Here is a 55639-nt window from a genome sequence, read left to right on the forward strand (position 1 = left end):
CCGTACCCCTCCCCCAGCGCCAACACTGCGCCTGCCGCGTCCAGGTGCTCGACCAGCGGTGCCGCCCCACAGTCCGGGCGCGGCCCCTCCTCCAGCGCTGTCACCACCACCGAACCGTCCGCCGCCCCCGCCACCAGCCCCGTGCCGCCCGCCAGGTGGCTCGCCACCAGAGGGCCGGGCAGCAGCACCCGTCCCGCCTCCTCGAACAGCAGCACCGCCTCGGGCAGGCCCAGGCCGACACCGCCCGCGCTCTGCGGCGCCCGGAGCGCGAACAGCCCCGCCTCCCCCAGCTCGCGCCACAGGCGGCCGTCGACGACCTGCTGTTGCTCGTCGCCGTCCACCGCGGCCCGCAGCGCCTCGCGCCCGAAGCGCGCCGCCAGCAGTTCACGCATACCGCGCCGCAGCGCCTCCTGGTCCGCTGTCAGCCTGAAGTCCATCCGGCCCTCACCGCCCCCTCGGCAGGCCGAGGATGCGCTCGGCGACGATGTTGCGCTGGATCTGCGAGGTGCCGGCGGCGATGGTGTACGAGAGGGAGGACAGCCGCTCCAGTGCCCACTCCTGCGACAGCTCCAGCGACGCGGGGCCCAGTACCGCCGCAGCGGTCTCGTACAGCTCCTGCCGCGCGTGCGAGTAGCGCAGTTTGAACACCGAACCGCCCACTCCTGGGGCGCCCGTGCCGCCCTGGCGCAGTCCGTGCGCGGCCTCGCTGACGTTCCACTGGATGAGTCGCCACAGTGCGCTGAACTCCGCGTTCAACCGTCCCAGCCGACGACGCACTGTCGCGTCGTCCCAACAGCCGTTCCGCTGCGCCCGCCGTGCGAGCAGCCGCAGGGTGCGACGGCAGGCGACGACCTCCGCGACGAAAGCGGTGCCGCGCTCGAACGAGAGGGTCACCATGGTGACGCGCCAGCCGTCGTTCTCGGCACCGACCCGGTTGCCGACCGGCACCCGCACCTCGTCCAGGAAGAGCTCGGCGAACTCCCGCGAGCCGGCCAGCGTACGCAGCGGCCGTACGGTGACGCCGGGCGCGTCCATGGGCAGGGCGAGCCAGCTGATGCCCCGGTGCCGGGGCGCTTCCGGGTCCGTACGGACGAGCAGTTCGCACCAGTCGGCAACCTCTGCGTGCGAGGTCCAGATCTTGCTGCCGGTCACCACATAGGTGTCGCCGTCGCGCACCGCACGGGTGCGCAGTGCGGCCAGGTCGGAGCCGGCGTCCGGTTCGGAGAACCCCTGGCACCACACCTCCTCGCCGCGCAGGATCGGCGGCAGCCAGCGGGCGCGCTGCCGCGGGGTGCCTTCGGCGGCGATCGTCGGCCCGGCGTGCAGCAGTCCGACGAATCCGGCGCCGACGTAGGGGGCTCCGGCCGCCTCCGTCTCCTCCAGGAAGATCAGGTGCTGGGTGGGTGTCGCGCCCCGGCCGCCGGCGTCCTTCGGCCAGTGCAGGCCCGCGTATCCGGCGTCGTGGAGCCTGCGCTGCCAGTCCATGTCGTAGGCGCGCCGGGCCGGCCAGTCCAGCGGGTCGGGACGGGGCGGCAGGGTGGGCAACACCTCGGCGAGCCAGGTGCGCAGCCGCGCCCGGAACTCCTCTTCCTCCTGCGTGTACGCCAGTTCCATGGCCGCTCCCTCACGCCGGGCCGGTGCCCCTCACCGCAGGGGGTCTCACTGCACGGGGCCTCGCTGCGGGGCCTCGCACCAAGGGGTTCCTCACACCAGGTCGAGTTCCAGCATGCGGATGGCGTTGCCGCGCATCAGCTTGTGGACGGTCTGTTCGTCCAGTCCCCGCACATGGTCCAGTGCGACCTGTTTGGTGTGCGGGAAGGTGGAGTCGACGTGCGGGTAGTCGGTCTCGAAGGTGGCGTTGTCGCGGCCGACCGCATCCAGTGCCGCCACCCCGTGTTTGTCGCGGAAGAAGCAGCAGAAGATCTGCCGGTAGTAGTAGGTGGAGGGCGGCTCGGGGATCAGATCGCGCACGCCGCCCCAGGCGCGGTGCTCCGCCCATACGTCGTCGGCGCGCTCCAGGGCGTAGGGGATCCAGCCCATCTGTCCCTCGCTGTAGGCGAGCTTGAGGCGCGGGTGCTTGACCAGGACGCCGCTGAAGAGGAAGTCCATCATCGAGGCCATGGCGTTGTTGAAGGACAGCGACGCCTGCACGGCCGGGGGCGCGTCGGGGGAGGCGGCGGGCATCTGGGAAGAGGAGCCGATGTGCATGTTGACGACGGTGCCGGTCTCCTCGCAGACGGCGAAGAACGGGTCCCAGCGGCCGCTGTGGATGCTGGGCAGCCCCAGATACGTCGGGATCTCGCTGAAGGTGACGGCCCGCACGCCGCGTCCCGCGTTGCGGCGTACCTCGGCGACGGCCAGGTCGATGTCCCACAGCGGGATGAGGCACAGCGGGACGAGCCGCCCGCCCGAGTCGCCGCACCACTCCTCGACCATCCAGTCGTTGTAGGCGCGTACGCAGGCCAGCGCGACCTCCTTGTCGTGCGCCTCGGCGAACGTCTGCCCGCAGAAGCGGGGGAAGGTGGGGAAGCACAGCGACGCCTCCACATGGTTGAGGTCCATGTCCTTGAGGCGTTCGGCCGGATCCCAGCAGCCGGGGCGCATCTGGTCGCGGGTGATGCCCTCCAGTGTCATCTCGTCCCGGTCGAAGCCGACGGCGGCGATGTTGCGCTTGTACGGGAACTTCAGGTCCTCGTAGATCCACCAGTCGGTCGGTGGCCCGTCCGGGTCCATGGTGATCCGGTACTTGCCGCCGACGTACTCCAACTCGCCGATACCGGCGGTGAGCGGCTTGGGCCCGCGGTCCCGGTATTTGGCCGGCAGCCAGGTCTCGAAGAGGTGTGCGGGCTCGATGACATGGTCGTCGACGCTGATGATGCGCGGTAGTTCGGTCACGGGCGTGGCCCCCTCGCCATACCGTTTTTCTGATGCCCCGTCAGAAAGAGGCTAGCCCCGCGCCTCTGGACCGACAAGGCGTCGCCTTCTACGCTTCCCGCACCATCTGACGCTCCGTCAGCTCGTCGCGGGCGTCCCGCAGGCGGGAGCCGAGCAGAACCGAGGGGGCCGGCATGTCCACCGAAGACCGAGGGGCCGGGCGCGACGAATCCGAGGGTGGCGCGACCGCGGTCGCACACCAGCTCGGCACCTCGCGCACCCTGTGGGAGCTGGTCGTACGACGGGCCGAGCTCAGCCCGGCAGCGCCCGCGCTCATCCAGGCCGCCGACAACCCGGACGACGACTCCTGTCTCACCTTCGGCGAACTGCGCACCCGTGCCGAACGCACCGCCGCCGGACTGCACCGACAGGGCGTGCGCCCCGGGGACACCGTCGCCTGGCAACTGCCCACCCGTATCGAAACCGTCGTCCTGTCCCTGGCCCTGGCCCGGCTCGGCGTACGGCAGACGCCGCTGATCCCCGGCCACCGGGAGCGCGAAGTCGCCCTCGCCCTGCGTGCGACCGACGCCGCCTGGTACGTACACCCCGGGCAGTGGCACGGCACCGACTACGCCGCGCTGGCCGACCGCGCCCGGAAGCCGCACGAGCCCGCCTTGCGCACACTCCTCGTCCACGACTCCCTCCCCGACGCCGACCCCGGCTCCCCCGTCCCGCTTCCACCGCCGCCCGACGACGGGACGACAGTGCGGTGGATCTACTGGACCTCCGGCACCACCTCGGAGCCGAGCGGAGTGCGCCACACCGACCGCGGCCTCATCGCCGGCGGCTCCTGTCTGGCGCACGCACTGCGGCTGCGCCCGGACGACGTCGGCTCGATCGCCTTTCCCTACGCACACATAGGCGGTCCCGACTACCTGGTGATGCTGCTGCTGTACGGGTTCCCCGCCGTGCTGTTCGAGAAGTTCGCACTGCCGGACGCGCTGGCGGGCTACCGGCGCCACGGAGTGACCTCGGCGGGTGGCTCGACCGCCTTCTACTCGATGTTCCTGGCCGAACAGCGCAAGCACCCCGGGGAGAAGCTGCTCCCCACCCTGCGGCTGCTCGCCGGCGGCGGCGCACCCAAACCCGCCGAGCTCTACCACGAGGTCGTCACCGAACTCGGCTGCCAACTCACCCACGGCTACGGCATGACCGAAGCCCCGATGATCACGATGGGCGACCCCGACGACGCACCGGAACAGCTCGCCACCACCGAGGGACGCCCGCCCGCGGGGATGGAGATCCGCATCACCGCGCCGAACGGCGCACCGCTGCCGCCCGGGAGCGAGGGCGAGGTCCGGCTGCGCGGCGAGGCGGTCTGCCAGGGCTATCTGGATCCGGACCGGACCGCCGCGGCCTTCGACACAGAGGGCTTTCTGATCACCGGAGACGTGGGGCACTTACGGGAGAGCGGGCACCTGGTGCTCACCGGCCGCACCAAGGACATCATCATCCGTAAGGGCGAGAACATCTCGGCCAAGGAGATCGAGCAACTCCTCTACGAACATCCCGGGGTCGCCGACGCGGCCGTGATCGGGCTGCCCGACCCGGAGCGGGGGGAGCGGGTCTGCGCCGTCGTCGAACAGCCGGAAGGTGCGCCACGGGTCACGCTCGCCGAGCTGACCGCACATCTGCGCGGGGAGGGGCTGGCCACCTACAAGCTGCCCGAGCAGTTGGAAGTGCTGGAGGCGCTGCCGCGCAACGAGACGCTGCGCAAGGTGCTCAAGTACAAGCTGCGGGAGAGATTCGGCTGACCGGCGGGTTGCGGCCTTCGCGGCCGGTCCGGGGCCCCTCGGCGGCCGGCCCGGTCGCCCCTCACGCCGGGAGAGGCCCGGCCCGGGGCGGCTCAGGCGGTGAGAGGACCCGTGGCGGTGTGCGCCTCGGTGGCCGTGGCCAGATCCGGGTAGCAGTCGAAGAGCCGCCGCACGCCCAGCGCCGCGAGCACCCGGTTCACATGCGAGCCGTCCTCGGCGCCGCGTGCGGGCAGGATCAGCCGCAGCCGCCCCGCACAGGACCGCATCAGCCGCCGCGAGGCGATCAGGACACCCACTCCGCTGGAATCGCAGAAGAGGACATCGGACAGATCGAGCACCAGGCTTCTGCGTCCCTCGGCCACGGCATCGTGCACATGCTGCCGCACGGCGGGTGACGTGACCAGGTCGAGCTCACCGGAGACGCGGAGCACGGCCCACCCGCCCCGCTCCTCCTCCAGCACCTTCAACGACACTCCCCGCAACCCCTTCGTCGATCGCCCACAACAGTCGGCTGCCCCGGCCCACCCCTCCAAAACTGCTCCCAGGGAAACGACCCTATGCGGTCGGGCGGTATTACCCAGGGGAACCTGCGAGAACTTGTGGTCACGCCCCCATAACGCTCGGCAGCTCACACCTCTTGCGCCCCTTCCACCTCGTCCGAACCGAGCTCTCCGTGACGAAATCTGCACCCTGGGCAACCATTCCGGGGCGCGCGTTGCCTCAAAAGGGGCGTGCGTTGTCAGCGGCTCGCACTACATTCGAGGAGTTGACGGGCATCACAAGAGGCGGAAGGGACCGCCGACAGCGGCACCGCCGACCGCGGACCGGAAGCGGACGGCGGAACCGAGGGGCTGGGGGCCACCATGGCGAACGACACACCACCGCGCTGGGACCGGAAGATGCAGCAGCGGCTCGCGCGCGGCGAGGCCGCGGCGCTCGGCGAGCTCTACGACCGCTTCGCCTCCCTCGTGCACGGCCTCGCCTACCGGGTGCTCGACGACGAGGAGGCCGCAGACAGGGCCACCCGGGACGTCTTCGCACAGATCTGGGAGAACCCGCACACCTTCGACCCGCGGGAGGGCCCGATGCGGTCGTGGATAGCGGAGCTGACCCAGCGGACGGCGACCGGCAGGCTGCGGCAGCAGCAGCGCAGCGCCGGCCCCTGCTCGCCGGAGCAGGCCGAACGGTTCGAGGAGCAGGTCCGTACGGCCGCCACCGCGGCACGCGCCGACTACATCGTCACCTCCATGCCCTCCTCACTGCGCGCCGCGCTCGAACTGGCGTATTTCGAGCGCCACGACTACCGGCAGACGGCACGCAGCCTCGGCGTCACCGAGGACGAGGCCCGCCGCCGGCTGCGGCTCGGGCTCCAACTCCTCTCCTCCGCCATGACGCGGCCCGCCATGACACCGCCCGGCGCGGGACACCGTCCATGAGTACGCCACCGACACCACCGACACCGCCCGGCCCGGGGCGATCCACCGGGCCGGGACCGGGCAAGCCCTCCCCGACGACCGGCACCGCCGAAGCCGCACCGGAAGGCGAACTACACGACCACCGGATCCTCACCTCGCTCCTCGGCGCCTGGGCGCTGGCGGCCTGCTCCGCCGAGGAGACCGCCGCCGTCGAAGCGCATCTGACCGACTGCGCACCCTGCGCCGAGGAAGCACTGCGGCTGCGTGACGCGGTCGGACTACTGCACGCCGAGGACAGCCTCGATCTCGACCCCATGCTGCGCTCCCGCGTCCTCCAAGGCTGCCTGGACCGCCGCCCGGCGCGTATACCGATGCCCACCTGGGCGGCCCCCTACGACGCGGAGACGGCCCGGCTGGACGCACTGCTGCGCGACATGGCCGACGCGGAGTGGCGCGCGCCCGTACAGCTGCGCTGGTTCGACGGCGACCGGCAGACCACCCGGGAGACGACCGTGGCCGGCGTCATCGGCCATCTGCTCGCGGTCGACGGGCTGGTGGCCGCCGGTATCGGGCTGCCCGATCCGCTGCCCGCCGACGCCCTTCCCACCGGGTCCCGTTCTCCCCGGCCCACTTCCTCCGGAGCCCCCTTCTCCGGAGCCCCTTTCTCCCAGGCCCGCCGCGGCGAGCCCGGCGCGGACCCGCAGACCCGTACGGAGATCTACTGGGCGCTGGAGGACGGCGGGCACCACACCCCGGCAGTCCGCGAACCCTGGCGGGAGCAGAGCCACGCCATGATCCGCGACGTGTCGTTCCTCGCCGCGGACGACGACAGCGGCTCCGGTCCGAGCGCCGCACGCAACCGACTCGTCTCCTACGGGAACTTCTCGCTGCCGCTGCGCGACGCGTTCCTGGACCGGGCGTTCGAGTGCTGGATGCACGCCGAGGACATCGCGGAAGCCGTCGACTACCCGTACGGGCCACCCGGCCCCGCCCATCTCAATCTGCTGGTCGACCTCGCCGCCCGGCAGTTGCCCGGCGCGCTCGCGGCCCGTCGCCGCACCGGGCTCGCACCGCCGCCCCACGGCCTGGCCGCGGCGGGAGCGCCCGGCCGGACCCTGCACCTGGAGGTCGAGGGCAACGGAGGGGGCGACTGGTACATCCCGCTCGACTCCCCCGGCGCCCGCGCCTCCCCGGAGGGCAAGGTGGCGCACATCGCCCTGGACGGTCTGGAGTTCTGCCAACTCGCCGCAGGCCACGTCCCGCCTCTGGAAGCCGCCGCGGGGCAGGACGGAGACCTCCAGGCCGTCCGGGACGTCCTCTACGCCACCGCGTCCCTGTCCCGGCTCTGACCCGGCCCCGAGGAGTCGGCGGCACCAGCGGGCAGGAAGCGACACCAGCGGGCGGGAAGGGAAGGGCCGGTGCTCGCGCGGACATGCGAGCACCGGCCCTTCCGCCCGGTCGGGCCGGGACCGCTGCCGGTCAGGTGAAGACCACCGTGCGGTGGCCGTTCAGCAGGACGCGGTGCTCGCTGTGCCACTTCACCGCACGCGCCAGGGCCTGGCACTCCACGTCGCGCCCGACGGCGACCAACTGCTCGGGGGTGACGTCGTGGCCGACCCGTTCGACCTCCTGCTCGATGATCGGCCCCTCGTCGAGGTCGGCGGTCACATAGTGCGCCGTCGCGCCGATCAGTTTGACGCCGCGCGCATGCGCCTGGTGATAGGGCTTGGCGCCCTTGAAGCTCGGCAGGAAGGAGTGGTGGATGTTGATGATCCGCCCGGACAGCCGCTTGCAGAGGTTGTCGGAGAGGACCTGCATATAGCGGGCCAGAACGACCAGTTCGACCTGCTCCGCCTCGACCAGTTCCAGCAGCCGTTCCTCGGCCGCCGCCTTGGTGTCCTTCGTCACAGGGATGTGGTGGAAGGGGATGCCGTAGGAGGCGACCAGCTCCGCGAAGTCGGTGTGGTTGGAGACCACGGCGACGATCTCGATGGGCAGGGCCCCGATCCTGGAGCGGAAGAGCAGGTCGTTCAGGCAGTGCCCGAACTTGCTCACCATGAGGACGACCCGCATCTTCTCCTCGGCCCGGTGGATCTGCCAGTCCATCCGGAAGGAGTCCCCGACGGCGGAGAAGCTGGCCCGCAGCTTCTCCAGGGTGGTGTTGCCGGTGAAGTGGACGCGCATGAAGAAGAGCCCGGTGTCACGGTCCCCGAACTGCTGGCTGTCCTCGATGTTGCAGCCCGTCATGAACAGATAGCTGGAGACGGCGTGCACGATGCCCTGGTTGTCCGGGCAGGAGAGAGTGAGGACGAACTGACCCGCCTGTTCGCTTTCGGCGACTTCAGCGGGATTGTCGGGGGCGGGGTGCGACTGGCTCATGACCTCAAGATTGGCACATCGCGGCAGGTGCCCCGCACCAGCGCTCCCGGCCCCGGCCCCCCGGCCGGTCGGTGGCCACGGGTGGCCCCCTCACACCGTCCTGAGCATGATCGCCAGGACCTCCAGCGAGCGCGGGGGCTCGTCCGGGTCCTCACCGTCGTTGCCGGCGAGCAGCACATGCGCCTCCCGGGCGGCTCGTACGGCGTCCGGCCACGCCGGGTGCTCCAGGTAGGAGGCGACCGGGGCGTCGGCGCCGACCTGATGCATGATGCGCAGTACCCGCAGCACGGCAGCGTCCACGAGCTGGGCTTCCTGCGCGTCCCGGAAGATCGTTCCGACGTACTTCTCCGCCGACCAGTTGTCCAGCCAGGTGTCCTCGACCAGGCGGTAGACGGCATCCGTGACATCGCCGTATCCGGGGAGTCCGGCCAGCCAGCACTCGTGCTGGAAGGTCTGGTCGGAGAGCATGTGCAGCGCGGAACGCACGTTGCTGCGCCAGCGCCACCAGGGCACGTCGTTGACAGGCATGCCGCCTATGGTGGTGGAACGACGGCCACGTCGGGAAGACTTCACGGAACCTGCTTGCTGCATGGTGACCGACCCTACGTTCCGGGCGCCGGCCCCCGGGCGCGGGCCCCGGCTCCCCCGCCGGACCCGCTCACAGCGAGCCGTACGGCCGCTCTTCGAGGCCGTACTTCTTCGCCGTCGGATTCCACAGCCGTGCCGCCTTCTTCTTGGCGATGGTCGCCGAGCCGCTGGCGCGGTTGCCCGCCGCGAGCTGCTTGGTCGGCTTCGCCTTGCCCTTGTGGCAGCCCTTCTTGCGCGCCGCCTGATCCGCCCAGGCCGCGTAGTGGGTGTCCGCAGAGGCCGAGGACCGCCAGGCGCTCTTGAGCGCGGAGTTCAGCTCCGCGCTGTCGGGGATCCGGTCCGTCTTCAGCTCGCCGAGCCGCCGCACCAGGCCGGTGCGCTGCTTGGCCGCGGCCCGCAGGTCGGCCGCCGCCTTGCCCAGCGACTTGCAGGCCCGGATGTTCTGCACGGAACGCACGACGGCGGAGCGGCTGTTGTTGCTGTCCGCCAGCAGCGCGTCCAGCTTCTTGGCCTGCGCCTCGGCGGGATCCGGCGCCGGGGACTCCTCCCCCGCCGGCGCGCTCGACGGCTTCGGGTTCTCCTCGGACGAACCGTCACCGCCGTTCGCGAGGAGAAGGCCGACGACCAGGCCGATGGCCGCAGAGGCCGACCCCCGCCAGACCGCCGCCTATCAGCAGCCAGGGAGGCGTTCTGCGCCGGCCCCGGTCGGCATCGCGCCGCGCCGCCCGGCCACCGACCTGCGGCTCGTACTGCGAGGAGCCCGGCTGCGGGTAGCCGTAGCCGCCACCGCCGCCCTGGGGACCCGGCGGCTGCTGCGGATAGCCGTAGCCGCCCCGCTGGGAGCCCGGCTGCGGATAGCCGTAGCCGCCGCGCTGGGAGCCCGGCTGCGGGTAGCCGTAGCCGCCACGCGGTGGCGCCGGCTGCTGCTGCGCCGCCTGGTCGAAGACGGGGAGGCTCTGGGTGGAACCCGGTTCGTCGCTGCCCGCCTGCCCCGGGGCCCCCGACCGCGGGGCGTCGGACCTGAAGAGATTGTCGAACTCCGGCAGCGGCCGACGCTCACCCGGCTCCTCGGCCCCCTGCCCGCCCCCGGTGGGGGCGCCGCCCGCGGCGGACATCGGCGGGAGCATCTGGGTCGCCTCGGAGTCGTTTCCCACGCCGCTGCCCACGCCGCTGCCCACGCCGCCCGCCATGGGAGGCAGATACTGCGTGGCCTCGCTGTCGGCGCCCCCGCCCACCGGTCCGGCCGGCTGCTGCGGCGGCAGCAACTGGGTTCCGTCGTCGGGGCCGACGGAGCCTCCGGGCAGCGGCTGACCCGTCGGGAACGGCGGCAGCATCTGGGTGGCGTCGCTGTCACCGACACCACCCTGCGGGGCGGCGGAGGAGGAAGGGGGTGAAGGGGGCGAGGCCGGCGGGGCGGTCGGCGGGGCCGGCATCGCATGCCGCCCCGGCCCGGCGGGCCGTGCCGCCCCGTACGGCTCCGGCGCTCCGACACCCGGACCCGGCTGCCCGTACGGGTCGGTGGACGGCATGGCGCCGGGCAGCTGCTGCCCGTACGCGTCCGGCTCGGGCCGGGCGTACCCCGCCGTGCTGCCGGACGGCATCGCACCCGGGCCGTCCGGCAGCGGCATCGGACCAGGACCACCGGGACCACCCGTGCCCTGGGGACCGCCAGGACCGGTTGCCGGGGGCAGCGGTCCAGCACCCTCGGGCGTCGGCGGCGACGGTGGGTGCGACGGGCGGGCCGGAGTGCCCTCCGGAGGGAGAGGCAGCGAACCGGAGGGGGCGTTCTGCTGGGGGGCGCCCCAGTAACCCGGACCGCCCTGCGGGGCGCCGCCGGGCGCGGTGCCGTCGCCGTGCGCGGCACCCTCGGCCTGGGCCGCCTCGGAACCCGGCCCCCAAGGCCGGCCCCACGGCTGCCCGACAGGGGGCTGTACGCGGTCGCGTTCGGACTGGACCTGGCGCTGCTGCTGAGGAGTCCAAGGGTCGCCGTTGGCAGGCAGCACGACCCCTTCGTACGGGGTCGTGGAGGCGGGCAGGGCGTCACCGGCGGAGCCGGAAGTCCCGTCCTGTCCGCGTCCGTTGTGCGTTGTCACCGAGACTCCTCGTTCGCATGGCTAGCGGAAGCGTCGGCTCACGCTACCGGGTCACGCCAACGGGGGACCACGCACCCAGATGTGCGGACACCCTTCCTTCACCTCATGTCGAGATGAAGCCCCCGGAAGAGGAGGTTTCCGGCATATCTCAAGGGCCGTGGCACTCGGCCACTCGGATTCCTCACGCCACCGCAGCCAGCCCCAGACTCTCGTGGAACTCCCGCACCACCGGCTCGTCGCGGTACGGCTCCAGCCGCTGCCGGAAGTCGTCCAGATACTCCGCGCCCCGGTCCGAGCGCAGACCGGCGAGCAGCTGTGCCGCCTGCCCGCCCGTGTGGCAGGCACGCTCCACCTCGCGCTGCTGCACCTGCGCGTCCGCCAGCAGGAAGAGCCCGATCGCGCGCCGCCGCGCGCGGCCCTCCGGGTGCCCGGTGACGGCCTCCTCCGCGCGCGCCGCCGCGCTCTCGGCCTGGCCCAGGTCGCGGTGGCAGTGGGCGAGCTCGTCCGCGAGGTAGGCGCGGTCGAAGTGCGCGATCCACGGCGGATCGTCGCCGGAGTCGGCCGCCGCGTCGGCGCCGTCCATCGCCGTCAACGCCCGGGTGACGGAACTCTGGCAGGCACGCGCGTCCCCCATCAACGCATGCCCGCGCGCCTCCGCGGCGTGGAACATCGCCTCGGCGCGGGGCGTCACCTGCCCGCGCGCCCCCTCCTGCGCCGCACGCGCCAACTGCGCGATCTCGCGCGGGTTGCCGAGCGAGGCGGCCAGATGGCTCATCCCGGCGGCCAGCACATAGCCGCCGTAGGCGCGGTCCCCGGCCGCCTGCGCCAGTCGCAGCGACTGGATGTAGTAGCGCTGCGCCAGCCCGTGCTGACCGGTGTCCACAGCCATGTAGCCCGCCAGTTCGGTCAGCCGGGCGACGGTGGCGAACAGCGACCTGCCGACCGCCTCCCTGTACGAGCCCGCGAGCAGCCCGGAGACGACACTGTTGAGGTAGTGCACCACCACCGGGCGGATATGGCCGCTGCCGTAGCGGTGGTCGAGGTCGGAGAGCGCCTCGGTCATCGCCTGCACGGCCGCCACGTCCGCGACACCCACCTGGGCACCGGAGGAACGGGCGACCTGGTGGTCGGGCTGCGTGATCAGCCAGTCCCTGCTCGGCTCGACCAGCGCCGAAGCGGCCACCGTCGAGCCCGTCAGGAAGTCTCTGCGGCCCACGTCGCTGCGCCACAGCTCGCAGACCTGCTCGACCGCGCCGACGACCGTCGGCGCGAACTGGAGGCCCACACCTGAGGCGAGGTTCTTGCCGTTGGCCATGCCGATCTCGTCGATCGTCACCGTACGGCCCAACTTGCGGCCGAGGGCCTCGGCGATGATTCCAGGAGCCCGGCCACGGGGTTGCTGGCCGCGCAGCCAACGCGCGACGGAGGTCTTGTCGTAGCGCAGGTCCAGCCCGTGCTCCGCACCACACATGTTGACGCGGCGGGCCAGGCCCGCGTTCGAGCACCCGGCTTCCTGGATGAGCGCCTGCAGACGTTCGTTGGGCTGCCTCGCAACGAGGGGCCTGGCGGCCATGCGATCCCCCTCCGTGGTTTCCGTGCTGAAGACCCGGCATGATCACTGCACTTCGCGCTTTTGCGGTGCGCGCCTTTGCGGTGCGCGCCTTTGCGGTGCGCGCCTTTGCGGCTTGCGGTGCGCGCTTGGCGCCTTCGCGCTTGGTGCGTTGCTCGGCGCATATGCCTGTGATTCCTTGCAAACCCCGCCCTTCGCAGCACAATGCACCGGAGAGGGACTACCCACCCAAGACCGCTCTTCTGTGCACGCGCCCCCACACATGCCACGATGCGCCGTTCCGAGCGCGGGCTGCCCCCTGCGCAGCGAAAACAGCGAGTGCACGGGGGGTGCATGCGCCGTCGCGCCTCGGACCGCCCCGTTCCGCCCCCGTAACCCCCGCGAGGGGTAAAAGTTGTGATGGTCGTGGAAGAGACCATCACCTTTACCTCTGGAGTGACAACGAATACCTCTGGAGCAGCCACGGATGCGCGTCTGCCCAAGCAGCGCGGTGCGGCGCAGGCGCCGCCTGCGCCGCCTCTCGAACACGCGGTGCGCTACACCCAGGAGCGGGCCTGGGACGTCTTCCCCGGCACCTGGCTGGAGACGGTGGACGGCGTCCCGCGCTGCTCCTGCGGCGACCTCGCCTGCCCCGCGCCCGGCGCACATCCCACGCGCGCACGCTGGGCGGACGAGACGACGGGGAGCGCGACAACCGTGCGCCGGTTGTGGGCGACCGAGCCGCGCGCCGCCGTCCTGCTGCCGACCGGCCGCGCCTTCGACGCCCTTGAGGTCTCAGAGGCCGTCGGCTGCCTGGCACTCGCCCGACTGGAACGGATGGCCCAGCCGCTGGGGCCGGTCACCTGCACGCCGGACGGCCGGATGCTCTTCTTCGTCCTGCCCGGCGTCGCCGCGAAGGTTCCCGCCACCTTGCGCCGGCTCGGCTGGGCGCCCACCGCGTTGGACTTGCGGGGCAGGGGCGTCGGGGACTGGGTGGCTGCGCCGCCTACCCGCGTCGGGGCGCGGGGGGCTGTGCAGTGGGCGCGGGAGCCCAATGCGGCCAATCGGTGGCTGCCCGATGTTGATGAGCTTCTTCCTACTCTCGCCTACGCCTGCGGGAGGGAGCCGAAATTGCGTTGCCGGTGACGCCGGTGCGGGCGGAGTGGCACCACTCGACCCGCAGGGTCGCCACCGGCCGAATTGGGGGCAGTAGGCGGATCCCACGTACATCAATAGGGGGCCGAAGTCGCGGCAGGGGGTCCTAGGGGGGCGAAGCCCACCCAGTGCTGTGACCGGGATGGTTCACCGTGATCGGAAGGCGGCTCGCGGGACGAGCGCACGCGAGACGGCTGGTATTACTGGGGCATGCAGGAAGAGATTGCACGCTCCGCGATCGACACGTTCATCTCCGCGTTCAACGCCTCGGACGACATTTATGTGACTGCCCTGCTCTCCCAGGCTCTGACCTCGGACGTGGTCTTCTGGGGGCCGTTGGGTCGCAGCGAAGGAATCGCGGCGGTCGAGCGGTTCGTGCTGGACATTCGGCGCCACCCGGCAGGGACCGGCACGATGGTGCGCTGCTCGGCGGTGGACATGCCTGACGAGTGGGCCCGGTACCAGTGGGTCTTCACCACGCCGGATGGAGGTCCCCGCCTGGCGGGAACGGACGTCGTCCATTTGCGGCGGAGCCTCATCGACCAGGTCATCGTCTTTGCGGGGGAGATCGAGCCGTCCGCCTCCTGAGTCGTTCCTCTGTCGCTGTCCTTCTCGTGAACTTGTCCCTTTCGGTACTCCGGGGCTGCGGTTCGCGGTCGGTCAGGCTGCGGCGTTGAGGGGGCGTCCGCCGCAGCGGATGCCCTTCTCGCTGCGGGTGCGGGCATGTTCCTTGCGTTGGGCGGCAAGTACGTCGGGATGGGCGTTGGCGTTGCGCCAGCGCAGGTAGCGGCGCGGTGAACTGCCGCAGCGGGCAGAAGTGGGCCTCGATCGGGTTGGCCCGAGATGTGCAGGTCCGGGTGAAGCACAGCTCGGCCTTGTTCTTCTTCGCCCAGCGGCGGATGTCGGCGCCGGTGATGTAGATCGGGGCGCTGTCGGTCGGGCGGCGTGGATCGACTTCAGCGCGGCCAGGGTGTTGGCGGTGCCCTTGCGGCGGCGGTTGACGCCCCACAGGCGGTCGTCGCCCACGGAGTAGCAGCCGTGGAAGTAGGTGACGCCGTGGGTGCGGTCACAGCACTAGCGGGGGGCGTTGGGTGGGGCCCTCCCGGCCGAAGGTCGGGGGCGCAGCCCCCGACACGACCCCTCGAACACGCAAGAGGGCGTGCCCCCACGACAGGCGGGGGCACCAGCCCTCACGGGGTTGCCCCGGGGGGCGGCGTGCCCCCCGGGAGGGTGAGGGTGGCTTGGAGGAAGGGTTCTACGACGCGACGCCAGTCGTCGGGCTGGTCGTAGTGGATGAGGTGACCGGCCTCGGTCACCTCCGCGTAGATCCCCCGCGGCAGCACCCGCACCATCTCCTGGGCCTCGGCGCGGCCCAGTTCACCGTCGAGTCCGCGGACGACGAGGGTGGGGCAGCGGACCTGGGCCAACTCGTCCCAGTGCGCGTCGTGCACCCACGCCTCGCGGACCCGCATCATCACTTCGGGTGAGAACGTGGGTCGCCAGCCGTCCTCGCGTTCGGACATCACCTCGGCGAAGAACTCGCCGCGCGAGGGGCGGGAGCGCTCCAGCGCGGGGTCGTCCTCGCCGAACCATCTGCGTACGTCGGCGAGGGTCGCGAAGGGGACGGGCCAGGACTTGAACCACTCCTCCCATTCGCGCTGGGACTGCTCGCCGAGTGCCGAGGCGCGCATGTCGCTGATCACCAGGGCTTGGACGAGGTCGGGGCGTTTGGCGGCGAGTTGCCAGGCGGTGAGTGCGCCCATTGCATGGCCGACGAGCGCCACCGGGGCCAGTTCGAGCTGTTCGAGTGCGGCCTCCGCGTCGGCGACGAACGCCTCGCGGTCGTAGCGTCCTTCTTGCGGCTTGTCGCTGCGGCCGTGGCCGCGTTGGTCGAGGGCGACGGCGCGGTAGCGGTCGGCGAGCCAGCGGGCCGTGCCTGCCCAGTGCGAGGCGCGGCCCATGAGTCCGTGCAGTAAAAGCACTCCGGAGGGCTTGCGGCGCTGTGTGTCGGTCCGCCGTCCGGAGCCGGGGGCCTGCTCCGTCGCGCCTGGCGCGGCGACGCCGGCCAGGGCTTCGGGACCGGCCTTGGGCGGGTCGGCGAACTCCCAGGCGGCGAGCCCGAGTCCGTCCGCCCCCGTCACATCGATCCGTCGCACCATGCGTCGTGACACCCCCACTCCTGTGACCGCCGCGTCAGACTATCGAACCTTTATTCGAACAGCCGGTTCTCACGGCGAATACCCCACCTTCGAGTGACAACGCTGTGGGGTTGCCCGCCGTCCCCCGGGGGAGACAGGAACCGGGAGGGCGGCAGACCTTGAGAGCTGGGGGCTCGGGGTCGCGGGGGGGGGACTTGGGGTGTGGGGGCTCCGGCGGCCGAACGCGCGGGAGCCCCGGCTGCTCACCCACCCGACGTGGGGCGGTGCGGGGCCCGCGGAACACAGCATCGATGGCTCCCCTTCCGCCGGCAGCAGCGTCGCACGGCACGCACATGGCCGCTCGTGTTCCGGCAACTCTGGTACGGCCTGAAGAATTTGGGAAGACGCCCACGCGCGTGGGCGCTCACCGAAGGCCGCGGCGCGCCTACGGACGCCGGGGCGGCCGTCGGCACGCCGGGGCGCACTCGGCCGTCCCCGGATACGGAACGTGCTGGCAGGTGACGCGGTTCCCCGATCTGCTGGGGGCAGGCCGGTCGCCGCGGGCGTCAGCGCTTGGCCACGAAGACGTGCGCGGCGATCTCCGTGCCGAGCTCCGCCGCCTCGCCGCTGCTGCCCACCTGGACGCCGCCCGCGGCGCCCGCGTTGACGCTGACGACCGCGCCCGGCTGCACACCGGCGCGCCGCAGGGTGTACATCAGTTGGGCGTCCATCTGGATCGGCTCGCCGATCCTGCGGACCACGACGGTCTTGCCGTCACCGTCCGTCTCCACGTCGTTGAGGCTGACCAGGCCTTCGCCCAGGAACGGGTCGGCCTCCGCCTTCTCGCCCAGCTCTTCGAGGCCGGGGATGGGGTTGCCGTAGGGCGACTCCGTGGGATGGCGCAGCAGGTCCAGCACGCGGCGCTCGACCGCCTCGCTCATCACGTGCTCCCAGCGGCACGCCTCGGCGTGCACCTGCTCCCACTCCAGTCCGATGACGTCGACCAGCAGGCACTCGGCCAGCCGGTGCTTGCGCATCACGCGGGTGGCGAGCTGCCTGCCGTCCTCGGTCAGCTCCAGATGCCGGTCCCCGGCGACCGTCACCAGCCCGTCCCGCTCCATCCGGGCCACGGTCTGGCTGACCGTCGGACCGCTCTGGTCCAGGCGCTCGGCGATGCGGGCTCGCATCGGGACCACACCTTCCTCCTCAAGCTCCAGGATGGTGCGGAGATACATCTCCGTGGTGTCGATGAGTCCTGACATTGCGTAGCCCCTAGTCAGTTGTGCGGTGGCCCTGGAAGCAATTCTGACGCATCGCACCGACAACCGCCCCGACCCGACCGCGAGCCGGTGGCCGCGGCTGCGGCCCGCCGGTTGACAGGAGAGGGTCCGGACCCCACCGTGAGCGCGGTACTACGGAACGGAATCGGGTGCGGCGCATGTCCGCGGGCGTCACCCGGTCCGCGGTGACGGATGCGAAGGGCACGCGATGGGTGAGCAGGCCGAGAGGGCTGAGCAGGACGGGAGGGCTCAGCAGGACGGGAGGGCTGAGCAGATCGAGGGAGCTGAGCAGGACGGGAGTGCGGACAGGACGCCGGCCGGGGAATTCTTCGACGCCGCTGTCGCACTGCTGAAGGAGGTCCGGGACGGCGAGGCGGCCGGCATCGAGGCGGCGGGCAAACTGCTCGCCGAGACCATCGCCGACGGGGGCCGGATCTTCGCCTTCGGCGCGGGCCACTCCTCCCTCCCGGCGCAGGACACCGTCTACCGGGCGGGCGGGCTCGCGGTGATGAACCTGCTGAACGTCCCCGGCGCCGTCGGGGTCGACGTCACCCCCGTCACGCTCGGCAGTGCGCTGGAGCGGGTCTCCGGGCTGGCGGCGGCAGCGCTCGACTCCAGCCCGGCGCGCGCCGGCGACGTACTGATCGTCATCTCCCTCTCCGGCCGCAACGCGCTCCCTGTGGAGCTGGCCCTCAACGCCCGGGCGCTCGGCCTGAAGGTCATCGGCGTCACCTCGGTCGCGTACGCGGCGCAGACCCGGTCACGGCACACCACCGGCACCTTCCTCAAGGACCACTGCGACATCGTCGTCGACAGCCGGATCGCCGTCGGTGACGCCGAACTGACCGCCGAGGGCGTCGGAGCGCCGTTCGCGCCCGCCTCCACGGTGGTGGCGAGCGCGGTGATGCAGGCGATCGTCGCCACCGCCACGCACGAGCTGGTACGCCGGGGAGTCGAGCCGCCCATGCTGCGCTCGGGCAACGTGGACGGCGGACACGACTGGAACGCGCAGGTCATGGACGAGTACGCGGACCGGATCTTCTACCGCTGATCTCCCTGCAGCGCGACCGCCAGGTCGGCCGCCGCCGCGACGTGTGCGGCGATCTGCTCCGCGTAGTCCGCGTCCTCCCTGTCGAAGGGGCGGCGGCCCGCGTCGCGCAGGAAGGTGACGACGCCGAGCGAGCGGCCCCGGCAGCGCAGCACCGTGCACAGCCCGTGCACGGTGCCCTGCGGCCACTTGCGGGTCCGTGCCCACTCCACGGCGTCCGGCCCGCGCTGCTCGCCGCTGCTGGCCCGTACGGATGTGCAGCGCTGGTACGCCTGGAGCGCCGGATGGCCCTCCGGGTAGGCGACGGGAATGCCGCTGGCGGTGCCCGGTTCGATGAACGGCGGCCGACCGCGCTCGACGGCGGGCGCCAGCGCGGCCCGCACCAGCCGCGGGTCGCGGGGCGGCAGCGCGTCCAGCGAGGCGTCCCGGGTGCGTGAGGGCTCGGGGCCCGGCTCGGCCACCAGGTCGAGCAGCGCGTGGTCGGCGAAACCGGCCAGCGCGAACTCCAGGTGGAGGCAGGCGGCCTCCATCGGGTCCGCGCACTCCGCCGCGGCGCGCGCCGCGCGGTGCAACTGGCCGTCGCGGAAGCGCAGCCGGGCCGCTTCCCGCTCGGTCCGCTTCTGCGCGGTGACGTCCTGGAAGAGCCAGGCGACTCCCAGCGGCACGGGCTCCTCCGCCAGCGGTGACGCCAGCCGCAGGAAGCCGCTGCGCCAGCAGCGGCGGCGCGCCGACTCCGTGCCGACGGTGGCCGCCTCGGCCTCGTCGGCGCCCGCTCCCGCACCGGCTGCGGGGCGGCTCCGGCCGTTGGGGTCGGCGGTCCCGGGGTCGGTGTCCGCCCGGTCGCTGTCCGCGCGGTCGGCGGGCGCGGTGTCGGCGGGCGCGCGGCCCGCAGCCATGCGGTCGCTGTGCGGGCGCAGCGTCACCCATATCTCGGCGGGCGCGGGGGGTGCTCCCTCGCCGAGCACGTGCTGGAGCGCGCCCTCCAGTTCCTCCATGCCCTGCTCCAGCAGTTCGCCCAGCGGGCGGCCGAGCATGGTGGCACGGGCCGGCACCCGGAAGGCCCGGGCCGCGTAGGCGTTCACGACGGTGGGCCGCAGATCGGCGTCGACCAGGACCACGCCCCAGGAGGCGTCCTCCAGCAGTGCCTCGCTCAGCGCGATGCAGCGCTCCAGGTCGATCTGGGCGTGCACTTCGCTGAACGCGCAGTAGACGCCCTTGGGGCGACCGTCGGCGCCGCTGACTCCCGAGGACTGGTGCGCATCCAGCACCCGCCCGCCGTCCTTGGTCAGCAGCGCGAACTCGTGGACCTGCCGGCCGGGCGAACGCATCGCGTCGAGCAGCCGGCCCTCCACCTCCTCGGCGTCGGCCGGGCGCACCGCCCAGCCGGCCAGACCCTTGCGGCCGACTGCCTCCTCCTGCGTCCAGCCCAGCATCCGCTCGGCCTCGCGGTTCCAGTGGGTGACCACGCCGTCGGCGTCGAAGGCGCACAACGCGGCGTCCATGCCGTCGAGCAGCGCGGCGAGCAGGAGTTCGTCGTCGGGCCCGCCGTCACCGTCCGAGGACGACGCGGAATGGGTTTCGGATCGAGCCGCCACCTCGGCGCCCCCCTTGTTGCCTCGTAGCCCCTGTTGCCCTGTAGGCCTTGTTGCCTCGTAGGCCTTGTTGCTCTTGTTGCTCTTGTTGCTCTTGTTGCTGTGCGTAGTTCTTGTTGCTTTGCCCGTCTGTCGCGTGCTGTCCGCATCACGATCGTCGCTGAGCGCCACGGAGTGTGTACGGATCATTCAACTCGAACGTGACCCAGCACACAGCGAGTTCCCCGAAATCGTTGTCGCCCCGAAATTCGCCGAAATTCCTTTGCCGCCCACCGGGGCGGTGCCTACGGTGTGGAGCACACAGGAAAGGAGGTGATCCGGCTGATGATCAATCACCGGACGTGTGAGGTGGCTGCGGCCTGAGGCCGACGCCACTAGCGTGACGCCGGTTCGCCGGCCAATCCACAGCAGTCACCCGGCCCGTGGGCTCGTCGGACTCGTCCGACCGACGCCGTCCGCCTCCGGCGGAGGGAGTCGCCCACGGGCCGTTTCCTGTTCGCGCCCGTGACGGGCGCGGTCAGCTCAGGGGCAGAGCCGTTCGATCTCCCAGTCGCCGCTCGCCGCGAGGCGGTAGCGCAGCCGGTCGTGCAGCCGGTTCTCCCGGCCCTGCCAGAACTCCACCGTCTCCGGCCGCACCCGGTAGCCGCCCCACTGGGCGGGCGCCGGAACGTCCTCCCCCTCCGGGTAGCGCTCCGCCAGCTGTGCGTACAGCCTGTCCAGCTCTTCCCGGGAGGCCACCTTGGAGGACTGCTCGCTCGCCCAGGCGCCGAGCTGGGAGCCGTGCGGGCGGGTCCGGAAGTAGGCGGCCGTCTCGTCGCGCCCGGTGCGCTCCGCCGTACCGGCGACGATCACCTGGCGGGCGATGCCGTGCCAGGGGAAGAGCAGCGAGACGTACGGGTTCGCCTCGATCTCCCGGCCCTTGCGGGAGCCGTAATTGGTGAAGAAGACGAAACCGCGCTCGTCGTAGCGCTTCAGCAGGACGGTACGGGAGCTGGGGCGGCCCCGCTCGTCGGCGGTGGAACAGACCATGGCGTTGGGCTCGTGCAGTCCGCTGGCGGTCGCCTGGGCGAACCAGAGCGCGAACTGGGCGAAGGGGTCGGGCGCCAGCCCGCTCTCGCTGAGCCCTTCGTCCCGGTAGTGGGCACGCATCGCGGCGGGGTCGAGAGTGGTCGGGTCCGTGGGGGTGGCGGCAGCGGCGGTTTCAGCGGTCCCGGCAGCAGCGTCGTCAACGTCATCGGCGTGAGGCACGCAGCCATCTTGCAGCATCCACCCCGGTCCCGGTCGGACAGTCTGCCCGGTGGACCCCCTGCGCACACCTGCGGGCCCGCAATCGGCCGCTGTGCCTCATCTCACCCTCCCGTGCAGGTGCCGGAACCGACAGAATCTGACCCCGAGAGCTGTGGCAGCCGTACACCAGCGGCTATCGTTGCCGCTCCGCCCGACAGCGTGCTCCAGGCCACAGGCAGCGGAGCGTGACCACCGACCGGGGCGGGCATGACCGAGGTGACGGCCCGGTCCGTGAGCCGCGAGAAGCCGGCAGCGGAACCGTTCGCCGCGCCCACACAGCATGCGCAGCATGCACAGCAGACCACGCTGCCCCGCGCAGCCCACCACCAGCAGGTCGTTCCGCCCGTCAGGCACCGCTCTGACGGCACATCACGAGGGAGCCGCCAGATGTCCGACTTCGTACCCGGGCTCGAGGGAGTCGTCGCGTTCGAGACGGAGATCGCCGAACCCGACAAGGAAGGCGGCTCGCTCCGCTACCGAGGGGTGGACATCGAGGACCTGGTCGGCCAGGTGTCGTTCGGCAACGTGTGGGGACTGCTCGTCGACGGGGGCTTCAACCCCGGCCTGCCGCCCGCCGAACCGTTCCCCATCCCGGTGCACTCCGGAGACATCCGGGTGGACGTCCAGTCGGCACTCGCCATGCTCGCTCCCGTCTGGGGCCTGCGGCCGCTGCTCGACATCGACGAGCAGACCGCCCGCGACGACCTGGCGCGGGCCGCCGTCATGGCGCTCTCCTACGTCGCGCAGTCCGCGCGCGGGCAGGGCCTGCCGATGGTGCCGCAGAAGGAGATCGACAAGGCCGACACCGTCGTCGAGCGCTTCATGCGCCGTTGGCGCGGCGAACCCGACCCCAAGCACGTGGCCGCCGTCGACGCCTACTGGACCTCCGCCGCCGAGCACGGGATGAACGCCTCCACGTTCACCGCCCGTGTCATCGCCTCCACCGGCGCGGATGTCGCGGCGGCGCTCTCCGGCGCGGTCGGTGCCATGTCGGGGCCCCTGCACGGCGGCGCCCCGTCCCGGGTCCTGGGCATGATCGAGGAGATCGAACGCACCGGCGACGCGGACGCCTATGTGAAGCGCCAGCTCGACCGCGGTGAGCGGCTGATGGGCTTCGGCCACCGCGTCTACCGCGCCGAGGACCCGCGCGCCCGCGTGCTACGGCGTACGGCCAAGGAACTGGGCGCCCCCCGCTACGAGGTGGCCCTCGCCCTGGAGAAGGCCGCCCTCGCCGAGCTGCGCGCCCGCCGCCCCGACCGGGTGCTGGAGACCAACGTCGAGTTCTGGGCCGCCATCGTCCTCGACTTCGCCGAGGTCCCGGCGCACATGTTCACCTCGATGTTCACCTGCGCCCGCACCGCGGGCTGGTCGGCGCACATCCTGGAGCAGAAGCGCACCGGCCGCCTGGTGCGCCCCTCGGCCCGCTATGTGGGGCCGGGGCCTCGCAACCCCCGCGAGGTGGACGGCTACGCCGGCTGACACCGGTGCGGAGCGTCGGTCCTTGTAGTAGGGGGTCGGGTCGCTGAGAAGCCCCGTACCGGATGGCGGCAGCGCCGGTACGGGGCTCGCAGGAAGTTCGATGCCGGGCTGGACGAAAAAGTTCACGGCGGATCCGCCCGGTTCTCAAGCCGGCGGCGGTCGCGGTCCCGCTGCAACGCCCTGAAGTCCTCGAACCACGCCGTGGTGCGCCCGGATCCCCCGTCCTGACGCGCCCGCACAGTTCGGGTGGCGTACAGGCTGTTGAGGAGCCACGGCTGCTTGGCGGGGCCGATGTCGCGGACCATCGCGTCGGCCTGGGCCACGCCGTAGGTGGCCACGGCGAGCTTCCCCGTGTCGCGGAAGCGCTGTACCTGCTCCCGGAGGTAGTGCCGGTTCTTGTGGAACCAGGGGCTCATGGCCAAGAAGGCGTCCCACTTCTCCTGGGGGAACGGGTTGTCCACCGCGCTCCTCAGAAGCTGCCACACCCGCGTCTCCGGCTCGATGCCGTAGCGCCGGGCGAAGCCGGGCGGAATCCTGTCCCGCATGTGCGCCCGCCAGTTGTGCACGAGGGAGAACTCGGTCGCGAGGAACTTCTGGTCGGAGCGCAGGTGCGGGACGACGTAGTCCAGGAATTGCTGGGCGGCGTCGAGGGAGTCCACGTGCGGATGGATGTCGACGCCTTCGATCTCCCGTGTGCTGTGGACGAAATCCAGCCATCGGCGGGTGGCGGCAGTCCGCTCGGCGGGGTCGTCGAGACGATTGAGCGCGCCCATGTACAGGCGGGTCGGGCAACCGTCCGGGAAATGCTTCTCGCGGTACGCGACGACGTGCTCGGCCAGCTGCTCGTAGAAGCGGTTGAGGGCCGGGCCGTCGCGGTCGGCGCGTCGGCTCTCCAGGAACGGCTCGTTGCCGATCACCAGAATGTCGACCTTGCCCAGCACGGCACGCGCCACCTTGTCCACACGCGCGAGTTCAGCCTCCATGAGCGCGCTGCCCGCTGCGGGCAACGCACGCTTGTGGTAGGGGAACTTCAACGACAGGACGGTGCCGTACCCCCGGTTGTGCGCGTCCAACAGCGTGGCCACGGCCCGTTGGCCACCCGGTGCGCCTTTGCCGACCTCCGGCATCGGAAGGAAGCCGCGCAGCCAGCCCGTGGACAGTTCACGCAACTGCGCGAAGCGCAGGTCGCGGGGGTCCTCGTTGAAGTTGGCGCCCAGCGCGCCGCTCGGGGCCGCCCCACGGCCCGAGGGCCCGGCTCCCGACCCATCCGGCGCCTGGTCCTCCCCCGCGTCCTTCCCCCCGTCCTTCCCCCCGCTGCACCCTGCCGCCGAGAGCGCGGCAGCGGACGCGCCGAGCAGCAGACACCGCCGCGACACCCCCGGCTCGTCCGCACGGGGCGTAACGGGCCGGGGCTGCGACAGGTGAGCCATCCCGTCCTCCTTCTCGGTGATCCGAGAAATACACGAAAGCGGGGCCGGAAGCGTTCATCTCCGTCTGGGCCGGCCGGCCCCACCCATGGTGCACGCGGTGCACGCGGTGGGGTCAGCCCAGGACGATCGGGTTCACGAAGGTGCCGGGGCGGGTGGCGCCGGACTGGTCCAGAATGGCGCCGCCGTAGGGCCAGTCGAGGGTGACGTGGGTCGTCTCGTCGGGCGGGGTGATCAGGACCTTGCTGGGCACGAAGCGCTCGGGGCCCTTCATGTCACTGGGCACGGGCAGGATGTTCATGCTGACAGCGGCAGTGCTCTCACCGGGCTTCAGGGTGAGGGTGCTGGGCGTGTCCCCGGAGCGGCGCAGGTCCCAGGTCTCCCCGGACTCGCTGATCAGTTGGACGCCCGGGAAGCCGCGCAGGGTGCAGGTGCGCCCACCGTCGTTCTTCAGCTGGACGGTCGCGACCTGCTGGTGGTCGGCTTCCATGTCCGGGGCGCCACCGTGCGGGCCGCCCCAGGTGAAGTCCAGTTCACCGGTGTGGCAGCGCTTGCTGGTGTTGGCGGCGGAGGCGTTCACCGCGTCGGTCCGCGAACCCTGCTGGGCGGTCTCCTTCACCTCGACGCCCGAGGTGTTCTCGCCCTTCGCCGCGTCGGCATGTGTGCCCGCCTTGGCGGAGGACCTGTCACTGGACGAGTTGCACGCGGTGGCTCCCGCGCCGACCGCGACGACGGCCAGCACGGCGGCAGTGCAGCGAACGGCGCGAGTGAGCTTGCCAGTCATGGTTCCTCTTTTCCGGCGCCGGGCCTCTCCGCCCGGCGCTCCCCGTCTGGTCGAGTGCGTCTTACGGGAGGTGTGATGCGGCCCCTCCTGCGAAAGTTCACGACCCTGGCCGGAAAGATTGTCCGGAACCTGTAACAGCCATCCACCCCGTCAGGACCCGACACACGTCGTCCCCGCCACCCGGACCGGTGGCGGGGACGAAGTGAACGGCCTCAGCTGTGCGACTGCCCCACGTGCCCGATGAACGCCGCCCACTGGCCGGACGGTACGGACAGGACGGGGCCGCGCCGATCCTTGGAGTCACGCACGTGCACGGTGGCGACGGCGTGCGCAACCTCCACACAATTGCCGCCGCCCGAACCGCTGTAACTGCTCTTGAACCAGGACAGCTCGTTCATCCCTGGCCTGCCACATGCCCGATGAACGCCACCCACTGGCCGGACGGTACGGACAGGACGGGACCGCGCTGCTCCTTGGAGTCACGCACGTGCACGGTGGCGACAGCGTGCGCAACCTCCACACAGTTGCCGCCCTCTGGGCCGCTGTAGCTGCTCTTGAACCAGGACAGCTCGTTCATCCCTGGCCTGCCACATGCCCGATGAACGCCACCCACTGGCCGGACGGTACGGACAGGACGGGACCGCGCTGCTCCTTGGAGTCACGCACGTGCACGGTGGCGACAGCGTGCGCAACCTCGACGCAGTCGCCCCCCTCCGGGCCGCTGTAACTGCTCTTGAACCAAGACAGCTCCCGAGACCGGGCTGCTTCCTGCTCGTATCTCATCGTTCCCCTGCCAACTTTCGAATAAAGGCGGCTGATTCCTCGACGTTCAGCGCCTGCGATCGCAGCTTGCCATACCGGAGTGCGAATGCGCTCACGTGCATGGAGTCACTGACGACATGGCCGATACCCTGCGCCTCGAAGTAGCCGTATCGCTGGTGCTCCGAGGTCTCCACAAACACCATCGCACCGTGCAGGCCAGGGTGGAAGCCGGTTCCAAGTGGCATGACTTGGACGGCTACATTGCGAAGCTCGCCTTGGCGCAGCAGGTGCCGGTACTGCTCCCTCATCGTCTCCGGCCCGCCCAGTTCCTGGCGCAGCGCCGCCTCTCCGATCACGAAGGAGAAATCCACCAACGGGCTCTTGGTGAGAATCCTCTGCCTGTTCAGCCGTGCATCGACGCTGTCTTCGATGATCTCCTCACCGAGCATGGGTACGTGGCCCTCGAACAGAGCCCGTGCGTACTCCTCTGTCTGCAACAATCCTGGAATCAGCAGCGGGTCGTACTCGAACCGGCTGACCGCCTCCATCTCCAGCAGCACGAAGTCCCGGAAGAAGGCGGGCAGCTTCGCGAAGTCCACGTCGTCCTGGAGGGTGGCCAGGACGCCGCCCGCGTTCAGCACCCGTTCCGCGGCCTCCGTGAACGGCGCCTTGGCCGGGCGGCGGCCCTGCTCGACAGAGGCGACCTGCTCCGCCGAGTAGCCCAGCAGCGGGGCGAGGGCTTCTTGCGAGTATCCCGCCGCGAGGCGGAACTTGCGCAGCAGTTTGCCGTAGCCGACCCAGATGCCGGGGCGGTCGTCCTCGCGTTTGCGCTGCTGGGCGGTGTCCGCCGTACGGGGCGAGGGGACGGCCCGGCCGTCCTTCTTGCGGTCGGTGGGATTGCTTCCGTTCGCGCTGGTCATACGCTTCACGTCCTCGTGCGCCCTCAACGGGTCTTCGCGTCAACGCCGTTCGCCGTGATCCGGTCACGGCGTGCGGCCCGTACATCCCCGCGCAGGAGGTGTGCGCCGCCGTACCCGTTGGCGGGCGACGCGCTCCTGACCTGGGCCACGCTAGCCGCGTAGCGGGACGGTCACCCTATGAATCCGCAAACGGCCAGAATTCGCCATCCCGAGCCGCCGCACGTGGGCGCGGCGCCGGCCACGTTCGCCGTACAGCTCAGTTCCACCCGGCGCGGGGCGCGCCTCGCGCGGCTGCTCGCGACACAGTGGCTGGACGAGCACGCGGTTCCGTACCGCAGTGCCTCCTCGCGCACGGCGGCGGTGATCGTGGCGGAGCTGGCGGCGAACGCCGTGCGTCACTGCGGCAGTATCGGCCGCGACTTCCGGGTGAGCCTGACGTTGACCGAGGCGGCACCGGCACGAGTGCTGCGGGTGGAGGTCACCGACGCGCGGGCGGACAAGCCGCTGCCGCCGGGGGCGCCGTGGCCGCCCGAGGACGGGTGCGAGTCAGGTCGCGGGCTGCTCCTGGTGGACGCCCTCTCGCACCGCTGGGGAGAACGGGTGAACGATCCGGTCACCAAAACCCTGTGGGCCGAACTGGACCTGCCCGAATGACCGATGGATGCACCATCTATCCAGAATGCCGGAGGTTATAAGCCCGCGGGTGGTGGGGTAGGGGCCTGTGATCGGTGTTGACACAGCCGATTGCAGGAGGGGGAACAGTGTCAGCTCACATGGACGGATCAACTGGACTGGACACCGCCACCGGGGACGGCCACGTCGAAATGCGGCTGAACCACGCGCTGCCGCCCGACGGCGCGAACGGCAAGCCTGTCGGTAAAGAGAGTGACCTCGTCGTTCGTGACGACGAGTTGGGAGCTCTCGGCAACATGGCCTTCGATTTGCACTCACAGCTGTCGACCACAGGGGACCTGGCTCGGCAGAACACCTTCGATGCGGCAACCCAGTTGTTCAACGACGGGCTGGAGGCCGGTTCCGCGCTCACCGTGCTGCATGACGCCTGGAACACCAAACTGGGTACGCTCAAGGAAGCATGCGCGCACATCTCCAATCACCTCGACTACTCGAAGGCACAGCATGCGAAGGATGAGCATGACATTCAGACGGGCATGAAGAATGCTGCGGGTAAGGCGATGACGGTTTCCCGTATCTACGACTACATCAAGTAGTTCAGCGTAGGTCGACCAACGTACGGGAAAGCACAAGGGGGGCATTCACGTGATCACCTACCGTCAGCTCCACGACCTGCGGTTGGGGACACTGAAGAAGGCGGTCAACGACTGGAAGGACATGGTCGACGATCTGGTCGAGCTGGTTGGTGAGGACGGGCACGGACAAGGCACGACTGCCGCAGGGCTCACGAAAAAGGCAAACGGAGCGGATTGGGCTGGGAACAACGCTGATGTGACGAAGAAATTCGTGACCAGAACGGCGGGCGAGTTCAAGGACGTGCTGGCGACCGCCCGGAGCGTGCACACGATTCTGGCCGGTCTCCACACCAAGATGAAGGCCCACAAGGAGGCCCTGAAGGAAGCGGTGGCGAGTGCCGACAAGAGTGTGCACGTCACGGCGAACGGTGTCGTGGAGCCACGAGAAGACGCCGATCCCAAGCCCACTCAGAAGCAGATCGATGCTGTCGTCGAGGACATCGAAAAGGTCCTCAAGGCCGCCCACATCACCGACAAGGGTGCTGCCGAAGCACTACGGCTTGAGGCGAAGGACAAGTACAACTTCCTCTCCTCCCGCGTCACCGACTTCGACAAGACACGTCAGGCTGTCAAGGACGCGGACGCCGTCCTCAAGCTGACCTCGAAGGACCCCAGCAAGCTGAGCAATACCCAGCTCGATCACCTCAACGACTGGCTGAAGCGCAGTGGTAAGGATCCTGTCTTCGCGGAACGAGTCGCCAGCGAGATGGGGCCGAAGAAATCCCTCGCATTCTTTGCCAAGGCGATGGAGATCGACAGGTGGGAGTCTGCGGGCGCCGGGAGCGGCACGAAAACGTTCAGTGAACACAGGAAGCTGCTGGACGCGCGGAAGAAGCTGCTGGGTGAGTTGGAAACCGGTCTCGGTACCACTTTGGCGACGGCGTCCCGCTCCGAGTCCGGCGACATGGCGGCGTGGAAGAAGGGAGTGATCCAGGTCGGCGACCAACCGGTCTCCGGCACGGCCTCGCACAAGCCGATCTTCGGCTTTCAAGCCATGAGCAATCTGATGCGACACGGCAGGTACGACGGTGCCTTCCTCAACGACTACGGCGACGCGCTGGTCGCCTACGAGAAGAAGCATACGGGTGACGTGAAGGACCCTGGCCCGGGCGGCAGGACACGCGAGGACGTACTGCCATGGGACCACCTTCCCTCCTACGCCCAGCAGGACCGGATGCACTTCGGACCTGGCAGCGACAAGGACGCTGGAGTGGACCCGATGACCGGCTTCATGAAGGCCCTCTCGCACAACCCCGAAGCTTCCACGGATTTTTTCGGCCACCCGGAAGAACAGACCGGTAAGGACGGCAAGGGCGGGCAGTCCCACTTCGACTATCTGTTCAAAGACCGAGAGTGGGAATCGCTCCCGGGCTCCGACGGCGGAACGCCGGGACGCGACGCGATGGGCGAAGCGCTGGAAGCCGGGGCGACCGGCCACGTCGCCGGCGCGAAACCGGACTCACTGGTACACACTCCCGCCCAGGCACGCATCATGGAAGACGTCGTCAAGGCCGTGTCGGACGAGCCGTCTCTCCTCACGGGAAACAAGGAGATGGGCGACAGCCTGGGCCGGATGGCGCGGGAGTACATGCCCGATATCTATCGCGGCTTGGAGAGTGGTAAGCCGCCAATGGATCCGGCGATGGCCAACCTGCCGAAAGATCACCAGATGAATGCGATCGAGCAATTGTTCCCAGTTGCCGGGGAGCCTGCGGTATTCGGAAAGAGCGGAGAGGCCGAGTCAAATGTGGCCAGATTCTTGATATCTCTCGGACAGAGTCCCGAGGGATACCAGGAAGTGCTCGCCGGGCAGAAGCTCTATGGCGATGCGGTCTTGAAACACCATCTGGACCCCGACGTGCAGGCGCAACTGCCATGGTACGAACGGTTCGAAGGCTCCGACACCGACGCCAAGGACCGCGCGGAGGACGTCGTGGAGCGCGTCAGCCGACAGTCGGGATATGTCACAGGCGCGCTCACACTTGGTCGACAGGAAGCCGTGGTCAGTGAGGGTCTTGCTCACGACGCCGCTTATGAGAAGGCACAGACCCGTGTCGGGACGTGGGGTTACGGCGCTGGGGCCACCGTCACCAACGTGCTGCTGGCACGCGGGGGCGTCCATCCCGTCGCCAGCGCGCTCATCTCCGGCTTGACCGGATCAGGGCTCTTCGTCGGGCCGAGTGAGTGGAACATGGCCAACGACCACAACGAGGGCGCCGAGAAGGCACAGCTGACATCGGATTACTGGTCGCATGCCAAAGCTGACGACGTCACGTCCACCAACAAGATGTACCACGACTATGGCGGTGAAGATTACGGCCCGGGCCATTGGGACACCTGGGTACGTGCGGGATCGAAGGACGGATTCAATGATGCGCTGGTCGCGGGACAGACAATGGCTACCGAACTCACCAGTGGCGACCAGGTGAAGACCTTGAAGTCATCGGAGTGATGATGGACGTCCGTCGTGAACGCACAAAGCCGGTGACGTGGCTGGTTGTTGTGGTAGCTGTGCTCCTTGCCGCAGTGGCCGCCCTTTCAGTTGTCTTGCTCTCTGGCGAAAGCGGCAACCCGCCCAGGTCTTTCGAGTCCACGGAAGCGGACTGTTCCGCGGTAACCGGAACGAGCAATACCGCCGAGCTTCGCCGCATCGTCCCGGAAGCCTCTTTTTATTCAGTGAAATCCGAGACACTTGTCAACAAGAAGTCCGCCAAGTTGCTGTGCGAGGTGCGCGCCGACGACGAGGTCGCTGTGAGGCTCTTGGTGAAGGAGACGGCGGGGGATCGGGAGGACTGGGCGAAGTACATCACGCGCACCGGCATCGACTGGTCTTCCGACCGGCACAGCGTGGACCTGTACGGGGGTGGCTTCTCCGACGCTCACGCGGCGGCACTGTTCCTGCCCTGTCCAGGACGGGCGGAAGCAATGGGGGCGAATGAAGGCATGAGCGTGACTGTCTTCACGCCACCGGACGGCAGTCACGAAAAGGACGTCCTCCGGCTCGCCAAGCGGGCCGCCAAGCACGCCTCAGGGCAGCTGGGCTGCTCATGATTTCTCTTGCCGCGCGCTTTTCGCGGACAAAAGTGCTGGTCCTCGTCATCGTGCTGCTGCTGTGTACTACCGCGGGGCTGACAGCCAAGCTGCTTACTGCCGAGGAGGGCGGGGTCAAGTCGTTCGGCTCCTCGTCCCAGCAGGCGTGTTCCGACGTCACGGGTACCGACAACACGGCTGAGATGCGACGGATGGTCCCTCCGGCGCGTTCCTACTCGGTGTCGGCCGAGAACAAGGTCAAAGGTCCGTTTGCCCGGTTCCCGTGTGAAGTGCGGGCCGACGATCGCATCGCCGTGAAGTTCGAGGTGGCGACCACGCCGGACGACTGGCACGAGTGGGCCGAGTACATCACGGAATCCGAACTCGACTGGTCGTCCGGTCGGCACCGCGTCGACCTGTACGAAGGCGGCTTCGCAGGCCCGCGCGCAGCCGCGCTGTACGTGCCGTGTCCGGGCCTGCCGACGGAACGTGAGGAAGCGTTGGGCGTGACCGTCTTCACGACCCACGACGGTCACCATGAAAAGGACCTTCTCCGACTGGCCGAGCGGGCCGCGAAGCAGGCAACGGGGCAGTTGGGCTGCGAGAAGTGACTCCGCGCCTCGCGGCAGCCAGTGCACCGGGCAGGGAGACGTGGGTCACACGCGTCCGTGTCACAGGGTGCCGGGCTGTCTCGTCTCAAGGAGTGTAGGCATCCTGACGAGAGCGCGGAGGAGCACACGATGGACGCGCGCCTGAACTACTTCGCCGACCCGACGGCCGGCAAGGCCTTCAAGCACTTCATGTCGGCGGGCAAGATACTCAAGGAATCGTCGCTGCCGGCCGCCACGCAGGAGTTGGTGGAGCTGCGCGTGAGCCAGATCAACGGCTGCGCCGTCTGCATCGACATGCACACCAAGGAGGCCGCCGCCGCGGGGGAGAGCGCGGTGCGGCTGCACCTGGTCTCGGCGTGGCGGGAGGCCACGGTCTTCACCGAGGCCGAGCGTGCGGCGCTGGAGCTGGCGGAGGAGGGGACCCGGGTCGCGGACGCGGCCGGCGGGGTCAGCGACGAGGTGTGGGCACGGGCCGCCGAGCACTACGACGAGGAACAGCTCACCGCCCTGGTGGTGCTGGTGGCCTTCATGAACACGGTGAACCGGCTGAACATCATCGCTCAGCAGCCGGCCGGCGACTACGAGGTCGGGCAGTTCCACTGAGCCGTCGGGCGAGAGGACTTACGGAGGAGTCGACGTGAGCAAGGTCGAGGAGTTCGAGGAGCTGCGGCCGCTGCTGTTCTCGATCGCCTACCGGATCCTGGGCAGCGTGAGTGAGGCCGAGGACGTGGTGCAGGAGACGTGGCTGCGCTTCGACGGCTCGGCGACCCGGCCCACGTCGACCAAGTCCTTTCTGTCCGCCACCGTGACGCGGCTCTCGATCGACGTGCTGCGCTCCGCGCGGGTGAGGCGGGAGGAGTACGTCGGGCCGTGGTTCCCCGAGCCGCTGCTGTCCGATCCCTACGAGGATCCGGCGCGGGCGGCGGAGCTGGCCGACTCGGTGTCGATGGCGGCGCTGCTGCTGCTGGAACGGCTCAGCCCGCTGGAGCGGTCGGTGTTCGTACTGCGGGAGGTGTTCGGCTTCGGCTTCGACGAGGTCGCCGAGGCGGTGGGGCGGTCGGAGGCGGCGTGCCGGCAGCTGCTGGTGCGGGCGCGGCAGCACATGCGGGCCGGGCGGCCGCGGTTCGAGGCCGACCGTCAGGAGCGGCAGGAGCTGGCGACGCGGTTCTTCGACGCCTTCCGCGACGGTGATGTCGTCGGACTGCGGGAGCTGCTCGCCGCCGATGTGTCGATGGCGGGGGACGGCGGCGGCAAGGCGCCGCAGCTGGCCAGGTCCGTGGTCGGCGCCGAGAACGTGGCCCGGCTGCTGGTCTCCGTCCTCCACCTGATGGCGCGGGTCGAGGTGACCTTCGAGCCGCAGGAGATCAACGGGCGGCCAGGAGCGATCTTCCGCGACCGGGACGGCAAGGTGCTCCACATTCTGGTCCTGGAGGTGCTGGGCGGGCGGATCCAGACCATCCGCTCGGTGATCAACCCCGACAAGCTCGGCCACCTCGGGCCGGTCGCCGACGCCTGGGCACTCGACCGCGAGGTGAAGCAGGGCTGCCGACGGACGTCGTGACGTCGGAGACCCGGCGTGGGTCCGGCCCGTTCACCGGCAGGCCGTCCCCGCGACGGCGGGCGGGCCGGTTCGTCCGTGCGGCGGGTTCGCGGCTCGGGCCGTACGCCGGTCGGCGAACAGCGGCTTCCGGGCGGCTGCTCCCAGCGTGACGCCCCACACCACGAACAGGGCGTACCAGAAGAGTCCCCAGGCGGCCTGCGGATGCGCGTCCTTGGCGGCGAAGGCGGGCGCGGAGACGACGCGGCCGGCGGCGAGCAGGTACTGCATCGCGAAGTAGGTGAAGCCCCACAGCGTCATACCGACCGAGGCGATCATCGACACAGCGGCGAGCACCCGCAGGGGAAGCCGTCGGCCCCACGGCCGGACGAGGGCGAGTGCGAGGACCGCGCCGAGCACCGCCACGCCACCCATCAGCCAGTAGCCGATCGCGGCTTCCCAGGTGCCGTGCGGGGCTTCGGCGAAGTCGCCGGGGAAGGTGGCGCCGATCCCGGCACCCCACCAGAAGTGCGGCGCCGCGTAGGCGAGTGCCGCTGCCGCGGCCACGTACCCCGCCCAGCCCTCGCGCCGTCCGCACTGTGCAATTGCCGTGGTCATGACCGTCCCTCCGCGTTCTTCCTGCCGCCGTGCGCGGGCCCGGCGGCTCGTGACGGTCCAAGTCTGTCCGGCCCTCTCCCGCCGGGGATCGGACGCCCGCACGAGCGGTCTTCCCCCTCGCGGGGGAGGCCGCTCCCCCTGCGGAACGAGGGCGCCGAGGCGCACAGCCGCCGGTGCGGAGGCGGCGCTCGCGGCGCTACGCGTCGGTGACCGCTGCGACGTCGGTGACGAAGCGGGAGAGCAGTCGGGCCAAGGCGGCCCGGTCCGCTGCGGGCCAGCCTTCGAGAGCTTCGGCGATCGCTTCCTGGCGGAAGGAGCGGATCTCATCGAGCGCCTCGCGCCCGTCGGCGGTGAGCCCGAGGAGTGAGCGACGGCCGTCGGACGGGTCCGTGCCGCGGTACAGCAGCCCCGCTTCGAGGGCCTGGGAGGCGAGACGGCTGGCGCGTGGCTGGTCCACGGCCAGGGCTGCTGCCGCCTCGGTGACCGTCAGGGCACGGCCGTGCTCTGCTGCCTCGTCCACCACGTCGAGCAGTTGGAAGACCGCGTCGGGCAACGCACCGTACGGACCGCTCCGGGTCCCGCGGCGTGCCGACAGCCGCGCGAGGGCATGGCTTCTTTGCTGCCGGCGCAGTGCCACCACCGCGCGCTCGATCGCGGCCACCTCTCGGGGCTCACCTGCACAGTTGCCGTCCATCGCGACCCCCTCCATACTTCCCGCAGGTACATGTATTTTTACATGAGTATGGAGCTGGCGTGGACGCGACGGACAAGCCGATCGGCTACTGGCTCAAGCACCTGCACAACCTTCTGGAGGAGCAGTTCGGTACAGCCCTGGAGGACTCCGGTGTGACACGACGCCAATGGCAGGTGCTCAGCCTGCTGGGCCGTGAGCCGCACAGCCGCGCCCGGGCCGCCGAAGCACTCGCACCCTTCTGGCGGGAGGCCGCACCGACCGGCGCCGGGCCCGCGGACCTCGGCGAACTCCTCGACGCACCCGAAGGGCTGTTCGCTCGCGGGTGGGTGCACCAGGACCCGGAGACGGATCTTCTGGCCCTGACGGCGAAAGGCCGGGCCGAGCATGCCGCCGTCGCCGCCCGGGTGCACGAGCTGCGGCGCGGCGTACTGCGCGGGCTGACCTCGCAGCAGTACGCGGAAACGGTCCGGATCCTGTCCGTCATGGCCGCCAACATCGAGGCGGACCTGGCCGACCGTGCGACCGACCCGGCGACGCCGCGTGAGCGGCAGGGTGGTGCGCAGGAAGCGGCTCGGTGACGTCGGAGCGGAAGCGCCACAGGACTCTCCGACCCGGACGGCCGGCGGCGACCACCCTCGGTGTAGTCGCCCGCGCCTGGAATCGGGTGAACGTCGCCACCCGTCTGACGGCCGGCTCCTTCCGGTGAGGAGCCGGCACCCGCCGCGGGGCCGTACGGGGAAGAGGGGCGCCCGCTGCGGCGGGCGCCCCGGCGGGGACACGGACCGCTAGCGGATCTCCAGCGGGGGGAGTGTGGGGGCGTCCGGTGTCGTCGGCTGGACCTGCGTGGGCGGGTCCTCGGCGAGGGAGTCGACGATCGCGTTGCCCGCCGTGGTCTCGACGGGTCGCAGGAAGCCGACGGCCAGATAGAGGGCGAGCGAGGTCAGGAGGGGGAGGCCCACCGTCATGGGCTGGGAGGCGTCGTCGACGCCCCAGTAGAGGACGGCCCACACCGCGATGCCGCCGGCCCAGGAGCTGATGGCGGCGAGGGAGCCGTGGCGCTTGAACCAGGGCAGGAGGCCGAGCATCAGCGGGATGGAGATGGGCCCCATGGTGGCGGCGACGATGCTGACGACCACCGTCATGATGAAGCCGTCGGGGTCGGAGAAGAGTGCGAAGCCCATGCTGAAGGTGACGAACGCGACCGTCGTGATGCGGGCGAAGAGCAGTTGACCGCGCTCGCTGAAGGTGCGGACCCGGCGGACGAGCACCGGGGCCAGGTCCCGGGTGATGACGGCGGTGATGACGTTGGAGTCCGAGGCGACCATCGCCATGGTGTGGGAGAAGAACCCGGCCAGCAGCAGTCCGATCATGCCGGTGGGCAGCAGTTCCTGGGCGAGCTTGATGTAGGACTCCTCACCGTTCTCGATGCCCGGCACGATCAGCGGGGCGGCGATCATCGGTATGAAGAGGATCAGCGGCCATATCAGCCACAGCGCGCTGGACAGCAGCGCGGACTTCTTCGCCCGGGAACCGGAGGGTGCGGCCATGTAGCGCTGGGCGAGGTTCCACATGCCGCCGTTGTACTCGAAGGTCTTGACGAGGAGGAACGCGAGAATCAGCGTGGTGGTGACCGGGCCGGCGACCGGGTCGCCGTGCCCGGCGGGCAGGTCGTCCCACATGGTCCACAGCGTGGAGAAGCCGCTCAGGTGCGCCATGACGGCCACCAGCATGGCGATGCCGGCCGCGAACTGGATGACGAACTGGCCGAAGTCGGTGAGGACGTCGGCCCACAAGCCGCCGAAGGCCATGTAGATCATGGTGCAGACGCCGGTGAGCGTGATGCCCCAGGCCAGCGGTATGTCGGCGAAGCCCTGCAGCAGTACGGCGATGGCGACCCACTTGGCCGCGATGTCGACGACCTTGAGCGCGGCACCGCTGTAGGCGAGGACCTGCTGGGTGGGCAGGTTGTAGCGCACGGCCAGATATTCCAGCGGGGAGTTGACGCCGTGTTTGGCGCGCAGCCGGTTCCATCGCGGTGCGAACAGGAAGGCGCCGATCCCGACGCCGATCCCGATGGTCAGCGGCCACCAGAAGTACACGGTGACGCCGTAGTCGTAGGCGACGGCGGCGAAGGTGACGAACATGATGGCGCTGTAGCCGGACATATGGTGCGAGATTCCCGACAGCCACCAGGGGATACGTCCGCGCGCGGTGAAGAAGTCGGCGACGTTGTCGACCCGGCGGGTGGCGTACAGGCCGATCGCCAGCATCACGAAGAAGTACGCGCCGACAACTCCCCAGTCCAGTCCGGACATGGCGGCTCCCCTGGTTCGGTTCGCTCCATTGATTCACGTGCATGAACATGTGCCAGGTTGCTGAACGAGCGTCACCCTAGAAGTGGCCTATAGGAGCGTCAAGACTGCGAACATGGCCGAACACACAGCAGCGCCCCGCCGGTTCGCCATCCATGTCGATGAATGTGAACCGGCGGGGTGAAAGAGCGCTCCCCGGGAGCTTGCCGTCAGTCGTGCAGCGTGCTCTCCAGCAATCGCGCCCACTGCGCGACCACCCGCTCGCGCCGCGCGCTGTCGTCGGTCAGCAGATTGGCGAGACCGAGCCCACGCGCCATGTCCAGCAGCCCCTGCACGGTCTCCCGGACGCCGGGCCGGCGCTCGTCGACGCCCAGCAGCTCCACCGCCATCCGGTGCGTCTCCCGTCCGATACGGGCCTCCAGCCCGGTCACCCGCGGGCCCAACTGCGGCTCGTTGGACGCGGCGACCCACAGCTGCAGCGCGGCGCGGAACAGCGGACCGGTGTAGAGCCCGACCAGCGTCTCGACGGCGGCACGCGTCCCGGCGGGGGCCGGCAGCTCGCGCAGCGCGCGCGACCGCTCCTCCGCGACGTACTCGACCGCCGCCGTGAACAGGTCCTCACGGGTGGGGAAGTGGTGCTGCGCCGCACCCCGCGAGACTCCCGCGTGCTCGGCGACCACCGTGACCGTGCTGCCCGACCAGCCGTGCTCCGCCAGGCAGGTCACGGCGGATTCCAGCAGGCGCTGCCGGGTGGCCCGGCTGCGGTCCTGCTTGGGCGCGGCACCACGAGCGCCTGCGGCGCCGCGCGCGCCAGCGGAGCCGCCACGTGTGTTCGCGGGACCGCCGCGCGCACCCGCCGGGCCGCCGCGGGTGCTGCCCGGCTGCCGGTCGCCGCCCGCCCGCGTGTTCACCGCACGGGCGCCTGCCGCACTGCCCATTCGGGCTCCCGTCGTTCGAGGAAGGCCGTCATGCCCTCGCGGGCCTCGTCCGACGCGAACAGCCGCGCCGACAGTTCAGCGAGCGTACCGGTGTCCCGGTCGAACGCGGCCAGCACCTCCCGGGTGACCAGCCGCTTCGACTCCGCCAGCCCTTGCGGGGAGCCGCGCCGCAGCCCGTCGAGCACCGGCGCCAGCGCCTCGTCAGGATCGTCGGCGGCCAGCGTCACCAGCCCGATCCGGGCCGCCTCCTGAGCACCGAACCGCTCGCCCGTCAGGTAGTACCGGGTCATCGCCCGGGGGTCCGTACGGGGCAGCACCGGCATCGAGACGACCGCCGGAGCCACCCCGATCCGCGCCTCCGTGAAGGCGAAGGTCGCCTCCGGGCCCGCGACGGAGATGTCGCAGGCCGCCAGCAGCCCGGTGCCGCCCGCGCGGACGTGCCCGGTGACCCGGGCGACGACCGGCTTGGGGAAGGCGACGAGCGTACGCAGCAGCCGCGCCAGCTCCCGCGGCCCGTCGCTCGGCGCGTCGTGCGCGCTCGCCTCGCTCAGATCCGCACCCGCGCAGAAGGTGTTGCCGGTGTGGGTGAGCAGCACCGCCCGCACGTCGCTGTCCGCACGGGCGCGTTCCAGCTCCGCGTACATCCGGCCCACCAGGTCGGCGGAGAGCGCGTTGCGGTTGTGCGGGGAGTCGAGGGTGAGCGTGCGCACGCCCGCCCCCGTCGCGGTGGACAGCAGCCTCTTCGCCCCGCCCATCAGTAGGACTTCGGGAGGCCGAGGGTCTGGTGGGAGACGTAGTTGAGGATCATCTCCCGGCTCACCGGGGCGATACGCGCCACCCGGGAGGCGGTGATCAGCGCCGCCAGCCCGTACTCCCGGGTGAGGCCGTTGCCGCCCAGCGTGTGCACCGACTGGTCCACCGCCCGCACACACGCCTCCCCCGCCGCGTACTTGGCCATGTTCGCCGCCTCGCCCGCGCCGACGTCGTCCCCCGCGTCGTAGAGCCGCGCCGCCTTCTGCGTCATCAGCCGCGCGCACTCCACCTCGATGTGCGCCTGGGCCAGCGGGTGCGCGATCGCCTGGTGGGCGCCGATCGCCTCCTTCCACACCTGCCGGGTACGCGCGTACTCCAGCGCCCGCCCGATCGCGTAGCGCGCCATCCCGAGCGCGAACGCCGCCGTCATGATCCGCTCCGGATTCAGCCCGGCGAACAACTGCAGGAGCCCCGCGTCCTCCTCCCCGACGAGGGCGTCGGCGGGCAGCCGCACCTCGTCCAGCACCAGCTCGAACTGCTTCTCCGGAGCGTCGATCTCCATGTCGATCGGGTTGCGCGAGAAACCGGGGGCGTCGCGGGGGACGATGAACAGGTAGGGCTTCAGCTTTCCCGTACGGGCGTCCTGGGTACGGCCCACGATCAAGGTCGCATCCGCGATGTCGACCCCCGAGATGAAGACCTTCCGGCCGGTCAGCAGCCACTCGCCGGTGGCCGGGTCCCGACGCGCCGTCGTCGTGATGCGGTGCGAGTTGGACCCGGCGTCGGGCTCCGTGATGCCGAACGCCATCTTGCGGGTGCCGTCCGCCAGCCCGGGGAGCCAGGTCCGCTTCTGCTCCTGCGTACCGAAGCGGGCTATCACCGTGCCGCAGATCGCCGGTGAGACCACCAGCATCAGGAGGGGGCAGCCGGCTGCGCCGAGTTCCTCCAGCACGATGGACAGCTCGGCGATGCCGGAGCCTCCACCGCCGTAGGCCTCCGGCAGGTTGACCCCGAGGTAGCCGAGCTTCGCGGCCTCCTCCCACAGGGCGTCCGTGTGGGTGCCGTCCGCGACGACCTGTGCGAAGTATTCGCGTCCGTAGCGTTTGCCGAGTGCCGCGACCGAGGTGCGCAGCGCCGTCTGCTCGTCGGTCTCGATGAGCGCGGTCATGGATGTCCCCTTCCGACTTCTCGGGCCTCAGGCCCCTGCTCACGCTGTGCGCCGGGGCCGCCCCCGGAGCATTCAGGCGGTGACCACCGCCAGGACCGCACCCACCTCCACCTGGTGTCCGGCTGCGACGTGCAAGGCGGTGACCCTCCCGTCGGTGGGGGCCACCACGCGGTGCTCCATCTTCATCGCCTCCAGCCACAACAGCGGCTGGCCCGCGACGACTACGGCCCCCTCCGCGACGCCCTGGCCCAGCCGCACCACCGTGCCCGGCATCGGGGCGAGCAGCGATCCCGGCGCGGCGGCGGCCTCGGGCTCGGCGAGACGCGGCTGGGCCGTGAAGGCGTGCCGGCCGACGAAGACGCGGTCGCCGTACACGGCGACCGGGAACCGCCGCCGGACCCCCGCCACCTCCAGGACCACCTCGTCGGGCCGCACGTCGACGGCCCGCAGCCCCGGGTACGCGGCGGGCTCGGGGGCGACGCCGCCCCGCGTCCAGACGTACCGCACCTCGTGCTCGGTGCCGTCCCCGGCCACGTAGCGCCGGCTCGCGGGCGCCGAGGGCACATTGCGCCAGCCGCCCGACCGGGCGGCGACCCGTGGCCGAGGGGCCCGCCCCTGACCCGGCTCGTCGCGCACCGCCTCGGCCAGCGCGGCGGCCACCAGCGCGTACCGAGCGCCCTCGGACTCCCGGTCGGGGGCGGCATCGGGGGCGGTCAGCTCCGCCAGGTTCCGTTCGTAGAACCCGGTGTCCAAGCACCCCGCGTCGAGGTCGCAGAAGTCGCGATGGCGCAGCGAGCGAACCAGCAGGTCCCGGTTGGTGACCGGCCCGTGCACGGTGGCGGACTCCAGTGCGCGGGCCAGCTTCCGGATCGCACCCGCACGGGTCGGCGCCCAGGCGACGACCTTGGCGAGCATCGGGTCGTAGTGCATCCCGATCTCGCAGCCGTCCGTGACACCGGCGTCCACGCGTACCTCCCCCGGCACCTGGAACCGCCACAGCCGCCCGGTCTGCGGCTGCCAGCCGCGGGCGGGGTCCTCCGCGTAGAGGCGGGCCTCCACGGCGTGGCCCTGGGCGGCGGGTGGTGCCTCGGACGGCAGCGGGGCGCCTTCGGCGACGGCGATCTGGTGCGCGACCAGGTCCAGGCCGTGGACGAGTTCGGTGACCGGGTGCTCGACCTGCAGGCGGGTGTTCATCTCCAGGAAGAAGGGCCGGCCCTCGGCCGAGACGAGGAACTCGACGGTGCCCGCGCCCACGTAGTCCACGGCGCGGGCCGCCGCCACGGCGGCCCGCTCCAGCGTGTCCCGCAGCTCCGCGTCCAGCCCCGGTGCCGGTGCCTCCTCGACGACCTTCTGGTGCCGCCGCTGCAGCGAGCAGTCCCGGGTGCCGAGCGCCCAGACCGCACCCCGGGTGTCCGCGAGCACCTGCACCTCGACGTGTCGTCCCCGTTCGATGTACGGCTCGACGAACACCTCCCCGTCGCCGAAGGCGGCTGTCGCCTCGGCCCGCGCGGCGGCGAGTTCACCGTCCAGCGCCGCCGACTCGCGCACGATGCGCATGCCGCGTCCGCCGCCGCCGGCCGCCGCCTTGACCAGCACGGGCAGGTCCGCCTCCCGTACCCGGTGCGGCTCCAGCGACTCGGGCAGCGGCACCCCGGCCCCGGCCAGCAGCTTCTTGGCGGCGGTCTTGGAGGCCATCGCCTCGATGGCGGCCGGCGGCGGCCCGATCCAGGTCAGCCCCGCGGCCTGGACGGCGCGGGCGAAGCCGGCGTTCTCGGAGAGGAAGCCGTAACCGGGGTGGACGGCGTCGGCACCCGCCGCCAGCGCGGCCCGCACCACGAGGTCCCCGCGCAGATAGGTGTCGGCGGGCGTGCTGCCCGGCAGCAGCACGGCGGCGTCGGCCTCGTGGGCGTGCGGCTGCCCGGCGTCCGCCTCGGAGTGCACGGCGACGGTGGTGATGCCCAGTTCCCGGCAGGTGCGAAAGACGCGCCGGGCGATCTCACCGCGGTTGGCGACCAGTACGGAACGGATCATTCGCTGCTCCCTCTCCCGCTGTTCGCGGCTCACATCCGGAAGATGCCGAAGCCACCGCGGGCCCCGCGTACCGGCGCGGTGTGGACGGCGGACAGGCAGATGCCGAGGACGGTGCGGGTGTCGCGCGGGTCGATGACGCCGTCGTCGTAGAGCCGCCCGGACAGGAACATCGGCAGCGACTCGCTCTCGATCTGCTGCTCGACCATGGCCCGCAGCCCGGCGTCCGCCTCCTCGTCGAACGGCTTGCCCTTGGCGGCGGCCGACTCGCGCATCACCATCGACAGCACCCCGGCGAGCTGCTGCGGTCCCATGACGGCCGACTTGGCGCCGGGCCAGGCGAACAGGAACCGCGGCTCGTAGGCGCGGCCGCACATCCCGTAGTGCCCGGCGCCGTAGCTGGCGCCCAACAGCACGGACAGGTGCGGGACCTTGGAGTTGGAGACGGCGTTGATCATCATGGAGCCGTGCTTGACGATGCCGCCCTGCTCGTACTCCTTGCCGACCATGTAACCGGTGGTGTTGTGCAGGAACAGCAGCGGGATGTCGCGCTGGTTGGCGAGCTGGATGAACTGGGTGGCCTTCTGCGACTCCTCGCTGAACAGCACGCCTTGCGCGTTGGCGAGGATGCCGACGGGGTAGCCGTGCAGTCGCGCCCACCCGGTCACCAGGCTGGCCCCGTACAGCGGCTTGAACTCGTCGAACTCGGAGCCGTCGACGAGCCGGGCGATCACCTCGCGCGGATCGAACGGCACCTTCAGATCGTCGGGGACGATGCCGAGAAGTTCCTCCGGGTCATACAGCGGCTCCCGTACCTCGCAGATCGGGTCCGGGTGCGCCTTGCGCCAGTTGAGGCGGGCGACGACCCGGCGGGCCCGGCGCAGTGCGTCGGGTTCGTCCAGCGCGTAGTGGTCGGCGAGCCCCGAGACGCGGGCATGCATGTCGGCGCCGCCCAGTTCCTCGTCGTCGGCCTCCTCGCCGGTGGCCATCTTCACCAGCGGCGGCCCGCCGAGGAACACCTTGGCGCGCTCCTTGACCATGATCACGTGGTCCGACATCCCGGGGATGTAGGCACCGCCGGCCGTCGAGTTGCCGAAGACGACGGCGATGGTCGGAATGCCCGCTTCCGAGAGCCTGGTGATGTCCCGGAAGAGAGCGCCTCCGGGAATGAAGATCTCCTTCTGGCTGGGCAGATCGGCGCCGCCGCTCTCCACCAGGCTCACGCAGGGCAGCCGGTTGGCGTAGGCGATCTCGTTGGCCCGCAGTGCCTTCTTCAGCGTCCATGGGTTGCTGGCGCCGCCGCGTACGGTGGGGTCGTTCGCGGTGATCAGACACTCGACGCCCTCGATGACACCGATACCGGCCACCAGCGAGGCCCCGGTGGTGTAGTCGCTGCCCCACGCGGCGAGCGGGGACAGCTCCAGGAACGGGGTGTCCGGATCGAGGAGCAGTTCGATCCGCTCGCGGGCCGGCAGCTTGCCGCGTGAGCGGTGCCGCGCCAGATACTTCTCGCCGCCGCCCGCGACGGCCTTGGCCTGCTCGGCGTCCAGCTCTTCGAGCTTGCCGAGCATCGCGGCGCGGTTGTCCGCGTACTCGGGGGCCGCCACATCGAGGGAGCTGTTGAGGGCGCTCATGGGAGGAACACCTCCGGTATGTCGAGGTGGCGCGAGCGCAGCCATTCGCCGAGCGCCTTGGCCTGCGGGTCGAACCGGTGCTGCGACGCCACGCCTTCGCCGAGGATGCCGTCGACGACGAAGTTGAGGGCCGCGAGGTTGGGGAGTTCGTGCCGGGTGATCTCCAGTTCGGCGGTCTCGGGGAGGAGTTGGCGCAGCCTGGCGACGGTGAGGGTGGCGCGGAGCCAGTCGTGGATCTCCGGGTCCGCGTCGCGGGCCCATACGCCGATGTTGGCGCTTGCGCCCTTGTCCCCGCTGCGGGCCCCCGCGACGAGGCCGAGCGGGGCGCGCCGGGTGGGCGACGGGACGAGGTGCGGACCGGGGCCGGACCCCGGCCCGGCCCGCGGTGTGCTGTCCACCGGGGCCGGTGTGGCGTCCACCGGGGCCGTGGTGGGCGCGGAGGCGGGGAAGGAGACATCGGCCCGGGTGCCGTCCGGCAGCACCGCGACATGCGGCACCCCCTCGGCGGGTACGTACGCCGCCTCGAACACCCCGTAGGGCGCCGGTCGTGCGGGTGGCGCCGTCACATGGAATCCCGGGTAGCTCGCGAGGGCCAGTTCGACGGCGGGCGCGGAGACGGCGCGGCCGACGACGTTCTCGTCCGCGTCGCGCACCACCAGCCGCAGCAGCGCGCCGGCTTCCTCCTGCACATCGGCGTCCGGCCGGCCCGTACGGGCCAGATTCCAGCTCACCTCTCGCGGACGCCGCGTCCCGGCCCGTGCGAAGGCGGCCTCCATCTGCTCCCGTACAAGGGCCGCCTTGGCCTCCACGTCGAGGCCGGTCAGCACGAAGGTGACCTCGTTGCGGAAGCCGCCGAGCCGGGTGAGCCCCACTTTGAGGGTGCCGGGACGGGGCTCTCCGCGGGCCCCCTCGATCCGGACCCGGTCGGGGCCCTCCTGTGCGAGCCGCACGGTGTCCAGGCGGGCGGTGACATCGGGGCCCGGGTAGCGCGGCCCGGCGGTCTCGTAGAGGAGCTGCGCCGTGACGGTGCCCACGGTCACCGCGCCGCCGGTCCCCGGGTGCTTGGTCACCACCGACGAGCCGTCCGCCGCGATCTCGGCGAGGGGGAACCCTGGGTGGCGCACATCGATGCCGTCACGGACGAAGAAGGCGTAGTTGCCGCCCGTCGCCTGCGTCCCGCACTCCAGCACGTGCCCGGCGACGACGGCACCGGCGAGCCGGTCCCGGTCGTCGTCCGCCCAGCCGAAGTGCGCGGCGGCGCAGCCGCTGACCAGCGCGGCGTCGGCCACCCGCCCGGTGACCACGACATCGGCGCCGGCGCGCAGGCAGGCGGCGATCCCGGCGCCGCCCAGATACGCGTTGGCGGTCAGTACGCCCTCGCCCCAACCCCCGCGTTCGAGCAGGTCGTCGCCCTCCACATGGGCGACCCGCGCGGGGACTCCGACGCGCTCGCTCAACTCCCGCACGGCGTCGGCGAGAGCGGCCGGGTTGAGGCCGCCCGCGTTGGTGACGAGGGTGACGCCGCGCTCATGTGCCAGCCCGAGGCCGTCCTCCAGCTGCCGCAGAAAGGTCTTGGCCCAGCCGCGGCCGGGGTCCTTCAGCCGGTCGCGGCCGAGGATGAGCATGGTCAGTTCGGCGAGGTAGTCGCCGGTGAGGACGTCGAGCGGGCCGCCGGTCAGCATCTCGGTGAGCGCGTCGAAGCGGTCGCCGTAGAAGCCGGAGGCGTTCCCGACCCGCAGGGGTGCGCGGGGGCGGCCCATGGCGGGGTCGGACACGCTCACGCCTCCCCCTCGCGCAGCATCCGGCCCGGGGACACCTCGGGTTGACGGCCGCGGGACGGCGCCCGCCCCGTCCCGGGCGGGCCCGCGAAGGCCTGTGCGATGCTCAGCCAGCGCTCGGCCTCGGCCCCTTCGGCGCGCAGGTCGGTGTCGTCCCGGTGCACCCGCTGGGTGACCAGCCGGCAGAAGTCGACAGCGCCCCCGGTCACCCGCTGGGCCGCCTCCTCGGGGCCGTGGGCCCACAGTTCGCCGCCGGGGCCCGTCGTCTCCACCCGGAAGGCTTCGGCGGGCGGCTCCAGTCCGTGCACCAGATACGCGAAGTCACGGGCGCGGACGCCGAGGCGGACTATGTGCCGCAGCCGAGCCGTCGGCTCCCGTACGAGGCCGAGGGCGTCGGCGACGTCCGTCCCGTGCGCCCAGGTCTCCATGAGCCGCGCCGTCGCCATGCTCGCCGCGCTCATCGACGTGCCGTACCAGGGCAGCCGCACACCCGGGGTGAGCCCGGTGAGCGCTCCCTGCAGCGCCTCGCGCCCCGTCCGCCAGCGCTTCAGCAACTCGCCGTGCGGCAGCCGGGCGCCCGACTCGGCGCCGTCGTCGACGAAGTCGGCCGCTTCGGGCCGGGCCGCATACGCCTCGGTCTCGCGGCGGAAGGCCTCCGCGTCGGTCGCGGCGAGCAGCGCCCGCTCGTCCGTCCACGCCAGGTGGGCGATCTGGTGTGCGACGGTCCATCCGGCCGCGGGTGTGGGCGCGGCCCAGGCGGCAGGCGGAAGAGCGACGACCAGCCGCTCCACCTCCGCGCTCTCGGCCCGCAGCTCCGCCAGCAACTCGCCGAGCACGCCCTGCGATACGGCCACCGTCCGCCCCTCCCCTGTGTCGCGGCGTCGGCGGGCCGGTGCGCGCCCACCAGGCCCCGCCCGCCGTCCGTCGCGGACCGCCGTCCGTCGCACCGAGAGTGGCAGCCCGGGTAAAAACAAGCAAGCGTGCTTGCATGACCTTTTTCCCGGTGCCCGGTCCGCCGCCCCGGGTAGCTCCTCGGGCGGACGCCCACGGGACTCGGGCGACACCCACGGGAGAGGAGCGGCGCGTGGAGACGAGACACAGCTCCCGGCAGGGGCCCCGCACCATGCCGCTGCACCGCCTGGACGTGCCGGCGCCCCGCCGACTCCCCTTCGCCATCGGGACGTTCGACACGATCGGGCCCCTCTCCCGCGCCGCCTACCCCCACCGGCACACCTTCTATGAGATCGCCTACGTCACCCGCGGCAGCGGCACCCATGTGATCGACCTACGGCGCTGGCCGCTGCGGCCACCGCACCTGTGCTTCATCGCACCGGGCCAGTCCCACCACTGGCAGCAGCGCCAGCAGGTACACGGCTGCGTGGTCCTCTTCGACGAGGCGTTCCTGCTCGCCCACCCGGAGGACCGGGAGCTGCTGCGCCGGTTGAGCACGCACCCCTCGCTTCCGCTGTCCGGCCCCGCAGCGGCCCGCGTCGACGGACTGCTGTCCGCCATGCGGACCGAGTACGGCGAGGCGCAGCGCGGGATGCGCTCGGTGCTGCAGGCCTATGTGCACATCCTGCTCGTGCACGCTGACCGCCTCCCGGCCCAGGAACACCCCGACGGCACACCGGACGCGGAGGCCGCCGGCTCCCGTCCCGCCGCCGTGGCCGGGCAGTTCGTCCGCCTCCTGGAGCGTCCGGGTGCCGCCGCCGCGCGCACCGTCTCGGCGTGCGCCGGTGAACTCGGCGTCTCCACCGGCCATCTGACCGCCGCCGTCCGCGCGGCCACCGGATGTACGCCCGGACAACTGATCCGGCACGCACAGGTGCTGGAGGCCAAGCGGCTGCTGGACGGCACCGGTATGACGGTGCGGCAGGTGGCGAGGGAGGTGGGGTTCGCCGACCCGGCCTACTTCTGCCGCTTCTTCCGGCGCGAGACCGGCGCCAGCCCCGGGGAGTTCCGGCGGGAGGCGCACGAACTGCCGGACGGTGACGAAAGCACCACGGTCCGGTAGGTCCGTCCATCGACGCCCCCTCGTCCGGCCCGTAGCGTCATCTCCACTCGGCCGACCAGGGCCGGACGCGTCCGTCCCCGCACTTCCCCCACCTTTGGAGAGCGAGGCACAGACAGATGGCTGCAACGGACGACGAACAGCCCACCGCGCGGCGGCGCCACGGCCCGAGCCGGAAGAGCGTGCTGCGCGCCGCGATGGCCGCCGGACCCGCCGCGGTCCTGCTGGGCGCGGGTGCGAGCGGCGCGGCCCCGGCGCTCGCCCGCGACCGGCGCGGGAGCGGGGAGCGGCCGGCGTTGACGCCCTCCTGCGACGACGGCGACGACCCGACACCTCCGCAGACCGAGGGGCCCTACTTCAAGCCCAACTCGCCCCAACGCGACTCCATCGTGCCGCCCGGCACCTGGGGCACGCCGCTGGCCGTCAGCGGTTTCGTCTTCGGACGGGACTGCACACCGCTGGCACACGTACTGCTGGACTGGTGGCAGGCCGACCCCGACGGCGCCTACGACAACGCGGGGTACCGGTTCCGCGGCCACCAGTACACCGACGCGCAGGGCGCCTTCCGGCTGGCCACCCTGCGGCCGGGGCTGTACCCGGGCCGCACCCGGCATCTGCACGTCAAGGTGCAGGCGCCCTACAGCCGCGTGGTCACCACCCAGCTGTACTTCCCGGGTGAGCCGCGCAACCGAACCGACCCGATCTTCGACGCACGGCTGCTGATGAACGTACGGCCGGAAGGAGGCGGACAGGCCGGCTCCTTCGACTTCGTACTGAACGTGTAAGCGCACGGGGTCCGGCGGGACCGGGAAGCACGGGTGCGCCTGCCGCACCTGCCGCCCGGCCCGCCGGGTCCCTCACCTGCGCGGGTCCAGGCCCTCCGCCAGCACCTCCGCCAGATGCCGGCTCCGGTAGCCGCCCAGCTGATCCATCTGGGTACGGCACGAGTAGCCGTCGGCCAGCAGCTCGGTGCCCGGCTCCGCCTCCCGCAGGGCCGGCAACAGCTGGTCCTCGGCGCAGGCGGCGGAGACCTCGTAGTGGCCCTTCTCGAAGCCGAAGTTGCCGGCCAGCCCGCAGCAGCCGCCGCTGAGGTCTCCGGTGAGTCCGGCGCGGTCCCGCAGCCGGCGCTCGGCGGCGTCCCCGATGACGGCGTGCTGGTGGCAGTGGGTCTGCCCGGCGACCGGGCGGTCGATGCGGGGCGGTTGCCAGTCGGGGGCCTGCTCCTCCAGGGTCTGTGCGAAGGTGCGGACGGCCTCGGCGAGCCGCTTCGCACGCGGGTCGTCGCTCAGCAGCTCCGGGACGTCGGTCTGCAGGGCCGCGGCGCACGGCGGTTCCAGCACCGCGACGGGCAGGCCCGCGTCGAGGGCCGGTTCCATCACATCGAGCGTGCGCCGCATCACCGAACGGGCGCGGTCGAGCTGGCCCGTGGAGACATAGGTGAGGCCGCAGCACACCTGCTTCGGCGGTACGACGGGACGCAGGCCCGCGTCCTGGAAGACCTGCACCGCCGCCGTCCCGGCCTCCGGAGAGAGGTAGTTGGTGAAGGTGTCCGGCCACAGGACCACCGGCTTGCCCTCCGCCCCGGCGCGGCCGGGCTGCTTCCGCCACCAGTGGGTGAAGGGGGTGCGGGGCAGCGCCGGGATGTCCCGTTCGGGGGCCAGCCCGCCCAGCCGCTTGGCGAGCGCGGCCAGCGGGGGCACCTTGGCACCCGCGTTCAGCAGCGGCACCGTACGGGTGGCGGCGGCCAGCCGCAGCCACCGGGGGAGCCAGCCCATCGAGTAGTGCGCCATCGGGCGGCGCTTGCCCGGAGTGCCGCTCTCGGCGTCCCCCTCGTAGTAGTGGTGCATGAACTCGGCCTTGTAGGTGGCCATGTCGACACCGACCGGGCAGTCGCTGCGGCAGCCCTTGCACGACAGGCACAGATCGAGCGCGTCGTGCACCTCCTCGGACTGCCAGCCGTCGGTGACGACCTCGCCGGCGAGCATCTCGTGCAGCAGCCGGGCGCGTCCGCGCGTGGAGTGCTTCTCCTCGCCGGTGGCGCGGAAGGACGGGCACATGACGCTCGCCCCGGCCGTCTCGTTGCGGCACTTGGCGACGCCCACACAGCGGCGTACGGCGGCGGAGAAGTCGCCACCGTCGTGCGGGTAGCCGAACTCCACATCGACCGGCTTGCGCGGCAGCGGGGCGAAGCGCAGGTTGGCGTCCAGCGGATCGGGCCGCACCAGGACGCCGGGGTTGAGGCCGTCGGCCGGGTCCCACAGGTCCTTGAACCGGCCGAAGAGGCCGACCATCTCCTCGCCGTACATCCGGGTCAGCAGCTCGGCGCGGGCCAGCCCGTCACCGTGCTCGCCGGAGAGGGAGCCGCCATGGGCGACGACGACATCGGCCAGCGCCGTGGAGAAGTCCCGGAACTTGGCGATGCCCGCCTCGCCCAGCAGGTCGAAGTCGATCCGTACGTGGATGCAGCCGTCCCCGAAGTGCCCGTACGGGAGCCCGCGCAGCCCGTACTCGCGCAGCAGCTTGCGGAAGTCGCGCAGATAGGCGCCGAGCCGGGCCGGTGGCACGGCGCAGTCCTCCCAGCCGGGCCACGCCTCCGCGCCGTCGGGCATGCGGGTGGCCGTGCCGGAGGCGTCCTCGCGGACCCGCCACAGGGCGCGCTGCCCGGCCGGTTCGGTGACCAGCGCATGGTCGGTGGTGCCCTCGCGGGCGGCGCGGCACAGCTGTTCGGCGTTGGCCCTGGCCTGCGCCGCGTCGTCGCCGCCGACCTCCACGAACAGCCAGGCGCCGCCCTTGGGCAGGGAGGCGCGTGCGGCGTCGCCCACCAGGTCGTTGGCCATGCCCTCGACGGTGAGCGGACGGTACGGGAGCAGCCCCGCCGCCGCCTCGGCCGCCGTGGACTCGTCCGCGTAGCCGAGTACGGCCAGCACCCGGGCGCCCGGGGTGGGCACCAGCTTGACGGTGGCGCGGGTCAGCACGCCCAGGGTGCCCTCGCTGCCGGTGAAGGCGCGCGCCCAGTCCTCGCCCTTCTCGGGAAGAAGCTCATCCAGCGCGTATCCGGAGATGCGCCGGGGCAGCTCGGGGAATCCCGTGCGCAGCCGGGCCAGTTCGCCCTGGACGAGGGAGGAGACGCCGCTGCGCAGCCGCTCGGGCACCCCGGAGCCGCCCCGTGCCAGGCGCGCCCGCTCGCCGCCGTAGGTGAGGACCTCCAGCTCGTGCACATTGTCGGCGGTGGTGCCCCAGGCGACCGAGTGGGAACCGCAGGAGTTGTTGCCGATCATCCCGCCGAGGGTGCAGCGGGCGTGGGTGGAGGGGTCGGGCCCGAACGTGAGCCCGAAGGCACCGGCGGCGTTGCGCAGATCGTCCAGGATGACGCCGGGACGTACGACCGCGGTACGGCTGTCCGGGTCCAGATACTCGATGGTGCGCTGGTGCCGGGTGAAGTCCAGGACGACACCGAGCCCGGTGGCCTGTCCCGCGATGGAGGTCCCGGCCCCCCGCGCCACCACGGGGACACCCCGCTCACGGCAGACGGCCAGCACGGCCGCCACATCGTCGTCGTCCTTCGGCGCCACCACGCCCAGCGGAACCCGCCGGTAGTTGGAGGCGTCCATCGTCATCAGCGCTCTGTCCTGGGCCCCGAACTCCACCTCGCCACCGGGCACGGCGGCCCGCAGTGCCCGCTCCAGCTCCCGTGCGTCTGCCCTACGTGCGTCTCCCATGCGCACAGGGTGCACGCTCACCCGGGCCGTCCGCTGCCCTTGCGAGATCTTTCGTGTCTGTGGTCCGCGTCACGCTGCCGATCGGCCATCCGTAAGCGCCCTACCTGCGGATAGACGGATTTTTGTCAGCCCGCCGATCTGGACTCAACGGCCCACCGAGCTGTCCACCCTGGCCATTGAACAGCCGGAGACCGCGCCCCTCGCTCCCGGCTCACTCCGCGTACGGATCGGGCGCCGCGAACGTCTCCAGCAGCCGGGGCGGGGCGGCCTGCTGCCAGGAGTCGACGACGATGTCCCGCAGCTCCGTCATGTCCTCCAGCGCCGCCAGCCGCGCCCGCACCCAGTTGGAGCCCGCCTCGTGCGGCGGCACCCAGAACTTCTCCGGCTCGGCGGCGATCAGCTCTCCGCGTTCCAGGCGCGGGCAGCGCACCGCGAACGAGGACTGGTCGTCCGGCATGGTGAGGAACATCTTTCCCGCGACCCGGAAGGTGGGCATGGCCCACGCCTCCACCTCCTTGGTCTCGGGGAGGGCGAGCGCGAGGCGCCGTACGTCATCCGGGCCGGGGCGGTGACCGGGCCCGTGACCGCGTCTGTGACCTGCTGTCATACGGCCAGCTTATGGACCGGGACCGACAGCCGCGTGTCCACCGTTCGTCTCAGGCGCTGGACGGCTCCGGGGGCGCTCTGGACGGCGGCACTAGGCTGACCCCGTGGCTGATCTCCAGATTCCCGCTGACCTCAAGCCCGCCGACGGTCGCTTCGGCTCGGGCCCCAGCAAGGTGCGTCCGGAGGCGCTCAGCGCCCTGGCTGCGACCGGTACCTCTCTCATGGGCACCTCCCACCGGCAGGCGCCCGTCAAAAACCTGGTCGGAAAGGTGCGCGAGGGCGTACGGAGCCTCTTCTCGCTGCCCGAGGGGTACGAGGTCGTACTCGGCAACGGCGGCTCCACCGCGTTCTGGGACGTGGCGACCCACGGCCTGATCGAGGGCAGGTCCCAGCATCTGTCCTTCGGCGAGTTCTCCTCCAAGTTCGCCAAGGCCGCGGGGCAGGCGCCGTGGCTCGGCGACCCCAGCATCATCAAGAGCGACCCGGGCACCCACCCCGAGGCGCGCGGCGAGCAGGGCATCGACGTCTACGCGCTGACCCACAACGAGACCTCGACCGGTGTCGCCATGCCGCTGCGGCGCGTGCCGGGCGCCGACGACGGCGCGCTCGTCCTGGTGGACGCCACCTCAGGCGCCGGCGGGCTGCCGGTCGACATCACCGAGACGGACGTCTACTACTTCGCCCCGCAGAAGTCGTTCGCCGCCGACGGCGGGCTGTGGATCGCGGTCTTCTCCCCCGCCGCCGTCGAGCGCGCGGAGCGGATCGCCGCCTCGGACCGCCACATCCCGGCCTTCTTCGACCTGCAGACGGCGATCGACAACTCGCGCAAGAACCAGACGTACAACACCCCGGCGCTGGCCACGCTCTTCCTGCTCAACGACCAGCTGGAGTGGATCAACGGGCAGGGCGGGCTGGAGTGGGCCGTCTCCCGGACCGCGGACTCCTCCGGGAGGCTTTACGGCTGGGCGGAGAAGGCGTCCTACGCGTCGCCGTTCGTCGCCGACCCGGAGCAGCGCTCGCAGGTCGTGGGCACGATCGACTTCGCCGACGGGGTGGACGCCGCCGCCGTGGCCAAGGTGCTGCGGGCCAACGGTGTCGTGGACACCGAGCCGTACCGCAAGCTGGGCCGCAACCAGCTGCGGGTCGCCATGTTCCCGGCCGTCGAGCCGGCGGACGTCGAGGCGCTGACGGGCTGCATCGACTGGGTGATCGAGCACCTCTGAGGCCGGCCGCTCCGGGAAGGGGGTGCCCCTGCCCGACGTCCGCGGGCTGCGGGCGCGTCGTGGCTTTGGGGCACCTCCCGGCCGGAGGCTGGGGGAGCAGGGTGGGCAAGCGCAGCCCCCCTGCCGGGTTCGCATGCGTTTGTGCCCCGCCCCGCGCCGGGTACAGCCAGCCGCATGAGCACCCCCACCACCGGCCTTGAGCTGTTCGCCCGGGAGCGGCGCGTGCGGCTGACGACGTACGAGCGGGAAGGCACTCCCGTGGGGCACGGCGCGCGGATCGCCGTGGAGGGCGACCGCGCGTACGTGCGCACACATACGCGCGCAAAACAGCGGGAGCACATCGAGCGCTATCCGGAAGTGGAGATCACCGCCGCCACCCTCTCCGGCACCCCCGCGGGGGCGCCGATGAAGGCGCGGGTGCGGGAGCTGCGGGACCGCGAGGCGCGGCACGCCGCCGCGCGACTGGCCCGCAGACACCCGCTGACCCAGGGCTTTCTGGTACCGCTCGGCTACCGGTTGATGTTCGACCGGCCGGTCCACTACGAGCTGAGGCTGGTCGGCGAATGAGCGGCGCAGCCGTCACTTGCTGAGGTTCTGGAACTTGCGCACGGCCAGCGGCAGGAAGACGGCCGTCAGCACCAGCGGCCACACCACCGCCATCAGCTCCGAGTGCTCCTCGATCCAGCTGCCCCCGGTGGGCAGCGGGTTGCCGTACAGCTCGCGGATGGCGTTCGCGGTGGCCGAGACGGGGTTCCACATGGCGACCGTGCCCAGCCAGTCCGGCATCACCGAGGGCGGGGTGAAGACGCTGGAGACCATGCCGAAGGGGAAGGCGACCGCGAACAGGTTGCCCGCCGACTCCTGGTTCTTGGCGAGCAGGCCGAGCAGCACACCGATCCAGATGAGTGAGAAGCGCAGCAGGAGCAGCAGTGCGAACGCCCAGAGCGTACTGAGCAGGCTGCCGTCCGAACGCCAGCCGATGACCAGCGCGATCACCGCCATCACGGCCAGGTCGAGCGCCGCGTGCAGTACGTCGGAGACCCCCCGCCCGGTCACCACGGCGGAGGGCGCCATCGGCATGGAGCGGAAGCGGTCGGTGACACCGCGCTCCTTGTCCACGACGACGGCCATCGCCGTGTTCATGAAGCCGAACGCCATGGTCATGGCGAACATCCCCGGCATGGCGTAGTCCTTGTAATCCACCCCCTCGCCGACATCCATCGCACTGCCGAAGACATAGACGAACAGCAGCACGGACACGATGGGGAAGCCGAGCTGCCAGGCGATGATGGACGGCTGCTTCACAAGGTGGGTCAGGTCGCGGCGGACGATCGTCCAGCAGTCGGCCACCGCCCAGTACAAGCGCTGCCCGGCGTTCTGCTGCTCCGGGTCCGTGCTCCGCACGGTCTCCACGGCGTTCATGCGGTGACCTCCGCGTGCTCCGTACGGTCCATGTCCTGCGCGGCTGCGGGCGGCTGCGTGCGGCTGCCGGTCAGGGCGAGGAAGACCTCGTCCAGCGTGGGGCGGCGCAGGCCGATGTCGGCCACCATCACGCCCTGGTCCTGCAGTCCGCGCGCCACCTCGGTGAGCGCGGGAACCCCCGCCGAGACGGGCGCGTGGACGCGCAGTTCGGCGGCGTCGGTCTCCGGCTCGGCACCTTGCATCGCGACGCGGGCGACGGCGGCGGTCACGACGGGCAGATCACGGGCCTCGGCGGCGACGACCTCGATACGGTCGCCACCGATGGCCCGCTTGAGCCCGGCCGGGGTGTCCTCGGTGACGTTGCGGCCCTGATCGATGACGGCGATCCGGTCGGAGAGCTTGTCGGCTTCGTCCAGATAGTGGGTCGTCAGGACGACGGTGGTGCCCTGCTGGGTCAGTCCGCGCACCGCGTCCCACACCTCGCTGCGCCCGCGCGGGTCGAGCCCGGTGGTCGGCTCGTCCAGGAAGAGCACCTCCGGGGCGAGGATCATGCTGGAGGCCAGGTCGAGACGGCGGCGCATACCGCCGCTGAAGCCCTGCGGCTGCTTGTCCGCCGCTTCGGTGAGGCCGAACTGGTCGAGCAGTTCGGCCGCCCTGCGCCGGGCGTGGGCCGCACCGAGATGGAAGAGGCGGCCGAACATCTCCAGGTTCTGCCGCGCCGTGATGATCTCGTCCACGGCGGCGTGCTGACCGGTGAGACCGATCCTGCGGCGCACGGCGCGTGGGTCGCGGCGCACGTCGCATCCGCCGACGGTGGCGCGGCCGCCGTCGAGCCGGACGAGGGTGGACAGGGCGCGTACGGCGGTGGTCTTGCCGGCCCCGTTCGGTCCCAGCAGCCCGAAGACGGTGCCGCGCGGCACGGCCAGGTCGAGGCCGTCGAGCGCGTGTTTGTCGCCGTACGTCTTGCGGAGCCCCTCGGCGACGACGGAGCACTGGTCCGGTGGTGGTGCGGACATACATCCCCTCCTCGAATCTGGGTACGATGTACCCAGATCGAAAAGCGTACAGCCTACGCAGATGTTCGCAAGGGGATTTCCTACGATGGCCCGACCATGACGACCAAGCACCCGAGCACGGACCCGGCGGACCACGGCGGCGAAGGCCTCACCCGCCTCGTCCGCAGCCTCGACCTGCTGTGGGGCCGCACGGGGCGGCACCGCCCCGCGCGCGGACCCAAACCCGGGCTGACCCTCGCGCAGATCGTGGCCGCCGCCGTCGACCTCGCCGACCGCGAGGGCCTGGCCGCCCTGTCCATGCGCCGCGTCGCCACCGAACTGGGCGTCGGCACCATGTCCCTGTACCGCTACGTACCGGGCAAGGACGAGCTCATCGCCCTGATGTGCGACCAGGTCGCCCCGCCGCCGGGCGACCTGGAGCAATGGCACGGCAAGAGCTGGCGCGAGACGCTGGAACTGATCACCGAGGCGTCGTGGGAGCTCTACACCACCCACACCTGGCTGCTCCAGGTCAACCAGGCCCGCCCGGTCCTGGGCCCCAACTCCATGGCCAACCTCGACTTCGCCCTGGGAGCGCTGGAGGACCTCCCCTTCACCGGCCAGGAGAAGATGACCATCCTCATCGCCCTCGACAACCTCGTCATGGGCGCCGCCCGCACCGTCGTCCTGTACCAGCAGGCGGCCCAGCA

53 protein-coding genes and 1 pseudogene (1 of these 54 cut by a window edge) are annotated in these 55639 nt (G+C 71.2%); 20 read left to right on the forward strand and 34 right to left on the reverse strand.

What is annotated here, in order from left to right; all coding sequences use genetic code 11:
* The 3 genes from KBY19_RS02525 to KBY19_RS02535 all read right to left on the reverse strand — a co-directional run.
* A partial coding sequence (locus KBY19_RS02525) for an acyl-CoA dehydrogenase family protein (RefSeq protein WP_210965052.1) occupies positions 1-437 on the reverse strand: 437 nt, incomplete at its 3' end.
* A gap of 7 nt (positions 438-444) precedes the next feature.
* Positions 445-1614 (reverse strand): acyl-CoA dehydrogenase family protein, encoded by a 1170-nt coding sequence (locus KBY19_RS02530; protein ID WP_210957248.1) that lies wholly within the window; start codon positions 1612-1614, stop codon positions 445-447.
* Positions 1615-1704: 90 nt separating this feature from the next.
* Entirely contained in the window at positions 1705-2895 is a 1191-nt protein-coding gene (locus tag KBY19_RS02535) for an amidohydrolase family protein (protein ID WP_185017308.1), read from the reverse strand.
* 173 nt (positions 2896-3068) lie between these two features.
* Here KBY19_RS02535 and KBY19_RS02540 point away from each other — a divergent pair, with 173 nt between their 5' ends.
* Positions 3069-4688 (forward strand): class I adenylate-forming enzyme family protein, encoded by a 1620-nt coding sequence (locus KBY19_RS02540; RefSeq protein WP_210965053.1) that lies wholly within the window; start codon positions 3069-3071, stop codon positions 4686-4688.
* Between the two features lie 92 nt (positions 4689-4780).
* Here KBY19_RS02540 and KBY19_RS02545 read toward each other — a convergent pair whose 3' ends face one another.
* Positions 4781-5161, reverse strand: coding sequence for an STAS domain-containing protein (locus KBY19_RS02545; RefSeq protein ID WP_180289671.1), 381 nt, complete (start codon positions 5159-5161; stop codon positions 4781-4783).
* A gap of 390 nt (positions 5162-5551) precedes the next feature.
* Here KBY19_RS02545 and KBY19_RS02550 point away from each other — a divergent pair, with 390 nt between their 5' ends.
* Both KBY19_RS02550 and KBY19_RS02555 read left to right on the forward strand, forming a co-directional pair.
* Positions 5552-6124: a sigma-70 family RNA polymerase sigma factor gene (locus tag KBY19_RS02550; RefSeq protein WP_099882069.1), complete on the forward strand. Its 573-nt coding sequence runs from the start codon at positions 5552-5554 to the stop codon at positions 6122-6124.
* On the forward strand, positions 6121-7452 hold the full coding sequence (locus tag KBY19_RS02555; RefSeq protein ID WP_210965054.1) for an anti-sigma factor: 1332 nt from the start codon (positions 6121-6123) through the stop codon (positions 7450-7452). The genes KBY19_RS02550 and KBY19_RS02555 overlap by 4 nt, the downstream gene beginning before the upstream one ends.
* Positions 7453-7582: 130 nt before the next feature.
* Here KBY19_RS02555 and purU read toward each other — a convergent pair whose 3' ends face one another.
* The 5 genes from purU to KBY19_RS02575 all read right to left on the reverse strand — a co-directional run bounded on the left by purU (position 7583) and on the right by KBY19_RS02575 (position 12736).
* Positions 7583-8482: a formyltetrahydrofolate deformylase gene (gene purU, locus KBY19_RS02560; protein ID WP_185017311.1), complete on the reverse strand. Its 900-nt coding sequence runs from the start codon at positions 8480-8482 to the stop codon at positions 7583-7585.
* A 90-nt stretch (positions 8483-8572) separates the two neighbouring features.
* A complete protein-coding gene (locus KBY19_RS02565) occupies positions 8573-9073 on the reverse strand; it encodes a hypothetical protein (RefSeq protein WP_099882075.1) in 501 nt (166 codons plus the stop codon).
* A gap of 67 nt (positions 9074-9140) precedes the next feature.
* Entirely contained in the window at positions 9141-9518 is a 378-nt protein-coding gene (locus tag KBY19_RS36130; RefSeq protein ID WP_247690539.1) for a hypothetical protein, read from the reverse strand.
* A 145-nt stretch (positions 9519-9663) separates the two neighbouring features.
* On the reverse strand, positions 9664-11163 hold the full coding sequence (locus KBY19_RS02570) for a hypothetical protein (RefSeq protein WP_247690540.1): 1500 nt from the start codon (positions 11161-11163) through the stop codon (positions 9664-9666).
* Positions 11164-11344: 181 nt separating this feature from the next.
* Positions 11345-12736, reverse strand: a complete 1392-nt coding sequence (locus KBY19_RS02575; RefSeq protein WP_099882077.1) for a transcriptional regulator — start codon at positions 12734-12736, stop codon at positions 11345-11347.
* Positions 12737-13132: 396 nt separating this feature from the next.
* Between KBY19_RS02575 and KBY19_RS02580 the strand changes: the two genes are divergently transcribed.
* Positions 13133-13858, forward strand: a complete 726-nt coding sequence (locus KBY19_RS02580) for a bifunctional DNA primase/polymerase (RefSeq protein ID WP_210965055.1) — start codon at positions 13133-13135, stop codon at positions 13856-13858.
* Positions 13859-14077: 219 nt separating this feature from the next.
* Positions 14078-14455, forward strand: a complete 378-nt coding sequence (locus KBY19_RS02585; protein WP_099882079.1) for a hypothetical protein — start codon at positions 14078-14080, stop codon at positions 14453-14455.
* Between the two features lie 72 nt (positions 14456-14527).
* Here KBY19_RS02585 and KBY19_RS36135 read toward each other — a convergent pair.
* The 3 genes and pseudogenes from KBY19_RS36135 to KBY19_RS02595 form a co-directional block, all read right to left on the reverse strand.
* Positions 14528-14932, reverse strand: a pseudogene (locus KBY19_RS36135) (IS630 family transposase); the annotation flags it as partial.
* Positions 14933-15057: 125 nt separating this feature from the next.
* On the reverse strand, positions 15058-16026 hold the full coding sequence (locus KBY19_RS02590; protein WP_099882081.1) for an alpha/beta fold hydrolase: 969 nt from the start codon (positions 16024-16026) through the stop codon (positions 15058-15060).
* Between the two features lie 545 nt (positions 16027-16571).
* On the reverse strand, positions 16572-17267 hold the full coding sequence (locus tag KBY19_RS02595; protein ID WP_099882083.1) for a metal-dependent transcriptional regulator: 696 nt from the start codon (positions 17265-17267) through the stop codon (positions 16572-16574).
* A 226-nt stretch (positions 17268-17493) separates the two neighbouring features.
* Between KBY19_RS02595 and KBY19_RS02600 the strand changes: the two genes are divergently transcribed.
* Positions 17494-18336 carry an SIS domain-containing protein gene (locus KBY19_RS02600; protein ID WP_221505989.1) on the forward strand — a complete coding sequence of 281 codons (843 nt, stop codon included), beginning with the start codon at positions 17494-17496 and terminating at the stop codon, positions 18334-18336.
* On the opposite strand, the gene KBY19_RS02605 is transcribed toward KBY19_RS02600, so the two are convergent.
* Both KBY19_RS02605 and pdxH read right to left on the reverse strand, forming a co-directional pair.
* Positions 18327-19928: a PAS domain-containing protein gene (locus KBY19_RS02605; protein WP_210965110.1), complete on the reverse strand. Its 1602-nt coding sequence runs from the start codon at positions 19926-19928 to the stop codon at positions 18327-18329. The genes KBY19_RS02600 and KBY19_RS02605 overlap by 10 nt on opposite strands.
* 519 nt (positions 19929-20447) lie before the next feature.
* Entirely contained in the window at positions 20448-21074 is a 627-nt protein-coding gene (gene pdxH, locus KBY19_RS02610) for a pyridoxamine 5'-phosphate oxidase (RefSeq protein WP_099882088.1), read from the reverse strand.
* Positions 21075-21599: 525 nt separating this feature from the next.
* Between pdxH and KBY19_RS02615 the strand changes: the two genes are divergently transcribed.
* Positions 21600-22691 (forward strand): citrate synthase 2, encoded by a 1092-nt coding sequence (locus KBY19_RS02615; RefSeq protein ID WP_099882090.1) that lies wholly within the window; start codon positions 21600-21602, stop codon positions 22689-22691.
* Between the two features lie 122 nt (positions 22692-22813).
* On the opposite strand, the gene KBY19_RS02620 is transcribed toward KBY19_RS02615, so the two are convergent.
* The 6 genes from KBY19_RS02620 to KBY19_RS02645 all read right to left on the reverse strand — a co-directional run bounded on the left by KBY19_RS02620 (position 22814) and on the right by KBY19_RS02645 (position 26584).
* Positions 22814-24121 carry a hypothetical protein gene (locus KBY19_RS02620; protein ID WP_221505990.1) on the reverse strand — a complete coding sequence of 436 codons (1308 nt, stop codon included), beginning with the start codon at positions 24119-24121 and terminating at the stop codon, positions 22814-22816.
* 112 nt (positions 24122-24233) lie between these two features.
* Positions 24234-24902 (reverse strand): DUF4232 domain-containing protein, encoded by a 669-nt coding sequence (locus tag KBY19_RS02625; protein ID WP_099882095.1) that lies wholly within the window; start codon positions 24900-24902, stop codon positions 24234-24236.
* 212 nt (positions 24903-25114) lie between these two features.
* Complete coding sequence (locus KBY19_RS02630) at positions 25115-25300, reverse strand: DUF397 domain-containing protein (RefSeq protein ID WP_210965056.1); 186 nt, start codon at positions 25298-25300, stop codon at positions 25115-25117.
* Entirely contained in the window at positions 25297-25479 is a 183-nt protein-coding gene (locus tag KBY19_RS02635; RefSeq protein ID WP_210965057.1) for a DUF397 domain-containing protein, read from the reverse strand. Before KBY19_RS02635 ends, KBY19_RS02630 begins: the two co-directional genes overlap by 4 nt.
* A complete protein-coding gene (locus tag KBY19_RS02640) occupies positions 25476-25685 on the reverse strand; it encodes a DUF397 domain-containing protein (protein WP_210965058.1) in 210 nt (69 codons plus the stop codon). Before KBY19_RS02640 ends, KBY19_RS02635 begins: the two co-directional genes overlap by 4 nt.
* The gene (locus KBY19_RS02645) at positions 25682-26584 is read right to left on the reverse strand and encodes a Scr1 family TA system antitoxin-like transcriptional regulator (protein ID WP_210965059.1); all 903 of its coding nucleotides are present in this window, start codon (positions 26582-26584) and stop codon (positions 25682-25684) included. Before KBY19_RS02645 ends, KBY19_RS02640 begins: the two co-directional genes overlap by 4 nt.
* Before the next feature lie 177 nt (positions 26585-26761).
* Between KBY19_RS02645 and KBY19_RS02650 the strand changes: the two genes are divergently transcribed.
* The 7 genes from KBY19_RS02650 to KBY19_RS02680 all read left to right on the forward strand — a co-directional run bounded on the left by KBY19_RS02650 (position 26762) and on the right by KBY19_RS02680 (position 33054).
* Positions 26762-27238 carry an ATP-binding protein gene (locus tag KBY19_RS02650; RefSeq protein ID WP_210965060.1) on the forward strand — a complete coding sequence of 159 codons (477 nt, stop codon included), beginning with the start codon at positions 26762-26764 and terminating at the stop codon, positions 27236-27238.
* A gap of 170 nt (positions 27239-27408) precedes the next feature.
* A complete protein-coding gene (locus KBY19_RS02655) occupies positions 27409-27813 on the forward strand; it encodes a hypothetical protein (RefSeq protein ID WP_099886584.1) in 405 nt (134 codons plus the stop codon).
* A gap of 49 nt (positions 27814-27862) precedes the next feature.
* Complete coding sequence (locus KBY19_RS02660; protein ID WP_210965061.1) at positions 27863-30304, forward strand: DUF6571 family protein; 2442 nt, start codon at positions 27863-27865, stop codon at positions 30302-30304.
* Positions 30301-30903, forward strand: a complete 603-nt coding sequence (locus tag KBY19_RS02665; RefSeq protein ID WP_143674887.1) for a hypothetical protein — start codon at positions 30301-30303, stop codon at positions 30901-30903. Before KBY19_RS02660 ends, KBY19_RS02665 begins: the two co-directional genes overlap by 4 nt.
* Complete coding sequence (locus KBY19_RS02670; RefSeq protein WP_143674888.1) at positions 30900-31493, forward strand: hypothetical protein; 594 nt, start codon at positions 30900-30902, stop codon at positions 31491-31493. Before KBY19_RS02665 ends, KBY19_RS02670 begins: the two co-directional genes overlap by 4 nt.
* A 129-nt stretch (positions 31494-31622) precedes the next feature.
* Complete coding sequence (locus KBY19_RS02675; protein WP_099882110.1) at positions 31623-32096, forward strand: carboxymuconolactone decarboxylase family protein; 474 nt, start codon at positions 31623-31625, stop codon at positions 32094-32096.
* A gap of 34 nt (positions 32097-32130) precedes the next feature.
* Positions 32131-33054, forward strand: coding sequence for an RNA polymerase sigma-70 factor (locus KBY19_RS02680; RefSeq protein WP_210965062.1), 924 nt, complete (start codon positions 32131-32133; stop codon positions 33052-33054).
* Positions 33055-33084: 30 nt separating this feature from the next.
* Here the strand turns inward: KBY19_RS02680 and KBY19_RS02685 are convergent, their stop codons facing one another.
* Entirely contained in the window at positions 33085-33648 is a 564-nt protein-coding gene (locus KBY19_RS02685) for a DUF3995 domain-containing protein (RefSeq protein WP_210965063.1), read from the reverse strand.
* 196 nt (positions 33649-33844) lie between these two features.
* Complete coding sequence (locus tag KBY19_RS02690) at positions 33845-34342, reverse strand: MarR family winged helix-turn-helix transcriptional regulator (RefSeq protein WP_099882114.1); 498 nt, start codon at positions 34340-34342, stop codon at positions 33845-33847.
* 59 nt (positions 34343-34401) lie between these two features.
* Between KBY19_RS02690 and KBY19_RS02695 the strand changes: the two genes are divergently transcribed.
* Positions 34402-34920 (forward strand): MarR family winged helix-turn-helix transcriptional regulator, encoded by a 519-nt coding sequence (locus tag KBY19_RS02695; protein WP_210965064.1) that lies wholly within the window; start codon positions 34402-34404, stop codon positions 34918-34920.
* A gap of 207 nt (positions 34921-35127) precedes the next feature.
* On the opposite strand, the gene KBY19_RS02700 is transcribed toward KBY19_RS02695, so the two are convergent.
* The 8 genes from KBY19_RS02700 to KBY19_RS02735 all read right to left on the reverse strand — a co-directional run bounded on the left by KBY19_RS02700 (position 35128) and on the right by KBY19_RS02735 (position 45807).
* A complete protein-coding gene (locus tag KBY19_RS02700) occupies positions 35128-36657 on the reverse strand; it encodes a sodium:solute symporter family protein (RefSeq protein WP_099882128.1) in 1530 nt (509 codons plus the stop codon).
* 206 nt (positions 36658-36863) lie between these two features.
* A complete protein-coding gene (locus KBY19_RS02705; protein WP_099882130.1) occupies positions 36864-37592 on the reverse strand; it encodes a TetR/AcrR family transcriptional regulator in 729 nt (242 codons plus the stop codon).
* Complete coding sequence (locus tag KBY19_RS02710) at positions 37562-38347, reverse strand: enoyl-CoA hydratase family protein (RefSeq protein ID WP_210965065.1); 786 nt, start codon at positions 38345-38347, stop codon at positions 37562-37564. The genes KBY19_RS02705 and KBY19_RS02710 overlap by 31 nt, the downstream gene beginning before the upstream one ends.
* Complete coding sequence (locus KBY19_RS02715; RefSeq protein ID WP_210965066.1) at positions 38347-39513, reverse strand: acyl-CoA dehydrogenase family protein; 1167 nt, start codon at positions 39511-39513, stop codon at positions 38347-38349. Before KBY19_RS02715 ends, KBY19_RS02710 begins: the two co-directional genes overlap by 1 nt.
* 72 nt (positions 39514-39585) lie before the next feature.
* The gene (locus tag KBY19_RS02720; RefSeq protein WP_210957265.1) at positions 39586-41544 is read right to left on the reverse strand and encodes a biotin carboxylase N-terminal domain-containing protein; all 1959 of its coding nucleotides are present in this window, start codon (positions 41542-41544) and stop codon (positions 39586-39588) included.
* A gap of 29 nt (positions 41545-41573) precedes the next feature.
* The gene (locus KBY19_RS02725) at positions 41574-43175 is read right to left on the reverse strand and encodes an acyl-CoA carboxylase subunit beta (RefSeq protein ID WP_099882136.1); all 1602 of its coding nucleotides are present in this window, start codon (positions 43173-43175) and stop codon (positions 41574-41576) included.
* The gene (locus KBY19_RS02730; protein ID WP_210965111.1) at positions 43172-44935 is read right to left on the reverse strand and encodes an acyclic terpene utilization AtuA family protein; all 1764 of its coding nucleotides are present in this window, start codon (positions 44933-44935) and stop codon (positions 43172-43174) included. Before KBY19_RS02730 ends, KBY19_RS02725 begins: the two co-directional genes overlap by 4 nt.
* Before the next feature lie 17 nt (positions 44936-44952).
* Positions 44953-45807, reverse strand: a complete 855-nt coding sequence (locus KBY19_RS02735) for a TIGR03084 family metal-binding protein (RefSeq protein WP_210965067.1) — start codon at positions 45805-45807, stop codon at positions 44953-44955.
* Positions 45808-46037: 230 nt separating this feature from the next.
* Here KBY19_RS02735 and KBY19_RS02740 point away from each other — a divergent pair, with 230 nt between their 5' ends.
* Both KBY19_RS02740 and KBY19_RS02745 read left to right on the forward strand, forming a co-directional pair.
* Positions 46038-46967, forward strand: a complete 930-nt coding sequence (locus KBY19_RS02740; protein WP_307843424.1) for a helix-turn-helix domain-containing protein — start codon at positions 46038-46040, stop codon at positions 46965-46967.
* Positions 46968-47083: 116 nt separating this feature from the next.
* On the forward strand, positions 47084-47749 hold the full coding sequence (locus KBY19_RS02745; protein WP_099882142.1) for a dioxygenase: 666 nt from the start codon (positions 47084-47086) through the stop codon (positions 47747-47749).
* 72 nt (positions 47750-47821) lie between these two features.
* Here the strand turns inward: KBY19_RS02745 and KBY19_RS02750 are convergent, their stop codons facing one another.
* Together KBY19_RS02750 and KBY19_RS02755 are read right to left on the reverse strand one after the other, a co-directional pair.
* A complete protein-coding gene (locus tag KBY19_RS02750) occupies positions 47822-50683 on the reverse strand; it encodes an FAD-binding and (Fe-S)-binding domain-containing protein (RefSeq protein ID WP_210965068.1) in 2862 nt (953 codons plus the stop codon).
* Between the two features lie 211 nt (positions 50684-50894).
* The gene (locus KBY19_RS02755; RefSeq protein WP_099882146.1) at positions 50895-51290 is read right to left on the reverse strand and encodes an MmcQ/YjbR family DNA-binding protein; all 396 of its coding nucleotides are present in this window, start codon (positions 51288-51290) and stop codon (positions 50895-50897) included.
* A gap of 103 nt (positions 51291-51393) precedes the next feature.
* On the opposite strand from KBY19_RS02755, the gene serC reads away from it, so the two are divergent.
* Both serC and KBY19_RS02765 read left to right on the forward strand, forming a co-directional pair.
* A complete protein-coding gene (serC, locus tag KBY19_RS02760; protein WP_099882148.1) occupies positions 51394-52512 on the forward strand; it encodes a phosphoserine transaminase in 1119 nt (372 codons plus the stop codon).
* A gap of 174 nt (positions 52513-52686) precedes the next feature.
* Positions 52687-53079, forward strand: coding sequence for a hypothetical protein (locus tag KBY19_RS02765; RefSeq protein ID WP_099882150.1), 393 nt, complete (start codon positions 52687-52689; stop codon positions 53077-53079).
* A gap of 12 nt (positions 53080-53091) precedes the next feature.
* Here the strand turns inward: KBY19_RS02765 and KBY19_RS02770 are convergent, their stop codons facing one another.
* Together KBY19_RS02770 and KBY19_RS02775 are read right to left on the reverse strand one after the other, a co-directional pair.
* On the reverse strand, positions 53092-53934 hold the full coding sequence (locus KBY19_RS02770; RefSeq protein ID WP_099882152.1) for an ABC transporter permease: 843 nt from the start codon (positions 53932-53934) through the stop codon (positions 53092-53094).
* Entirely contained in the window at positions 53931-54950 is a 1020-nt protein-coding gene (locus tag KBY19_RS02775; RefSeq protein ID WP_210965069.1) for an ATP-binding cassette domain-containing protein, read from the reverse strand. The genes KBY19_RS02770 and KBY19_RS02775 overlap by 4 nt, the downstream gene beginning before the upstream one ends.
* Before the next feature lie 96 nt (positions 54951-55046).
* On the opposite strand from KBY19_RS02775, the gene KBY19_RS02780 reads away from it, so the two are divergent.
* Positions 55047-55639, forward strand: partial view of a TetR/AcrR family transcriptional regulator gene (locus tag KBY19_RS02780; RefSeq protein WP_099882156.1) — the 5' portion only. Its footprint extends 202 nt past the window's final position; the window shows 593 of its 795 coding nt (coding positions 1-593); it begins with the start codon at positions 55047-55049; its stop codon lies beyond the right edge, outside the window.

It is taken from the genome of Streptomyces sp. B15 (assembly GCF_018070605.1).
Lineage (GTDB): Bacteria > Actinomycetota > Actinomycetes > Streptomycetales > Streptomycetaceae > Streptomyces > Streptomyces smyrnaeus.

Excerpts from the sequence above, each read along its gene's own strand:
- KBY19_RS02530 (WP_210957248.1), bottom strand. The coding sequence starts at position 1,614 with ATGGAACTGGCGTACACGCAGGAGGAAGAGGAGTTCCGGGCGCGGCTG.
- KBY19_RS02540 (WP_210965053.1), top strand. The coding sequence starts at position 3,069 with ATGTCCACCGAAGACCGAGGGGCCGGGCGCGACGAATCCGAGGGTGGC.
- KBY19_RS02550 (WP_099882069.1), top strand. The coding sequence starts at position 5,552 with ATGGCGAACGACACACCACCGCGCTGGGACCGGAAGATGCAGCAGCGG.
- KBY19_RS02555 (WP_210965054.1), top strand. The coding sequence starts at position 6,121 with ATGAGTACGCCACCGACACCACCGACACCGCCCGGCCCGGGGCGATCC.
- purU (WP_185017311.1), bottom strand. The coding sequence starts at position 8,482 with ATGAGCCAGTCGCACCCCGCCCCCGACAATCCCGCTGAAGTCGCCGAA.
- KBY19_RS02565 (WP_099882075.1), bottom strand. The coding sequence starts at position 9,073 with ATGCAGCAAGCAGGTTCCGTGAAGTCTTCCCGACGTGGCCGTCGTTCC.
- KBY19_RS02575 (WP_099882077.1), bottom strand. The coding sequence starts at position 12,736 with ATGGCCGCCAGGCCCCTCGTTGCGAGGCAGCCCAACGAACGTCTGCAG.
- KBY19_RS02580 (WP_210965055.1), top strand. The coding sequence starts at position 13,133 with ATGGTCGTGGAAGAGACCATCACCTTTACCTCTGGAGTGACAACGAAT.
- KBY19_RS02585 (WP_099882079.1), top strand. The coding sequence starts at position 14,078 with ATGCAGGAAGAGATTGCACGCTCCGCGATCGACACGTTCATCTCCGCG.
- KBY19_RS02590 (WP_099882081.1), bottom strand. The coding sequence starts at position 16,026 with ATGGTGCGACGGATCGATGTGACGGGGGCGGACGGACTCGGGCTCGCC.
- KBY19_RS02595 (WP_099882083.1), bottom strand. The coding sequence starts at position 17,267 with ATGTCAGGACTCATCGACACCACGGAGATGTATCTCCGCACCATCCTG.
- KBY19_RS02600 (WP_221505989.1), top strand. The coding sequence starts at position 17,494 with ATGGGTGAGCAGGCCGAGAGGGCTGAGCAGGACGGGAGGGCTCAGCAG.
- pdxH (WP_099882088.1), bottom strand. The coding sequence starts at position 21,074 with ATGCGTGCCCACTACCGGGACGAAGGGCTCAGCGAGAGCGGGCTGGCG.
- KBY19_RS02615 (WP_099882090.1), top strand. The coding sequence starts at position 21,600 with ATGTCCGACTTCGTACCCGGGCTCGAGGGAGTCGTCGCGTTCGAGACG.
- KBY19_RS02620 (WP_221505990.1), bottom strand. The coding sequence starts at position 24,121 with ATGGCTCACCTGTCGCAGCCCCGGCCCGTTACGCCCCGTGCGGACGAG.
- KBY19_RS02625 (WP_099882095.1), bottom strand. The coding sequence starts at position 24,902 with ATGACTGGCAAGCTCACTCGCGCCGTTCGCTGCACTGCCGCCGTGCTG.
- KBY19_RS02630 (WP_210965056.1), bottom strand. The coding sequence starts at position 25,300 with ATGAACGAGCTGTCCTGGTTCAAGAGCAGTTACAGCGGTTCGGGCGGC.
- KBY19_RS02635 (WP_210965057.1), bottom strand. The coding sequence starts at position 25,479 with ATGAACGAGCTGTCCTGGTTCAAGAGCAGCTACAGCGGCCCAGAGGGC.
- KBY19_RS02640 (WP_210965058.1), bottom strand. The coding sequence starts at position 25,685 with ATGAGATACGAGCAGGAAGCAGCCCGGTCTCGGGAGCTGTCTTGGTTC.
- KBY19_RS02645 (WP_210965059.1), bottom strand. The coding sequence starts at position 26,584 with ATGACCAGCGCGAACGGAAGCAATCCCACCGACCGCAAGAAGGACGGC.
- KBY19_RS02650 (WP_210965060.1), top strand. The coding sequence starts at position 26,762 with ATGAATCCGCAAACGGCCAGAATTCGCCATCCCGAGCCGCCGCACGTG.
- KBY19_RS02655 (WP_099886584.1), top strand. The coding sequence starts at position 27,409 with ATGCGGCTGAACCACGCGCTGCCGCCCGACGGCGCGAACGGCAAGCCT.
- KBY19_RS02670 (WP_143674888.1), top strand. The coding sequence starts at position 30,900 with ATGATTTCTCTTGCCGCGCGCTTTTCGCGGACAAAAGTGCTGGTCCTC.
- KBY19_RS02675 (WP_099882110.1), top strand. The coding sequence starts at position 31,623 with ATGGACGCGCGCCTGAACTACTTCGCCGACCCGACGGCCGGCAAGGCC.
- KBY19_RS02685 (WP_210965063.1), bottom strand. The coding sequence starts at position 33,648 with ATGACCACGGCAATTGCACAGTGCGGACGGCGCGAGGGCTGGGCGGGG.
- KBY19_RS02690 (WP_099882114.1), bottom strand. The coding sequence starts at position 34,342 with ATGGACGGCAACTGTGCAGGTGAGCCCCGAGAGGTGGCCGCGATCGAG.
- KBY19_RS02700 (WP_099882128.1), bottom strand. The coding sequence starts at position 36,657 with ATGTCCGGACTGGACTGGGGAGTTGTCGGCGCGTACTTCTTCGTGATG.
- KBY19_RS02705 (WP_099882130.1), bottom strand. The coding sequence starts at position 37,592 with ATGGGCAGTGCGGCAGGCGCCCGTGCGGTGAACACGCGGGCGGGCGGC.
- KBY19_RS02710 (WP_210965065.1), bottom strand. The coding sequence starts at position 38,347 with ATGGGCGGGGCGAAGAGGCTGCTGTCCACCGCGACGGGGGCGGGCGTG.
- KBY19_RS02715 (WP_210965066.1), bottom strand. The coding sequence starts at position 39,513 with ATGACCGCGCTCATCGAGACCGACGAGCAGACGGCGCTGCGCACCTCG.
- KBY19_RS02720 (WP_210957265.1), bottom strand. The coding sequence starts at position 41,544 with ATGATCCGTTCCGTACTGGTCGCCAACCGCGGTGAGATCGCCCGGCGC.
- KBY19_RS02725 (WP_099882136.1), bottom strand. The coding sequence starts at position 43,175 with ATGAGCGCCCTCAACAGCTCCCTCGATGTGGCGGCCCCCGAGTACGCG.
- KBY19_RS02730 (WP_210965111.1), bottom strand. The coding sequence starts at position 44,935 with ATGGGCCGCCCCCGCGCACCCCTGCGGGTCGGGAACGCCTCCGGCTTC.
- KBY19_RS02745 (WP_099882142.1), top strand. The coding sequence starts at position 47,084 with ATGGCTGCAACGGACGACGAACAGCCCACCGCGCGGCGGCGCCACGGC.
- KBY19_RS02750 (WP_210965068.1), bottom strand. The coding sequence starts at position 50,683 with ATGGGAGACGCACGTAGGGCAGACGCACGGGAGCTGGAGCGGGCACTG.
- KBY19_RS02755 (WP_099882146.1), bottom strand. The coding sequence starts at position 51,290 with ATGACAGCAGGTCACAGACGCGGTCACGGGCCCGGTCACCGCCCCGGC.
- KBY19_RS02765 (WP_099882150.1), top strand. The coding sequence starts at position 52,687 with ATGAGCACCCCCACCACCGGCCTTGAGCTGTTCGCCCGGGAGCGGCGC.
- KBY19_RS02770 (WP_099882152.1), bottom strand. The coding sequence starts at position 53,934 with ATGAACGCCGTGGAGACCGTGCGGAGCACGGACCCGGAGCAGCAGAAC.
- KBY19_RS02775 (WP_210965069.1), bottom strand. The coding sequence starts at position 54,950 with ATGTCCGCACCACCACCGGACCAGTGCTCCGTCGTCGCCGAGGGGCTC.